The organism is Nocardia beijingensis NBRC 16342, assembly GCF_001612785.1.
In the GTDB taxonomy this organism is placed as follows: Bacteria; Actinomycetota; Actinomycetes; order Mycobacteriales; family Mycobacteriaceae; genus Nocardia; species Nocardia beijingensis.
This window is the reverse complement of record NZ_BDBC01000069.1, coordinates 1-52,705: the sequence shown is the minus strand read 5'-3', so window position 1 is coordinate 52,705 and position 52,705 is coordinate 1. Positions and strand designations below refer to the sequence as shown.

Annotated in this window: 45 protein-coding genes and 2 pseudogenes; 24 read left to right on the top strand and 23 right to left on the bottom strand. The window is 68.8% G+C overall.

Translation table 11 applies throughout. From position 1 onward, the window contains the following. Positions 1–571: IS3 family transposase (locus tag NB3_RS31160; protein ID WP_067810368.1), on the bottom strand; the 571-nt coding region annotated here is incomplete at its 3' end. A gap of 192 nt (positions 572–763) precedes the next feature. Continuing rightward, complete coding sequence (locus tag NB3_RS31155; RefSeq protein WP_067810381.1) at positions 764–2,125, bottom strand: carotenoid oxygenase family protein; 1,362 nt, start codon at positions 2,123–2,125, stop codon at positions 764–766. 197 nt (positions 2,126–2,322) lie between these two features. On the opposite strand from NB3_RS31155, the pseudogene NB3_RS36450 reads away from it, so the two are divergent. From NB3_RS36450 to NB3_RS31145, 3 genes and pseudogenes are all read left to right on the top strand, one after another. Beyond that, positions 2,323–2,551: pseudogene (locus NB3_RS36450) on the top strand (steroid 3-ketoacyl-CoA thiolase); the annotation flags it as partial. Between the two features lie 12 nt (positions 2,552–2,563). Then, a pseudogene (locus NB3_RS31150) lies at positions 2,564–3,061 on the top strand (3,4-dihydroxy-2-butanone-4-phosphate synthase); the annotation flags it as partial. 183 nt (positions 3,062–3,244) lie between these two features. Then, positions 3,245–4,489, top strand: a complete 1,245-nt coding sequence (locus NB3_RS31145) for a cytochrome P450 family protein (RefSeq protein ID WP_067810365.1) — start codon at positions 3,245–3,247, stop codon at positions 4,487–4,489. 113 nt (positions 4,490–4,602) lie between these two features. On the opposite strand, the gene NB3_RS31140 is transcribed toward NB3_RS31145, so the two are convergent. Then, positions 4,603–5,493, bottom strand: a complete 891-nt coding sequence (locus NB3_RS31140) for an SDR family NAD(P)-dependent oxidoreductase (protein ID WP_067810364.1) — start codon at positions 5,491–5,493, stop codon at positions 4,603–4,605. A gap of 9 nt (positions 5,494–5,502) precedes the next feature. Beyond that, positions 5,503–6,030 carry a cupin domain-containing protein gene (locus NB3_RS31135; protein WP_067810363.1) on the bottom strand — a complete coding sequence of 176 codons (528 nt, stop codon included), beginning with the start codon at positions 6,028–6,030 and terminating at the stop codon, positions 5,503–5,505. Between the two features lie 200 nt (positions 6,031–6,230). Here NB3_RS31135 and NB3_RS36445 point away from each other — a divergent pair, with 200 nt between their 5' ends. Continuing rightward, entirely contained in the window at positions 6,231–6,452 is a 222-nt protein-coding gene (locus NB3_RS36445; protein ID WP_244892157.1) for an SDR family oxidoreductase, read from the top strand. A gap of 293 nt (positions 6,453–6,745) precedes the next feature. Here NB3_RS36445 and NB3_RS31125 read toward each other — a convergent pair whose 3' ends face one another. The 7 genes from NB3_RS31125 to NB3_RS31095 form a co-directional block, all read right to left on the bottom strand. Further along, positions 6,746–7,621: an SDR family oxidoreductase gene (locus NB3_RS31125; protein ID WP_067810361.1), complete on the bottom strand. Its 876-nt coding sequence runs from the start codon at positions 7,619–7,621 to the stop codon at positions 6,746–6,748. A gap of 178 nt (positions 7,622–7,799) precedes the next feature. Next, positions 7,800–8,483 carry a GntR family transcriptional regulator gene (locus NB3_RS31120; protein ID WP_067810359.1) on the bottom strand — a complete coding sequence of 228 codons (684 nt, stop codon included), beginning with the start codon at positions 8,481–8,483 and terminating at the stop codon, positions 7,800–7,802. A 4-nt stretch (positions 8,484–8,487) separates the two neighbouring features. Further along, a complete protein-coding gene (locus NB3_RS31115; RefSeq protein ID WP_067810379.1) occupies positions 8,488–8,931 on the bottom strand; it encodes a MaoC family dehydratase in 444 nt (147 codons plus the stop codon). A 5-nt stretch (positions 8,932–8,936) separates the two neighbouring features. Continuing rightward, entirely contained in the window at positions 8,937–9,809 is an 873-nt protein-coding gene (locus NB3_RS31110) for an HTD2 family dehydratase (RefSeq protein ID WP_067810357.1), read from the bottom strand. Continuing rightward, positions 9,806–10,552 carry a 3-oxoacyl-ACP reductase FabG gene (gene fabG / locus NB3_RS31105; protein ID WP_067810355.1) on the bottom strand — a complete coding sequence of 249 codons (747 nt, stop codon included), beginning with the start codon at positions 10,550–10,552 and terminating at the stop codon, positions 9,806–9,808. The genes NB3_RS31110 and fabG overlap by 4 nt, the downstream gene beginning before the upstream one ends. Continuing rightward, entirely contained in the window at positions 10,549–11,526 is a 978-nt protein-coding gene (locus NB3_RS31100; protein WP_084823825.1) for an HpcH/HpaI aldolase/citrate lyase family protein, read from the bottom strand. The genes fabG and NB3_RS31100 overlap by 4 nt, the downstream gene beginning before the upstream one ends. Beyond that, positions 11,523–12,686: an acyl-CoA dehydrogenase family protein gene (locus NB3_RS31095; protein ID WP_244892156.1), complete on the bottom strand. Its 1,164-nt coding sequence runs from the start codon at positions 12,684–12,686 to the stop codon at positions 11,523–11,525. The genes NB3_RS31100 and NB3_RS31095 overlap by 4 nt, the downstream gene beginning before the upstream one ends. A 177-nt stretch (positions 12,687–12,863) precedes the next feature. Here NB3_RS31095 and NB3_RS31090 point away from each other — a divergent pair, with 177 nt between their 5' ends. The 8 genes from NB3_RS31090 to NB3_RS31055 are packed head-to-tail and all read left to right on the top strand — an operon-like array spanning position 12,864 to position 22,032. Further along, positions 12,864–13,325 (top strand): MaoC family dehydratase, encoded by a 462-nt coding sequence (locus tag NB3_RS31090; protein WP_067810351.1) that lies wholly within the window; start codon positions 12,864–12,866, stop codon positions 13,323–13,325. A 13-nt stretch (positions 13,326–13,338) separates the two neighbouring features. Continuing rightward, positions 13,339–15,282 carry an AMP-binding protein gene (locus NB3_RS31085; protein WP_067810349.1) on the top strand — a complete coding sequence of 648 codons (1,944 nt, stop codon included), beginning with the start codon at positions 13,339–13,341 and terminating at the stop codon, positions 15,280–15,282. Positions 15,283–15,285: 3 nt separating this feature from the next. Beyond that, positions 15,286–16,455 (top strand): acyl-CoA dehydrogenase family protein, encoded by a 1,170-nt coding sequence (locus tag NB3_RS31080; protein ID WP_067810348.1) that lies wholly within the window; start codon positions 15,286–15,288, stop codon positions 16,453–16,455. Between the two features lie 14 nt (positions 16,456–16,469). Then, entirely contained in the window at positions 16,470–17,621 is a 1,152-nt protein-coding gene (locus NB3_RS31075) for a CaiB/BaiF CoA transferase family protein (protein ID WP_067810347.1), read from the top strand. A 10-nt stretch (positions 17,622–17,631) separates the two neighbouring features. Continuing rightward, the gene (locus NB3_RS31070) at positions 17,632–18,423 is read left to right on the top strand and encodes an enoyl-CoA hydratase/isomerase family protein (RefSeq protein ID WP_067810345.1); all 792 of its coding nucleotides are present in this window, start codon (positions 17,632–17,634) and stop codon (positions 18,421–18,423) included. After that, entirely contained in the window at positions 18,420–19,601 is a 1,182-nt protein-coding gene (locus tag NB3_RS31065) for a CaiB/BaiF CoA transferase family protein (RefSeq protein WP_067810343.1), read from the top strand. Before NB3_RS31070 ends, NB3_RS31065 begins: the two co-directional genes overlap by 4 nt. Before the next feature lie 40 nt (positions 19,602–19,641). Next, positions 19,642–20,790 (top strand): acyl-CoA dehydrogenase family protein, encoded by a 1,149-nt coding sequence (locus NB3_RS31060; RefSeq protein ID WP_067810336.1) that lies wholly within the window; start codon positions 19,642–19,644, stop codon positions 20,788–20,790. A gap of 21 nt (positions 20,791–20,811) precedes the next feature. Then, a complete protein-coding gene (locus NB3_RS31055; protein WP_067810334.1) occupies positions 20,812–22,032 on the top strand; it encodes an acetyl-CoA C-acetyltransferase in 1,221 nt (406 codons plus the stop codon). 227 nt (positions 22,033–22,259) lie between these two features. Here NB3_RS31055 and NB3_RS31050 read toward each other — a convergent pair whose 3' ends face one another. Further along, a complete protein-coding gene (locus NB3_RS31050) occupies positions 22,260–23,654 on the bottom strand; it encodes an MmgE/PrpD family protein (RefSeq protein ID WP_067810332.1) in 1,395 nt (464 codons plus the stop codon). Between the two features lie 20 nt (positions 23,655–23,674). Beyond that, positions 23,675–25,156 carry an aldehyde dehydrogenase gene (locus NB3_RS31045; RefSeq protein ID WP_067810329.1) on the bottom strand — a complete coding sequence of 494 codons (1,482 nt, stop codon included), beginning with the start codon at positions 25,154–25,156 and terminating at the stop codon, positions 23,675–23,677. Between the two features lie 278 nt (positions 25,157–25,434). Between NB3_RS31045 and NB3_RS31040 the strand changes: the two genes are divergently transcribed. Next, entirely contained in the window at positions 25,435–26,607 is a 1,173-nt protein-coding gene (locus NB3_RS31040; protein ID WP_067810327.1) for a CaiB/BaiF CoA transferase family protein, read from the top strand. Between the two features lie 125 nt (positions 26,608–26,732). On the opposite strand, the gene NB3_RS31035 is transcribed toward NB3_RS31040, so the two are convergent. From NB3_RS31035 to NB3_RS31025, 3 genes are all read right to left on the bottom strand, one after another. Next, a complete protein-coding gene (locus NB3_RS31035) occupies positions 26,733–27,941 on the bottom strand; it encodes a CoA transferase (RefSeq protein WP_067810325.1) in 1,209 nt (402 codons plus the stop codon). Between the two features lie 97 nt (positions 27,942–28,038). Beyond that, positions 28,039–28,245, bottom strand: a complete 207-nt coding sequence (locus tag NB3_RS31030) for a hypothetical protein (RefSeq protein ID WP_067810323.1) — start codon at positions 28,243–28,245, stop codon at positions 28,039–28,041. Between the two features lie 61 nt (positions 28,246–28,306). Next, positions 28,307–29,191: a helix-turn-helix domain-containing protein gene (locus tag NB3_RS31025; RefSeq protein ID WP_067810321.1), complete on the bottom strand. Its 885-nt coding sequence runs from the start codon at positions 29,189–29,191 to the stop codon at positions 28,307–28,309. Positions 29,192–29,371: 180 nt separating this feature from the next. Here NB3_RS31025 and NB3_RS31020 point away from each other — a divergent pair, with 180 nt between their 5' ends. Then, a complete protein-coding gene (locus NB3_RS31020; RefSeq protein WP_067810319.1) occupies positions 29,372–30,973 on the top strand; it encodes a sigma-54-dependent Fis family transcriptional regulator in 1,602 nt (533 codons plus the stop codon). A gap of 123 nt (positions 30,974–31,096) precedes the next feature. Here NB3_RS31020 and NB3_RS31015 read toward each other — a convergent pair whose 3' ends face one another. Together NB3_RS31015 and NB3_RS31010 are read right to left on the bottom strand one after the other, a co-directional pair. Next, a complete protein-coding gene (locus NB3_RS31015) occupies positions 31,097–32,527 on the bottom strand; it encodes an MmgE/PrpD family protein (RefSeq protein ID WP_067810317.1) in 1,431 nt (476 codons plus the stop codon). 109 nt (positions 32,528–32,636) lie between these two features. Next, entirely contained in the window at positions 32,637–33,695 is a 1,059-nt protein-coding gene (locus NB3_RS31010; protein ID WP_067810316.1) for a helix-turn-helix domain-containing protein, read from the bottom strand. Positions 33,696–33,956: 261 nt separating this feature from the next. On the opposite strand from NB3_RS31010, the gene NB3_RS31005 reads away from it, so the two are divergent. The 7 genes from NB3_RS31005 to NB3_RS30975 are packed head-to-tail and all read left to right on the top strand — an operon-like array spanning position 33,957 to position 42,947. Beyond that, positions 33,957–35,006 (top strand): zinc-dependent alcohol dehydrogenase family protein, encoded by a 1,050-nt coding sequence (locus tag NB3_RS31005; RefSeq protein ID WP_067810314.1) that lies wholly within the window; start codon positions 33,957–33,959, stop codon positions 35,004–35,006. Between the two features lie 11 nt (positions 35,007–35,017). Further along, positions 35,018–36,040, top strand: a complete 1,023-nt coding sequence (locus NB3_RS31000) for an ABC transporter permease (protein WP_067810312.1) — start codon at positions 35,018–35,020, stop codon at positions 36,038–36,040. A 38-nt stretch (positions 36,041–36,078) separates the two neighbouring features. Continuing rightward, positions 36,079–37,152: a sugar ABC transporter substrate-binding protein gene (locus NB3_RS30995; RefSeq protein WP_067810311.1), complete on the top strand. Its 1,074-nt coding sequence runs from the start codon at positions 36,079–36,081 to the stop codon at positions 37,150–37,152. Then, positions 37,152–39,305, top strand: coding sequence for an ABC transporter permease (locus NB3_RS30990; protein WP_067810310.1), 2,154 nt, complete (start codon positions 37,152–37,154; stop codon positions 39,303–39,305). Before NB3_RS30995 ends, NB3_RS30990 begins: the two co-directional genes overlap by 1 nt. Next, positions 39,302–40,399, top strand: a complete 1,098-nt coding sequence (locus tag NB3_RS30985; RefSeq protein WP_157112110.1) for an SMP-30/gluconolactonase/LRE family protein — start codon at positions 39,302–39,304, stop codon at positions 40,397–40,399. Before NB3_RS30990 ends, NB3_RS30985 begins: the two co-directional genes overlap by 4 nt. Next, positions 40,396–41,898, top strand: coding sequence for a sugar ABC transporter ATP-binding protein (locus NB3_RS30980; protein WP_218020672.1), 1,503 nt, complete (start codon positions 40,396–40,398; stop codon positions 41,896–41,898). The genes NB3_RS30985 and NB3_RS30980 overlap by 4 nt, the downstream gene beginning before the upstream one ends. A gap of 17 nt (positions 41,899–41,915) precedes the next feature. After that, positions 41,916–42,947 (top strand): alpha/beta fold hydrolase, encoded by a 1,032-nt coding sequence (locus NB3_RS30975; RefSeq protein ID WP_494407866.1) that lies wholly within the window; start codon positions 41,916–41,918, stop codon positions 42,945–42,947. A gap of 718 nt (positions 42,948–43,665) precedes the next feature. Here the strand turns inward: NB3_RS30975 and NB3_RS30970 are convergent. Genes NB3_RS30970 through NB3_RS30955 form a run of 4 tightly spaced genes read right to left on the bottom strand, consistent with a single transcriptional unit; the run spans position 43,666 to position 49,048 of the window. Beyond that, positions 43,666–44,760, bottom strand: a complete 1,095-nt coding sequence (locus NB3_RS30970) for a Zn-dependent alcohol dehydrogenase (protein ID WP_067810305.1) — start codon at positions 44,758–44,760, stop codon at positions 43,666–43,668. Continuing rightward, entirely contained in the window at positions 44,757–46,331 is a 1,575-nt protein-coding gene (locus NB3_RS30965) for a class I adenylate-forming enzyme family protein (protein WP_169810770.1), read from the bottom strand. Before NB3_RS30965 ends, NB3_RS30970 begins: the two co-directional genes overlap by 4 nt. Positions 46,332–46,383: 52 nt before the next feature. Then, positions 46,384–47,580, bottom strand: coding sequence for a CaiB/BaiF CoA transferase family protein (locus tag NB3_RS30960; RefSeq protein ID WP_067810372.1), 1,197 nt, complete (start codon positions 47,578–47,580; stop codon positions 46,384–46,386). A 19-nt stretch (positions 47,581–47,599) separates the two neighbouring features. Further along, entirely contained in the window at positions 47,600–49,048 is a 1,449-nt protein-coding gene (locus NB3_RS30955) for an aldehyde dehydrogenase family protein (RefSeq protein WP_169810769.1), read from the bottom strand. A 94-nt stretch (positions 49,049–49,142) separates the two neighbouring features. Between NB3_RS30955 and NB3_RS30950 the strand changes: the two genes are divergently transcribed. Further along, complete coding sequence (locus tag NB3_RS30950; RefSeq protein ID WP_084823822.1) at positions 49,143–49,895, top strand: TetR/AcrR family transcriptional regulator; 753 nt, start codon at positions 49,143–49,145, stop codon at positions 49,893–49,895. Positions 49,896–49,919: 24 nt separating this feature from the next. Here NB3_RS30950 and NB3_RS30945 read toward each other — a convergent pair whose 3' ends face one another. Further along, positions 49,920–51,206 (bottom strand): MFS transporter, encoded by a 1,287-nt coding sequence (locus NB3_RS30945; protein WP_067810297.1) that lies wholly within the window; start codon positions 51,204–51,206, stop codon positions 49,920–49,922. Between the two features lie 462 nt (positions 51,207–51,668). On the opposite strand from NB3_RS30945, the gene NB3_RS30940 reads away from it, so the two are divergent. Both NB3_RS30940 and NB3_RS35385 read left to right on the top strand, forming a co-directional pair. Then, positions 51,669–52,511, top strand: coding sequence for an N-acyl homoserine lactonase family protein (locus NB3_RS30940; RefSeq protein WP_067810296.1), 843 nt, complete (start codon positions 51,669–51,671; stop codon positions 52,509–52,511). Further along, positions 52,508–52,699 carry a hypothetical protein gene (locus NB3_RS35385; RefSeq protein ID WP_157112109.1) on the top strand — a complete coding sequence of 64 codons (192 nt, stop codon included), beginning with the start codon at positions 52,508–52,510 and terminating at the stop codon, positions 52,697–52,699. Before NB3_RS30940 ends, NB3_RS35385 begins: the two co-directional genes overlap by 4 nt. Positions 52,700–52,705: the final 6 nt, after the last annotated feature.

The window sequence follows — 52,705 nt, the reverse complement described above, 5'->3', positions numbered from 1 at the left end:
GCGGGAATGTAGACGGGCGTTGTTGTACCAGTCGCACCATTTCCATGAGCGCGAACTCCACCTCGGTGAGAGTCTTGAACGGGCCGTGCCGGTTGGTCACCTCGGTCTTGAACAGGCCGATGATCGACTCTGCCAGAGCGTTGTCGTAGGCATCGCCGACCGATCCGACCGAAGCCGACAAGCCTTGCACTGCAAGCGATTGGGTGAACTTCGCCGATACGTATTGGCTGCCTGCGTCGGTATGAAATATCAGGCCGGGCTCGACCGGGTGTCCGAAGCGCTCACGCCGCCACACGGCCATGTTGAAAGCTTTGGACACCCACACGGTCGTCTTCGTGGCCGCGGCCCTCCAGCCGACGATCGCGCGGGAGTAGGCATCGAACACGAACGCCACATAGGCCCATCCCGACCACGTCGAGACATAGGTGAAGTCCGCGACCCACACCAGGTTCGGAGCTGCGGCGGTGAAGTCGCGGTTGAGCTTGTCGGTGGCGCGCACGCCGTCCTTGGCCGGGATGGTGGTGCGATGCTTGCGACCCCGCACGACACCGTTGAGCCCGAGTTCGCGCATGCGACCCGATGATATTCCCGGACAACAGACCGTTATCCGTGTAGATACTCAGCTCCGGATTTCTCGGAAATGTGCGGGCGGCGGCATCACGGACAGCACTCGAAGCCGTTGCGCACAACTGCATCCGGCCAATCGCTTGACTGGAGCGAGGCCCTGACCGAGCGTCCTGGATCGGGAGGACGGCATTGCCACCTATTTCAGGGGTTGCCACGGATGGGATATCCAGATGCCGTGGAAGCCGGTGGGAACACGCACGGGCAGGTGGACCTCGGTGAGGGGTGCACCGGCGAGGTCGCTCGCGTCGAGGATCAGCAGGTATCCGGTTCCGCGGGCGCGGTCGTGGGCGAAGGTGAGCAGGTATCCGTCGTTTTCACCGATGGCGCCGTGGCGGGGGACGAAGACCGCTTCGCCGCAGGTGTGACCGTCCGGTAGCCGGTGGGTGTGCCGGATGGAATCGGCGCTGAGGTCGTAGCGGTGGATGCACGACCGCGACGGCCGGGCCTCGAGGGAGAAGCTGGTCACGTAGCCGAACCGGTGGGGGAGCCCGACGACGGTGTCGGCCACGCGTGGATATTCGACGGCTTCGTCGTCGATCTGTTCCTCGGTGACTGTGCCGTTGATCAGGTTCAGCTTCCATCGGTGCAGGTTGGGCAACCCGCCGCTGATGTCGGCGCTACCGCCACGCCACAGACTCGGCACTCGCGTGCCGGTCAGGGTGAGGATGCCGTCGGCTTCGAAGGCGTTGAGGGTGTGCCAGACGTAGCAGGGCTCAACGTCGAACCAGCGGACCGGGCCGCCGTCGCGGGCCATCACCCCGAACCGGGCTCGGTGTGTGTCTTCCCATCGCCACCCCGGTCCGCCCGGCGCGGCGAGATCGAAGACCACCGGTAGGTCCATGAACACCACGTGGTGTTCGGTGATGGCGAAATCATGCATCATCGTCGCGCGCGGAATCTCGACAATCTGCGTTCGCAGAATCTCCCCAGCCGGGGATGCGCGGTAATAGGTCAGATACGGCGGTCGTAGCCGGGACCCGAAGAACAGGAGTTCCCCGGTTGCGGGACAGACCTTGGGGTGCGCGGTCATCGGGGTCGTCAGTGCGTCGCCGAAGGTGAAGGGCCCCAGGGTGTCGAGGTCGGGGGTGAGTTGGTAGGGGAAGCCGCCCTCCTCGAGGGCCAGAAGGCGGCCGGCGTGGGCGAGGAGGTGGGTGTTGGCGGTGGTGACCCGGTAGTCCATCGTCGCGGTGACGGGATCGAAGGCGAGTTCCGCACGGGATCGGCCGGGATTGGCGTACAGCGGTGTGCGCACGTAGCGGTTGCGATACCAGCGTGCGCGTCCGCCCGACAGGGCGACCGCGTGGACCATGCCGTCGCCGGCGAAGTAGTGCGGTGACCATCCGGTGCGCGGGTTGGGTCCATTGCGCACGAACACCCCGTCCAGTTCGGGCGGGATCTGCCCGGTCACTTCGGTGGGTTCCACACTGACTTCCTCGGTGACCGGGGCGTTGTTCCCGGCCAGATGCAGCGGCGTGCCGGCGTCGGACGTAGTCGTCATCAGCGGTTTCCTCTCTCGGATCGGCTGTGCCAGCATGCCGAGAAACACAGTGAACAAACAGTCTTGTTTTGCCCACCACCGTCAGCCGCTCATCGAATCCCCAGCTCACGGCTGTGCAGAAATCTCGCCGCACCACGGTGTGCTACCGCGGATCTATTACAAACGACCCGCTGCAGCGCGGTGGAAGAACTTTTCGGGAGGCATTCGCCTCGGTTCCGCTGGCATGGCACGCGGAATCGGGCACCGACATCGATCGGGTGAATCCTCGCGGCGGGGCGATAGCGCGCGGTTATCCGCTCGGTGCCACCGGATGCGATGTTTATGACCACGCTGCACGCGTTGGAGGACACCGGAGGCCGCCTCGGATTCCAGACGGTCTGCGAGGCAGGTGGCATGGCGAATGCGCTTCTGTCGCGGAGGATGTGACGTCGGCATGCGGTGAGAAGGGAAGGTGGAGGTGATGGATCGACAGATCGGCTGGACATTGTGGAGAGGGCGACCTCCGAAATCGCGGCGGGGCGTCCCGTCGTCGTCATCGACGACGCGGGCCGCGAAAACGAGGGCGACATCGTCTTCGCCGCCCAGCACGCCACGCCCGAATTGCAGGCTGTCCGCCACTCGAGCGGAGTGATATGCGCGCCGATGGCGGGGGAGTGGCTCGACCGCCTGGCCAGCGCCGATGACGACGCACAACCAGGACCGCATGAGCACCGCGTTCGCTGTGTCGGTTTATACGAGAACCGGTGTGAAAAAGGGTATTTCGGCTGCCGACCGAGCGCGCACGATCCGGACGCTGGCCGACCCGGCGTCCACGCCTGCCGACTCGGACCGGCTCGGACATGTTTCCCGCTGTGCTACCGGGACGGCGGCGTCCTCGTTCGCCGCGGCCATACCGAGGCGGCCGTGGATCTGGCGCAGTCGGCGGATCTGCGACCGGTGGCGTGCTGATCGAGCTCGTCGACGACGGGACCCGGCACAATGGCAACGGATAACATTAAGTGTGGGATATATTCAACTTCCTACGCGCATCGAGCGTCTTTGGATACCATCCCGATCGGCCGCCGCTGTCGTACTCGACCGGCGGTCCGCATCGGTTGCTCGACAGTCCGGAGTACGTTCATGATCACCTCATCGCAGCCTCCCGGTCCGGTCCGCCACGGTTCGCCGGTCGACGGCAGTGGCCCTCGAATCCCCCTGTACACCGAAGAGTTCGCCGCCGACCCGCATCGGATCTACCGCGAGATGCGTGAGCGGTTCGGCGCGCTTGTGCCGATCGACCTCGCGCCGGGCGTACCCGCCACCCTGGTGATCGACTACCAGGTCGCACGGCGGATTCTCAACGACCCCGAACACTTCCCGGCCGATCCCCGTCATTGGCAGCCGCGGATACCGGCCGGCTGCCCGGTACTCCCGCTGATGGGATGGCGGCCCAACGCCTTTCGCAACGCCGGAGCCGAACACGCCCGCTATCGCACCCCCACCGTGGCCGCGTTGCGCGAGGTAGAAATGTTCGCGCTGCGCCGTACGGTGGAGCAGATCGCGGTTCCGCTGATCAATGCGTTCTGCACGACCGGGACCGCGGAGATCATCACCGAGTACGCCTATCCGCTCACCTTCCAGGTGGTCAATTCGCTGCTCGGCTGCCCCGCCGATATCGGCCGCCGTGCTGCCGACGCCTTCTCCGCGATATTCGACGGTGCCGAGACCGACGAGGCCGAGGCGCTGCTCATCGCGGCGCTGGCAGACCTGATCGCGCTGCGCCGGGAGGAGCCGGGCAACGACATCACCTCGCGGCTGCTGCGGCATTCGGTGCAGCTGAACCAGGACGAGATGATCGCGCAGTTGTTCAGCTTCTACGGTGCGGGGATCGAACCGCTGCACAATCTGATCGTCAACACGGTGCGCATGCTGCTCACCGAAGACCGGTTCGCGGGCGGGCTGCTCGGCGGCAGCATGACCACCCGAGCTGCACTGGACGAGGTGCTGTTCACCGACCCGCCGCTCGCCAATATGTGCACGACCTTTCCCCGGCAGCCGATGCTCATCGACGGCGTCTGGCTGCCGGCGCACCAGCCGGTCGTCATCAGCATGGCCGCGTGCAACAACGATCCCTCGGTCGTAGTCGGCGAATACGTCGACAACAGTTCCCATCTGTCGTGGAGTGTCGGGCTCCATGCCTGCCCGGCCCGATCGGTGGCCTATCTGGTCGCGCAGGACGCGGTCGATCAACTGCTCGACGCCCTGCCCGAGATACGGCTCGCGGTGCCGGCGGACGAACTGAGCTGGCGCCCCGGCCCGTTCCATCGGGCGCTGACCGAGCTCCCCGTCGTGTTCCCACCGTCGCCACCGCTGAGCGTGGGCTGACTTCGACGGCCGAAAGTCGAGCGCGCCAAGTGAAAGCGCGTCGGCCGCGAGTACCGGCCGCCGCGCTTTTCGTCGCGACATCAGCTGCCCTGACGCGACAGCTGTGGACTGTCCTACTTGCCCACCGCGCTGAGATCCTGCTCGTCGATCGTCTTGAACGGAACATGTGTTGCGGGATCGAGGATTTGGTCGATGTGCTGCTGCACCAACTCCGGGGTGAGGTCCTTGCTCGTGAAGCCCTCGTTGAAACCGAGTACCAGCCGCTGCACTTCGCCGCCCTGAGCTTGGAGCACCTCGCCGTTGATCGCGCAGTCCTCGTGCGCCAGATACGCCACTACGGGGCTGACCAGCGAGGTCGGCAGGTTGTCGCGCATGAACTGCTTGAACTCGTCGGGCAGATCCGCCTCGTCGGACATCCGGGTCGCCGCGGTCGGAGCGATCGCGTTGACCTTGATGCCCACCTCCTGGCCCTCGAGGGCCAGAGTCCGGGTGAAGGCGAAGATCGCGCCCTTGGCGGCGACGTAGGGGGTCTGCTGCGGGAAGCCGATCAGGGTGGGGGAGGTGGTGCTCACGACGCGCCCGGATCCGCTCTCGATCAGGTGCGGCCAGGCGGCGGCGGTGACCCCGGCGGTGCCGAAGAAATGCACCTCCATGTGCTGCCGGATCGATGGCAGGATATCGGGGCCGAAGGCGTGCGCCTGGTTGATGCCGGCGTTGTTGACCAGGATGTCGAGGCGTCCGAACGCGTCGATCGCGGTCTGCACGATGCCTTCCGGGTTCTCGGTGACCGAGTCGAAGTTCGCCACCGCGCGTCCCCCGGCGGCAACGATGTCGGCCACCACTTCCTCCGCTGGACCAGAACTGGCCCCGGTGCCCTGAGCCGAACCGCCCAGATCGTTGATCACCACCGCCGCACCCCGGGATGCCAGGAACTTGGCGTGCGAGGCGCCGAGGCCACGTCCCGAGCCGGTGACGACGGCGACGCGTCCGTCGAATGACAGCATGAAAACTCCTCAGTCCTTCGCCGGCAGCATGACCGCGACCATCGTCACGGGTTTGTCGGTCCGGTTGCTCCAGGCATGTTTGATGCCGCGGTTGATCACGGTGTCGCCGGCGCGCAGCAGGGTTTCGCCGGTTTCGTAGAGCGCGTATATCTCACCGTCGAGGATCGTGGCGATATCGATGGTCTCCGTCGCGTGCAGGCCGACGATGCCCTCACTGTCGGCGTTGGCGTCTTCGCCGTGCAGGTTTCCGATCGACTCCGCGTACACCGCGGGATCGATCTCGCTGTCCGGGGGGAAGGTGGCGAGCCGGACCACCAGGCCGTTGGCCGGCGGATCGAGTTCCACATCCGGTTTCAACGTGTCCTCGTCCTGGTACCGGCCGGGCAGGGAATCGACCCGCCAGACGTCGTTGACCGTGAACGCCGGAAGGGCCACCCGGGTGGCGGTGTTCTCGTCCGCGACTACCGTCGACTTGCCATCGGCATCCAGCCCCGCGATCACTCGCCGCGCCGTCTTGTTCAGGTGTTCGCCACCCATGACGTTCCTTTCCCGAGATGATGTGTGCTCGGTGTCACTATATATTATATTAAACGTAACGCTGCAACTGGGCAGCGGCAATATTAAATATCCCTGCGTACCGGCACGATCCGACGCCCTCCCGCCCGGGGGTACTGGCCTCGATCATCACGACCACGTTCCAGATCGAGCCCGACGGGGAAGCCGCATTCTTGACCGAGGTGGCCAACTGTATCGGCGGTGAAACGCTCATCGGGCGGGCCGGTACGGCGCAGGACATGGCGAACGCGGCGCTGTTCTTCGCCAGCGATCTGTCGGCGTGGATCACCGGGGTCGGACTAGTTGTCACGGCGGCGCCACGGCGGCAACCAAGGACGCACCGTATCGCTCATTACCCGAAGTCGCCGAAAAGTTCCACACGGCGTGACAGCTGCACCCTGTGAGTCATCCCCTCCGCAACACCAGTAGCTGAGGGGATGCTGGAAGGTGCGCGGGCCTGGATGCCACTGATCACCTCAGAGCGGAGGCCGGTGCGCCGAACCGAGGTGAAACAGGAAGGAGAAGTGCGACGATCATGATACCGACAACTCGAACGGGGTCAGCGTCAAGGCGCTGTCCTGGGAACTCTCGGCCGACATCTCCTATCCGATCTCCGGCAACATCTATGCCACGGCGCGTTCGCGAACCGGTATTCCGGCGGTCGACGGTCAGCGAAGCGAGAGGCATTGCATGTTGCTCACCTGCGGGTCGATGTGATGTGCCAGCCGTCGAGGAAGAGGTCGAGGTCGAGCTCGGTGTCGCTGGGGACTACGCGATATTGTTCGAAATCGGTGACACCGTGGGCGGCCAATACGTCGTCGTCTATGAAGAAGTTTCCCGTGGTTTCGGTTGCGGGAGAGGTCAATACGAGATACGCCACGTCCGCCATGATCCCCGGTGTTCGCGATTTCGCGATCATCTGTTCACCTCCGAGGATGTTGCGTACCGCCGCGCTGGCGATTGTGGTTCGTGGCCACAACGAGTTGACCGCGATGCGGTCGGACCGTAGCTCTTCCGCGAGACCCAGCGTGGTGAGCGACATTCCGTACTTCGCGATCGTGTAGGCGGGCATTCGACCCGCCCATGCCGGGTTCAGGTTCAGCGGCGGGGACAGCGTGAGAACGTGCGGGTTGCGACCTTCGGTGGCCGATTTCCGCAGGTGTGGCAGGCACAGCTTCGCGAGCAGGAAGCTGCCGCGGCAGTTGATGTCTTGCATCAGGTCGTATTTCTTCATCGAGATGTCGTCGGTCGAGGACAGATCGATTGCGGAGGCGTTGTTGACGACGATGTCGATGCCGCCGAAGCGGTCGATCGTCTGCTGGACAGCTGCCTCGACCTGTTCGTCGCTGCGTACGTCGCCGACGAACTTCAGGACCGCCCCGCCTGCGGCCTCCAGTTCGGCCGCGGCCGCATGGATCGTGCCCGGTAGTTTCGGATGGGGCGCGTCCGTCTTCGCCAGCAATGTGACGTTCGCGCCGTCGGCGGCGGCGCGGCGCGCGATCTCCAATCCGATCCCGCGGGAACCGCCCGACATGATCATCGTGCGCCCGGCCAGCGGCTTCGCCCTTGCCATCGCGATCTCCTGCAGGTTTGGTCGTCGGTCGCGGGGCTGCGACTTCGCGATAGATTGTGCGGACGGCCGGACCCGCGCCCGGTGTCTCAGTGGGCTTGTGCGCACCGAAACTACGAACGAACGTACCGCGAAGCGTTCCAGAAATTGGACATACTGATCGGTCGGTTGACCGGAACGTTCATTCGGCCCAGATTCCCCGTTGATCAAGTGTGTCCACGACGAAATCGGCGCCGTCCGCGATATGGGTTTCGGCGAGCGCGCGCGCCCTGTGGGTATCCCGTCGCTCCAGCGCGGCTACCAGCTCGGCGTGTTCGGATGCTGTGGTCGCCGCGTCGGATTCCAGCGAGGCGTAGAAGCTGTTCGGCAGCTGGTGCACGATCCCCGCCAGCAGGCGTGCCAGGCGATCCGAGTCGGCGAGAAGGTTCACGGCGCGGTGGAATTCGTGGCCGAGCGCGATGATGCGCGCGGTGTCGCCCGCGTCGCTCGCCGCGACGGATGCGGCGATCAGGGTTCGCAGGAGTACGAGATCGTGTGGGGTCGCCGTTTGCGCGGCGCGGGCCGCCAGTTCGCCGGCCAACTTGCTCTGCGCCCAGAACAGGTCCCGCACGTCCTGGCGGCTGAACGCGGCGACGACGAAACCGCGCCGCGGCACCAGCGTGACGAAACCCTCGCTGCTGAGCGTCAAGAGACCCTCGCGTACGGGCGTCACACTGACGCCGACTGCCTCGGCGATGGGTTCCATCCGCAGGAAGTCGCCCGGCCGCATGGCGCCGGACATGATCTGCTCGCGTACGTGAGCGGCGACCCGGTCGGGCAGTTGCTGATGACGGCGCTGCGGCGGTGGCTGGCTCCGGGATGTCATCGCCTCACCCGGTGATCAGGACGACCGTCTCGGCCACACACACCGGCTTGGCCGCTCCGGCATCGAGGACGTACCGTGCGGTCACGGCGGTGCCCGCGGTGGTCTCGGAGACCTCGGTGACGGTCGCGGTGGCGCGGATCCGCGAGCCGGCCGCCAGCACGGCCGGGAAGCGAACCTTGTTGACGCCGTAGTTGACTCGTGCCGTGCCGAAGCCGAATTCCAGCAGCTCCTGCCGGAAGTGCGAGATCAGCGACAGCGTCAGGTAGCCGTGCGCCACGGTGGTGCCGTAGGGGCCGCGTGCGGCGCGGTCGGGGTCGACGTGGATCCACTGCCGGTCGCCGGTCGCCTCGGCGAAGGCATCGATGCGCGTCTGGTCGACGAGCAGCGGGGCGCTCGGACCGATCGGCTCTCCGATCGCCGCGCGCAGGTCCTCGACCGAGGTGAACATCCGGGTCACGTATGGCTCCTGTCGGTGGTGACGATGTCGACGGTCGCGTTCGGTCCTGCGGATTCTGCACGGGAACCGAACAGTTCGAGCGCGACGCCGTCGGGCGCGGTGGTGGCCAGCAGTCGTGCCGGTTCTCCGCAGAACAGCGGCGCGCGGCCGCGATGACGCAGTTCCCGGACCTGCTCGCCGGCCATGAGCCGGTGGACCTCCGCCAGGGCCAGCGCCTGCAGCGGACCGTGCACGACCAGACCGGGGTAGCCTTCGACGCCGGTCGCGTACGGCCAGTCGTAGTGGATGCGGTGCGCGTTGGCTGTCGCGGCCGAGAACCGGGTCAGCAGACTGGGATCCGTGCGCAGGGCCCATTCGGTGCCGGAGATCCGGGTCAGCGGAGTGCCGGGTTCGGGTGAGTCGGGGAGCGCGGCGGGCTTGTCCGGCCGCGGCGCGGCCTCCCGGTAGATCAGGTTCTGCTGCTCCTCGACCGCGAGTTCGCCTGCGGCGGTGAACAACCGGATGGCCACGTCCACCACGACGAGTGCGCCCGAACGGCCGTTCTTCTCGGTCACCGACACCACTTCGGCTTCGCGGCGCACGGTCTCGCCGACGGTCAGCGGCGCGTGGAATCGCACTTCGCCTCCGGCGAACATCCGCCGGGGGAGCGCGACCGGCGGCAGGAACGATCCACGGCGTGGATGCCCGTCGGGGCCGAGGACCCCGGACGCGGCCCAGCGCGGAAGCGCCACCCAGTGCCATAGCGGCGGCAACTGCTCACCCGGCGCCGGGGCGGGCAGTCCGTCGTCGAACAGCGCCGCCAGTGCCGCGACGGGGGCGGGGTCGAGCAGTTCCGCGGTGGTCTCGAGGTGCGGCTGCCAGGTGCTCACATGAACCGCCCGCCGGTCACCTCGAGCACGGTGCCGGTCATGTAGGAGGACAGATCCGAAGCGAGAAACAGCGCCACCGAGGCGATCTCGTCCACCTCGCCTGCGCGGCCCAGCGGGATCTCGGCCATTTTCTGGTCCCACACCTTCGCCGGCATGGCCTCGGTCATCGCGGTACGGATCAGGCCCGGCTGGATCGCGTTGACCCGCACGCCCAGATGCGCCAGCTCTTTGGCCGCCGCCTTGGACAGGCCGACGATGCCCGCTTTCGCCGCGGAGTAGTTGGTCTGGCCCGGCAGGCCGATCTTGCCCGAGAGCGAGGACATGTTGACGATGGCGCCGCTGCCCCGCTCGCGCATGACCGCACCGGCGAGGCGGGTGCCGTTCCAGGTGCCCTTGAGATGGACGTTGATGACCTGGTCGAACTGGTCCTCGGTCATCTTGCGCATGGTGGCGTCGCGGGTGATGCCTGCGTTGTTGATCATGACGTCGACGGGGGAGAAGGTCTCCGCGGCCGCGTCGAGCAGCGCCTGCACGTCCTCGGCCACGGTGACGTCGCAGCGCACGCCCCGCGCCGCCTCGGGGCCGCCGAGCTTCGCCGCGGCGGCTTCGGCGGCCGCGCCGTCGATGTCACCGATGACGACGCGCGCGCCCTCGCTGACGAAGCGCTCGGCGATGGCGTAGCCGATGCCCTGGGCGGCGCCGGTGACGACGGCGGTCTTGCCCGCCAGGAGTGGTCCGGTCATTTGGTGTCCTCGGTATCGAAGGGGAGTCGGTCGAGCAGGTCGAGGATGCGGTGGGCGCGATCGACGACGGGCTTGTCGACCATCGCGCCGTCGACGACGGCCACGCCCGCGCTGTCCGTTGTCGCCGCCAGAATCGCGCGCGCCCAGGCGATATCGGCCTCGGTGGGACGGAAGGCGGTAGTCACAGGGGGTAGCTGCCGGGGATGGATACATAGCTTTCCCGCGAAGCCGAGGCGACGGCCGTAGGCGGCGTCGTCGGTGAGCAGGTCGGCGTCGTCGACGGCGGCGGTCACCCCGTCGATCGGGCCCGGCAGTCCCGCCGCGGCAGACGCCAGGACCAGCAACTGTCTGGTTCCGGCCAGTGCCTCGCGGTCGGTGGGGTCGACGACGAGTTCGGCGGCCAGATCGAAGGTGCCCACCGCCAGCCGATGCACACCGGGTGTCGCCGCGATCTGTCTGGCGTCGAGCACACCGGCCGCGGTCTCGATGAGGGCGATGAGCGGGGTGCCATCAGTCCGGCTGACCGCACCGTCGTAGGCCGGCGACGCGGCGCGGGTGCGGTTCGGGTCCGATCGGCTCGTGTCCGCGCCGAGGGCCGCGACCACCGAGCCGATCGAGCCGGCGTCGGCCTTGGGCAGCATGATCGCGCAATCGAGCGGTGCCAAGGCTTCGAGGTCGGCGGCGTGCCAGGCGGTTCCGGCGGCATTGATGCGCACCGCGCATACATTGCCCGCCTCGACCCACTCGGCGGCGGCGGCGCGCGCGGCGTCCTTCGCGTCGGGGGCGACGGCGTCCTCCAGATCGAGCACCACCAGTCCCGCGCCGGCCGCGGCGGCCTTGTCGAAGCGCTCGGGACGATCGGCGGGGACGAACAGCAGCGTGGAGGCGGATCGGACGCGATCGAGCGTCGCGGGTCCCGGCGGAGCGCCGGTCGGCGCCGTATGGTCGCGCGGCCCGGTTCTCACCGTGCTCATGCGCGCTTCTTCGCTTCGCGCACGAGCCCTCCGCCGATGATCAGGCGCTGGATCTCGCTGGTGCCCTCGTAGAGGCGCAGCAGCCGCACATCGCGGTAGATGTGCTCGACGGTGACCTCGCGCATGTAGCCGCTGCCGCCGTGGATCTGGACGCCGTTGTCGGCGGCGCGGCCGACCATCTCGGTGCAGAAGAGCTTGGCCACCGAGGGCGCGATCCGGCGGTCCTCGCCGGAGACGTATTTGGCCGCGGCGTCGCGGACCAGCGCGCGGCCGGCCATGACACCGGTCTGGATATCGGCGATCATGGCCTGGACCAGCTGGAAGTCACCGATGGGCGTGCCGCCCTGGGTGACGGTGGCGGCATAGGCGACCGATTCGTCGAGGACCCGCTGGGCGGTGCCGACGGCCAGCGCGGCGATGTGCACGCGCCCGCGTGAGAGCGAGGCCATCGCCGCCTTGTAGCCGACGTCTTCGGCGCCGCCGACCAGAGCGTCGGCCGGAACGCGGACGTTGTCGAAGGTGACGTCGGCGGTCCAGGCGCCCTCCTGACCCATCTTGGCGTCCTTGGGCCCGACGATCACCCCGGCGGTGTCGGCCGGAACGAGGAATACCGCGATGCCCGGGTCGCCGGGTGTGGCCTCGCGGGTGCGTGCGAAGGTGACGAACAGATTCGCCAGGGGCGCGTTGGTGATGAAGCGTTTCTGGCCGTCGATCACCCAGTCGTCCCCGTCGCGGCGGGCCCGGGTGCGCAGGCCGGCCGGGTTGGATCCGGCGCCGGGTTCGGTGAGCGCGAAGGAAGCCAGCACCTCGCCGGTGGCGATACGCTCTAGCCACTTCTTGCGCTGGTCATCGGTGCCGTAGTTGACCAGCACCTGTCCGGCGATGCCGTTGTTGGTGCCCCACAGCGAGCGCAGGGCCAGGCTGGTGTAGCCGAACTCCATCGCCAGCTCGACGTCCTGGGTCAGGTCCGCGCCGAGGCCGCCCCACTGCTGGGGGATGGCGTAGCCGAACAGTCCCATCTCCGCGGCCGTGCGGCGGATGTCGTCGGGGATGGCATTGGTTTCGATGATCTCGGCTTCCCGCGGCACCACCTTGGTGCGGATGAACGTGCGCACGTGCGCCAGGATCGGTTCGAAATCCTCTGCGCTCAGTTCGGACACCCTCGGCTCCTCTCGCCATTTCCAATATAATATATGATCGTATAGCATACGATCGGCGGCAAGGCGGGATCTCGGAAACCGTCCACCGTTGGCATTTGATACATAATATATCCAGTATCCATGCGCCACCCCATACGTGACATCGGATCGGCCGCACGTATCGCGAAAGGACACGACATGCCGGGCTTGTACTTCGAGGAACTCGAACCCGGGTTGGTCATCGATCACCCCACCCGCCGGACGGTCACCGAGGCCGACAACACCCTGTTCAGTGTCATGACCCTGAACCTGGCGCCGCTGCACCTGGACGCGGAGTACTCGAAGAAATCGATCTACGGTCAGCGCCTGGTGAACAGCCTGTTCATCCTGGGCCTGGTCTCGGGCATCACCGTCCCGGAGACCACCCAGGGCACCACCCTGGGCAACCTGGGCTTCGAGCAGATCAAGTTCCCCAAGCCGGTCTTCCACGGCGACACCATCCACGTGCAGACCAAGATCGAGGCTCGCCGGGAGTCCAAGAGCCGCGACGACTCCGGCATCGTGACCTTCCGCCACCTGGGCATCAACCAGCGCGACGAGATCGTCTGCGACGCCGTGCGCGTCGGCCTGATGCTCAAGCGCCCGGCCGAGCAGGCCTGAGAGGGAGTCCACCATGACCGAGGACCAGCCGGCCTGGGTGCCAGGTGACGGGGACCGCGAACGCAGCCGCCTGCTGGCGGCGATGCGCTCGTGGGGCCTCGACACCGATGCCGCCGCGATCACCGAACTCAACCGGCGTGCCATCGCCGACCCCGAATGGTTCTGGCGGGCGGTGGTATCGGACCTCGATGTCGAGTTCACCACGCCGTTCGAGCGGGTGCTCGACGAGTCCGGCGGCACGCCGTTCCCCCGGTGGTTCCCGGGCGGACGCGTCAACGTCGCGCAGCTGACCGCGCACCGGCACGCGCGCGGGCCCGCCGCGGACCGGCTCGCGGTGGTCTACGAAGGCGACGAAGGCGCGCGCCGCACCTTGACCTTCGGCGAACTGGACACCGAGGTGCGCCGATTCGCGGCGAACCTGGCCGCCCGTGGCGTGCGCCGCGGCGACCGGGTGCTGCTGTTCATGCCGGTGGTGCCAGAGGCGGCCGTGGCGTTCCTGGCCATCGCCATGCTCGGCGCGATCTCCGTGCCCACCTTCAGCGGCTACGCTCCCGACGCGCTGGCCACCCGCCTGCAGGACTCCGAGGCCGTGGCCGTGGTGACCGCCGACGGCACCACCCGGCGCGGAAAGACCGTGCCGCTCAAGGCCACCCTCGACGAGGCCTTGGCCGCCGCGCCTGCGGTGCGTTCCGTGGTGGTCGTGCGGCATCTGGGTTCGGACGTGCCGATGCGGGCCGGACGCGATGTCTACTACGACGAACTCGACCCGGCGCCCGCGCCGGTGGAGACCGCGCCCACCGAGGCGAACGATGCGCTGACCGTCGTCTACACCTCCGGCACCACCGGCCGCCCGAAGGGCATCGTGCACTCGCACGGCGGTTTCGCGGTGAAGACGGCGGTGGACTTCGGCTACGGCTTCGACGTGCACGCCGGGGACGTGGTCTCCTGGATCACCGATCTGGGCTGGCTGGTCGGGCCCATGCTGATGACCGGCCCGCTGCAGCTGGGCGCCACGATCGTCATGATCGAGGGCCTTCCGGTGCACCCCACGCCGAATCGCATGTGGGAGATCATCGATCGCAACGGGGTCACCGTCGCAGGCATCGCGCCCACCGCGGCGCGGGCGCTCAAGGCCGCGGGCGAACCGGTCACCCAGTCGCTGGAAACGTTGCGCGCCTTCGTCTCCACCGGCGAAGCCTGGGACGAGCCGACCTGGTGGTGGCTGTTCGAGGAGATCGGCGGGAAGAAGACGCCGATCGTCAACTACAGCGGTGGCACCGAGGTCGGCGGCGGCCTGCTCATCGGCTACCCGTTCCTGCCCGCCGCGGCAGCCGCGTTCAACGGCGCCCTGCCCGGCGTGGACGCCGCGGTGTTCGGCGAGGACGGCGCACCGGTGACCGGCGAGATCGGGGAACTGGTGGTGCGCAACACCTTCCCTGGCATGACGCACGCCTTCTGGCAGGACCGCGAGCGCTACCTCGACACCTATTGGAATCGTTGGGACGGCGTCTGGGTGCACGGCGATCTCGCGAGCGTCGACGAGGCGGGCATGTGGCGCATCCACGGCCGGTCCGACGACACGCTCAAACTGTCCGGACGCCGGGTCGGTCCCGCCGAGATCGAGACGGCGCTGCTGCGTGACAACCGGATCGCCGAGGTCGCCGTCATCGGCGTGCCCGACGAGCAGCGCGGCCAGCGCGCGGTCGCTTTCGCGGTGCTGCGCGCCGCCGGCGAGGCACCCGCCGACCTGCAGGAGACCGCCACCGCCAACGCGGGCCGCTCGTTCTCCCCGGCGGTGCACGTCGTCAGCACGCTGCCGAAGACCAAGAACGGCAAGATCATGCGCCGCGCCATCCGCGCGCGCTTCCTCGGGGCGCCCATCGGCGACATGTCCGCCCTCGATCCCACCACCCCCCTCGACGCGATCCCCGTGTCCGTGGGCGACGAACAGGAGTAGTCCATGACGACCACCCCCGACACCGACGACAAGGTCGAGGTCGTCCGCCAGGCCACCCGCGAGCTGGCCCGCAAGTTCGACAACGACTACTGGCTCGACAAAGACCGCAAGCACGAATACCCCTGGGACTTCGTCAAAGCCTTCGCCGCGGGCGGCTGGCTGGGCGCGATGATCCCGGAGGAGTACGGCGGCATCGGCCTCGGCCTCGAGGAAGCCGCGGTCATGATGGCCGAGATCTCGGCCTCCGGCGCCGGCATGAGCGGCGGCTCGGCCATTCACTTCTATGTCTTCCCACCCGCCCCGGTCGTGAAGTACGGCTCGGAGCAGATGAAGCGGGAATACCTGCCCAAGCTCGCCTCCGGCGAACTGCTCATGGCCTTCGGCGTAACCGAACCCACCGCCGGCGTGGACACCTCGCGCATCAAGACCAAGGCGACCAAGGTCGACGGCGGCTGGATCGTCAACGGGCAGAAAGTGTTCATCACCAACGCCCAGAACGCGCAGAAGATCCTGCTGCTGGCCCGCACCTCGCCGCGGCGCGAGGACAAGCCGCTGTGGGGCATGTCGCTGTTCCTGGCCGACATGGACCGCTCCAAGATCACCGTCCGCGAGATCGACAAGCTCGGGCGCGCCGCCATCGACACCAACGAGCTGTTCATCGACAATCTGGAAGTGTCCGACGACCGCCTCGTCGGTGAGGTCGACAAGGGCTTCTACTACCTGCTCGACGGGCTGAACCCCGAGCGCATCGTGGTCGGCATGGAGGGCATCGGCCTCGGCCGCGCCGCCCTCGAGATCGGCAGCGAATACGCCAAGAGCCGGGTCGTGTTCGACCGGCCGATCGGCCGGAACCAGGCCGTGGCGCATCCGCTGGCCGACTCCTGGATCCGCTTGGAGGCGGCCGAGGGAATGGCGTTGCGGGCGGCGAAACTCTTCGACGCGGGCCTGCCGTGCGGCCCCGAGGCCGCCGCGGCCAAGTACCTGGGCGCCGAGGCCGGGTTCGAGGCCTGTGACCGGGCGTTCTCCACCCTGGGCGGGTACGCCTACGCCAAGGAGTATCACATCGAGCGGCTGTGGCGGGAGGTGCGCCTGCTGCGTAACGCCCCGTTCTCCCAGGAGATGGTGCGCAACTACATCTCCCAGCAGGTTCTGGGCCTGCCCCGGTCGTACTAAGAGGAGCCGAACCGATGACGGGACCACTGGCGGGAGTGCGGGTCGTCGTGCTGGCGGGCATGGGCCCGGTGCCCTATGTGTCGATGCTGCTGGCCGACATGGGCGCCGACGTCGTGCGCGTCGTGCGGCCGCCGCACCGCTCCGCGCGGGCACTGAGCCAGACCGACGGTCTCACCGAGCAGACCGACGTCGTCAACCGCGGCGTCGGCTCGGTGGCCGTCGATCTCAAGGATCCGCAGGGACGCGAAGCCGTGCTGCGCCTCGCTTCTTCGGCCGACGTGTTCGTCGAGGGCTACCGCCCCGGCGTCACCGAACGGCTCGGGCTCGGCCCGGACGACGCGCTGGCCCGCAACCCCCGCCTGGTCTACGTCCGGCTCACCGGCTACGGCCAGACCGGGCCGCGCGCTCAGGACGCCGGACACGACATCAACTATGTCGCCCAGTCCGGCGCCCTGCACGCGCTCGCCTCCGCCGGTGGCGCACCGCGGCCGCCGATCAACCTGCTCGGCGACTACGCCGGTGGTGGGGCGATCGGCGCGTTCGGGATCGCCTGCGCGCTGGTCGAGGCCACGCGCACGGGCCGGGGACAGGTGATCGACGCGGCGATGGTGGACGGTGTGGCGGTACTGACGGCCAAACTGCAGGGGCTGCGGGCGGCCGGGCTGTACTCCGATGAACCGGGCACCAACTTCCTGGACTCCGGAGCGCCGTTCTACGACACCTACTTGTGCGCCGACGGCCGCTACCTGGCCGTCGGCGCCCTCGAACCGGATTTCTACGCCGAGTTCGTCAGCCGTCTGGGTGTCGACAGCGCCGACTGGCCCGAGCAGGACGATCGCGCGCAGTGGCCGCGGCTGCGTGCGCTCATCGCCGAGGCGGTGGCCCGGCGCACCCGCGACGAGTGGGCGCGGATCTACCGGGGCACCGACGCCTGCGTCTCACCGGTGCTCACCTTCGACGAAGCCGCCGCCGACCCGCACAACGTGGAACGTGGTGTGTACACCCGGATTTCGGGAGTCCTGCACCCCGCGCCCGCGCCGCGGTTCAGCGGGACGCCGGCCCGCACGCCCACTGTTCCCCCCGCCGGTCCGGACGACATCGCCGACATCCACGCCCGGTGGGAGACCGCCGCCACTCGCACCGACGCCGTGTCGGTCGGAGAATGAGAGGACAACAGTGACCGGTTACGAGGAATTCTCGGCGCTCCGGGTCGACCGCCCGGCGGAGGGCGTGCTGCGCATCGTGCTCGACGGACCGAACCTGAACGCGGTGGGCGCCGAAGCGCATCGACACCTGGCCGACATCTGGCCGGTCGTCGCGCTCGACGAATCCGTGCGCGCGGTGTTGATCCGCGGCGCGGGTGACCGGGCATTCTCCGCGGGCGGCAGCTTCGACCTGATCGACGACATGATCGGCGACTACGCCTCCCGCACCCGCGTCATGCGCGAAGCACGCGACCTGGTGCGCAACATCATCGAGGTGCCCCAGCCGATCATCTCCGCCATCAACGGCCCCGCGGTCGGCGCGGGTCTGGTGGCCGCGCTGCTGGCCGACATCTCGATCGCGGGCCGCAAGGCCAAGATCGTCGACGGGCACGTGCGCCTCGGTGTCGCCGCCGGTGATCACGCTGCCATCTGCTGGCCGCTGCTGACCTCCATGGCCAAGGCCAAGTACCACCTGCTCACCAACGAAGTGCTCACCGGAGAGGAAGCCGAGCGCATCGGCATGGTGTCGCTGTGCGTGGACGACGATCAGGTGCAGGACAAGGCTTTCGAGGTCGCGCAGAAGCTCGCCGCGGGGTCGCGCGCCGGTCTGCAGGGCACCAAGATGGCCCTCAACGGCTGGTACCGCCAGGCCATGCCGATCTTCGACGCGTCGCTGGGCCTGGAGTTCTACAACTTCGCCGGCCCCGATGTGATCGAGGGCGTCACCTCCCACCGGGAGAAGCGGGAGCCGAAGTTCTCATGAGCACTCCCCGCGCGCACGGCCCACTGGCCGGTGTCACGGTGATCGGCCTCGAACAGGCCATCGCCGCCCCGCTGTGCACCCGCCACCTCGCCGACCTCGGCGCCCGCGTGATCAAGGTCGAACAGCCCGGCTACGGCGATTCGACCCGGCACTACGACACCGTCGTCGGCGGTCTGTCGGCGCATTTCACCTGGCTCAACCACGGCAAGGAATCCGCGGCCCTCGACCTGCGCGCTCCCGCCGACCTGGCCGTGCTGGAGAGCATGCTCGGCGTGGCCGACGTGCTGGTCAGCAATCTGGGACCGGGCGCGCTGGACCGCCTCGGACTCGGCGTGGACGAGTTGACCGCACGTTTCCCGCGCCTGATCGTGGTCGACATCTCCGGTTACGGTCGCGGCGGTCCCCTCGACCACAAGCGCGCCTACGACCTGCTGATCCAGGCCGAAGCGGGGTCGTGCTCGATCACCGGCACCCCGGGCCACCCCGCCAAACCGGGAATTCCGGTGGCCGATATCGGCACCGCGCTCTACGCGTATTCGGCGATCCTGGCCGCGCTCTACGACCGCGAGCACACCGGCCGTGGCTCGGTGGTGCCGGTCGCGATGCTCGACGTGGTCTCGGAGATGATGGGCTTCGCGCTCAACCAGGTGCTGCACGCGGGCACCGAACCGGTGCCGGTCGGCATGGGCTCGCCGATGATCGCCCCCTACGGCGCCTACGCGACCGCCGACGGGCAGACCGCCGTGCTCGGTACCACCAGCGATCGCGAATGGCTGCGCCTCACCGATCTCATGGGTAACCCGGAACTCGCCACCGACCCGCGCTACGCGCACAACGACGACCGGGTCCGGCATCGCGACGAGCTGGACGCGATCGTCGGGCGGTGGTGCGCCCAGCGCACGCTCGCCGAGATCCAATCCGCGGCCGACGCCGCCGGGATCGGCAACGCGCGCCTCAACGGGGTGCGCGAGCTCGCCGATCATCCTCAGCTGCGCGAACGCGGCCGCTGGCGTGAGGTCGGAACCCCGTCCGGCCCGGTGCCCGCGCTGCTGCCGCCGGGCCTGGCCCGGGACTGGCCCGCTGTGCACGGCGCCGTCCCCGCTCTCGGCGCGCACACCGAGGCGCTGCGGGCCGAATTCGCGCCTGTCGCGGGCACTTCCGCCGTCGCGCGCCCATGACGCGCGAACTGAACCGAACCGAAAGAAGTGGTGACCGACGATGAGTCTCACAGCCGATGAACAGCAGATGGTCGACCTGGTCGCCGAATTCGTGGACCAGCGGGTGTCCGGGCGCGTCCGGGAGTTCGACGAGAACGACATCTATCCCGAGGAATTCATCGAGGAGATGAAAAAGCTGGGCTTCTTCGGCCTGCTCGCCCCCGCCGACTACGGCGGCGTCGACGTGAGCACCGCCTGTTTCGCCCGCGTCACCGAGGAACTCGCCCGCGGCTGGATGAGCCTGGCAGGCGCCATCGGCGGCCACTCGGTGATCACCTACCTCATCAAGACCTTCGGCACCCAGGAGCAGAAGGACCGCTACCTGCCGAAGATGGCCGAGGGCGCCATCCGCGCCACCATGGCGCTGACCGAACCCGGTGGCGGCTCGGACCTGCAGGCCATGCGCACCACCGCCACCCGCGACGGGGAATCCTGGTCGATCACCGGATCCAAGACCTGGATCTCCAATGCCGCACACTCGGGCCTGATCGGGCTGCTGTGCGTCACCGACCGCGGCGCGAAGCCCGCGCACAAGGGCATGAGTGTGGTCCTGGTGGAACCAGGACCGGGACTGACCGTCTCGAAGAAGCTGCCCAAGCTCGGCTACCGCGGCGTCGAAGCGTGCGAGCTGGTGTTCGAAGGGCGCCGGGTCGGTGACGACGCGATCCTCGGCGGTGTGCCGAACCAGGGCTGGGCGCACATGATGCGCGGCCTCGAGGTCGGCCGCATCCAGGTCGCTTCCCGCGCGCTGGGCGTCGGGCAGGCCGCCTTGGACGCCGCCGTGCGCTACGCCCAGGAACGGCAGTCCTTCGGCAAGCCGATCTGGAAACATCAGTCGATCGGCAACCTGCTGGCCGACATGGCCACCAAGCAGCGTGCCGCCCGCCTGCTCACCCTCGATGCCGCCGAGAAGCTCGACCGTGGCGAACGCGCCGACATGGAGGCGGGCATGGCCAAGCTCTATGCCTCCGAGACCGCCATGCAGATCGCTCTGGACGCCATCCGTGTGCACGGCGGCTACGGCTACTCCAAGGAGTACGACGTCGAGCGTTACTTCCGGGACGCGCCGCTGATGATCGTCGGTGAGGGCACCAACGAGATCCAGCGCAATGTCATCGCCGCACAGTTGATCGCCCGCAACGCGATCTGACCCGAATCGGAGTTTCCGACAATGACTTCCAGTCTCCGCCGTGCCGCGTTGGTCGCACCGTCCCGCACCGCGGTCGGCACCTTCGGTGGCGCGCTTCGTGACGTCCCGGTCGAGGATCTGGGCGCCACCGTGGTGAACGCCGTCGTCGAACGGTCCGGAGTCGACCCCGAACGCATCGATGACGTGGTGTTCGCCCAGTCCTACGCCAGCTCGGAGGTGCCCTGTGTCGGCCGGTGGCTGGCACTGCACGCCGGTCTGCCGATCGGCGTGCCCGGCATGCAGCTCGACCGCCGCTGCGGTGGCGGCCTGCAAGCCCTGGTCACCTCGGCGATGATGGTGCAGACCGGCGCCGCCGACGTCGTGCTCGCGGGCGGCGTCGAATCGATGAGCCGCATCGAGTACTACTCGACCGCCACCCGCTGGGGCGCACGCGCGGGCACCGTGCAGCTGTTCGACCGGCTCGACCGGGGTCGTGAGCGGTCCCAGCCCGAAGGCCGGTTCGGCAGGATCTCCGGGATGATCGAGACCGCCGAGAACCTCGCCGAGGACTACAACCTGATGCGCGAGGAAGCCGACGCCTATGCCGCCCGCAGCCACCAGCGCGCCGCCGCGGCCTGGGCCGAGGGCCGTTTCACCGACGAGGTCGTGCCGGTGCGGGTCCCGCAGCGCAAGGGCGACCCGGTCGTCTTCGCCACCGACGAGGGCATCCGGGCCGATTCGACCCCGCAGTCGCTGGCGAAACTGCGCACCATCACCCCCGGCGGCACCGTGACCGCAGGCAACTCCAGCCAGCAGAACGACGCCGCGGCGGGCATGCTCGTGGTCGCCGAGGACCAGCTCGACGTGCTGGGCCTCGAACCGATCGGCTATCTGACCGGATGGGCGGCCGCCGGCTGCGACCCCTCCCGCATGGGCATCGGGCCGGTGCCCGCCGTGGCGAAACTGGCCGCGCGGCAGGGCTCCGACACCGTGTCACTGCTCGACACCATGGACCTGGTCGAGCTGAACGAGGCGTTCGCGGTCCAAGTGCTGGCGGTGCTGGAGGGCTGGGGCTGGCGTGAGCACGACAAGCTCAACGTCAACGGCTCCGGCATCTCCCTGGGACACCCGATCGGCGCCACGGGCGCCCGCATGGTGACCACCCTGCTGCACGAGCTGAAACGGCGTGGCGGCGGCCGTGGCCTGGCCACCATGTGCATCGGTGGCGGGCAGGGGCTCGCCGCCACCTTCGAGACTGCCTGAAAGACCCACTCGGGTAAGACGAGCCGGGCCCCGGTCGATCGAACAGGTCGGCCGGGGCCCGACTCCGTGGTAAGGCAGAGCTTTCGGAATCCGGACACAGCAACGGGCCGGGACGGACAGGATCGAAGTCCGACTCCCCCTCGGTACTTCGATCGCCGGTTCTCCGTCCCGGCCCGGCCGGGACGCCGTGTCCGGGATGACGGCAGACCCCGGATACGGCGCCGGTTCTAGGGGCGCAGCAGGGCTGCGAATTCGGCGACCGGCAGATCCGGGTCGCCCGCGGTGATCGACTTCAGCAGGGCCTCGCTGCGCTCGGTGCCCATGGCGACCGCGGTCAGATCACGGAACTTGGCGTCGAGGTCGTCGGCCGACATCGGGTTCTCGGCGGTGCCGAGGGGATTGTCGACGAAGACGTGCTCGCGGGAGCCGTCGTCGTAGGTGGCGGTGATGTCGGCGATCCAGCGGCCGGGATAGGCGGCGTCGAGCTCGGTGTCGACCTCGATGCTCACCCGGCGGGCCATCTCGGCCACCGCGCTGTCCGGACCCAGGTCCAGCGCACCGGACAGGTAGTCGTGGTGGACGCGGAAACCGTTGCCGTGCCCGGTGATCGCGAGCGCGAACTGGAACGGCAGGCTGTATTGCAGGTGCTCGATGATCCGCGGGGCGTAGGCGTTGGCGTTCTGGTTGCCGATGATCACATCGCCGCCGGACTGGATGCCGAGCCGGATGGCGGTCACCGCACCGGCTTTCGCCGCCAGCTGCCGGGCGCCGTCGATGTAGGCGTGGTTGATACCGCAGCAGCAGTAGGGCTTGATCCAGAGCCGGGTGATCTCGAACGGGGCGTCCGGCGCGAACAGCTGCGCGGCGTTCTCGGCCACCGGCCGCCCGACGTAGCTGCGGTAGAAGCCCTTCCGGCCGGTGAGGAAGGTGGTGGGACCGGTGATCCCGGCCGCCGCCATCTCCGCGGCGCGGATGCCGTTGCGGGTGCCGATGCCGGCGTGCAGGCGCTTGACCGAACCGCCCGAGGAGGTGTACTCGGTGGTGCCCGCGCTGTGGCTCATCGCGATCGACAAGGCGTGCACGGTTGTCTCGGCGTCGAATCCACGCATCTTGGCCACGACCGCGGCGGCGCCGAACGCCGACAGCAGCCCGTGCGGATGGAAACCGCGCTCCAGAAGTTCCGGCGCGGCCAGGATGCCGATGCGCGTGTAAACCTCGTAACCGGCCGCGATACCGGTGATCACCTCGCGCAGGGTCGCTCCCATTTCCTCGCCGACCGCCAGCGCGGCCGAGACAACCGTGCTGCCGGGATGACTGGAGCTGGAGCGGTGCGCGTCGTCGTATTCGAAGCCGTGCCCATAGGTGGCATTGACGAACGCGGCGTCGGCGGCGCTCATCGTGTGCGCGGAGCCGGTGACGTGCGCCGCGCCGGGCGCGTGCGAGGCCAGCGTCAGCTCGAGCACGGCCCGGCTCCACGGCAGTGCCGCGCAGCCGATCTGCACCGCCAGTTGGTCCTGCATCAGCCGCCGGGCTCCGTCGAGCGCCGCGGCGGGAATCGAGTCGTAGTCCAGCTCGGTGACCAGCCGGGCGACGGCGGACTCGAGCGGGGGAGTGGTCGACATGGGTAACCTTTCGCGTGGGATCAGCCGAGGGTGTCCAGCAGCGCCGGGGGCAGGCCGTAGGACTTCGGTTCCACGTAGGCGTCGAAGCCCTCCAAGCCGGCTTCACGGCCGATGCCGCTGTTCTTGAAACCGCCGATGGGGGCGAAGAATCCGGCCTGGGTGCCGTTGATTTCGACGGTTCCGGTCCGGATGCGGCGGGCTACCGACAGGGCGCGCGCCGGGTCGGCGGCGAACACCGATCCGTTGAGGCCGTAGGGCGAGTTGTTGGCGATGGCGATCGCTTCGTCCTCGGTGTCGAAGGTGTGCACCGTCAACACCGGGCCGAACACCTCCTCCTGGGCGATGCGGGCGTCGGGGTCGACATCGGCGAACACGGTCGGCTGTACATACCAGCCGCGTTCCAGGCCGTCGGGGCGCCCGCCGCCGACCAGGATCTCGGTGCCCTCGGCCTTCGCCGCGGCCACGAAATACTCGACACGTTCGCGCTGCGCGGCGCTGACCAGCGGGCCGATCTCGGTGGCCGGATCGAACGGATCACCCACCGGCATCGAGCCGACCATGTCGCGCAGCCGGTCGTAGAGATCGTCGCGCAGCGAGCGGGCGACCACGATGCGGGTCTTGTTGCTGCACACCTGTCCGCTGTTGCGCAGGGAAAGGGCTCGGATGACCGGCACCACGGCGTCCAGATCGGCGTCATCGAGCAGCACCGCGGCGGACTTGCCGCCCAGCTCCAGGGTCACCCGGCGCAGATCCTGCCCGCAGATCGCCGCGATTCGGCGGCCCGCCGCGGTGGACCCGGTGAAGGAGACCTTGTCCACGCCCGGATGCCGGACCAGGTGCTCGCTGACCTCGCGACCGGCCACCACCACGTTCAGCACGCCTTCGGGCAGACCGGCCTCGGCGAAGATCTCCGCCAGCAGGTAGGCCGACAGCGCGGTCTCCGGCGACGGCTTGAGGATCGCGGTGCAACCGGCCAGCAGCGCGGGCGCGAGCTTGATGATCGCGATCTGCAGCGGCGCGTTCCACGGAACGATCGCGGCGACCACGCCGACCGGCTCCCTGGTGACCAAGGCGTTGCCGGTCACGGAGCGACGGACATCGCTCCACGAGTACCGCGGGGCGAGCTCGAGGAAGGCGTCGAGCAGCATCCGCGTGCCCATCGACTGCATCCGCGTGGACAGGGTGATCGGGCACCCCATTTCGGCGCTGATGAGCCGGGCGACCTCGTCCTGGCGAGCGGCCAGTACCTCGCTCACCCGGGTGAGCACCGCGATGCGCTCACTCAGGTCCGAGCGCGGCCACGGACCGGAGTCGAAGGCGGTCCTGGCGGCGGCGACAGCGGCATCGATGTCGGCGGCCGAACCCTCGGCGACCCGGGCCAGCACCTCCTCGGTGGCCGGCGAGACCACAGCGAACCGGTCCTCGGTCGCGGGGGTCACCCACGCGCCGCCGATGAACACCTTGTCGTACTGCCCCTGCCGGACGTCCGTCGGCACAGTCATGGGTAGCTCCTCGCTCACGATCGCGGCGTTCCCGGTGCGTGTCGGCCCCGGCCGCCGGTGTCTCCGGGCCGCGGTGCAGAGTGCCCGTCGTGATCCCGGTCATACAAACTATATAATATTGAATCGCTGAGACCAAGATTTCGTTGCGCTCGGGCCGCTCGATGCCCTAGGCACGCCTACTGCCACGTGCCGATATCGGTCGCGCCGAGGTGGCCGGAGACAACTCCGGGTGCGGCGACAATATATAATATGAACAGGCTGACCACAGGAGGCAGGCAATGCAGCACAAGCCGCTCGATGGTATCCGGATCCTCGAGATCGGTGGATACATCTCCCTTCCCTTCGGCACGTCGATGCTGTGCGCACTCGGCGCCGAGGTCGTGAAGGTGGAGCGGCCGGTCGTGGGCGAGGACTTCCGCCGTCATCAGAACGACGGCAGTCCCTATTTCCGGCAGTACAACACAGGCAAGCGCAGCCTCGCCGTCGACCTCAAGCGCCCCGAGGGCGTGGCTCTGGTCAAGGCGCTGATACCGCGATTCGACGTGGTGCTGGAGAACATGCGGCCGGGCAAGCTCGCCGCCCTCGGTCTCGGCCCAGAGGTCTGCCGGGAGTTGCGGGAAGACCTGGTCTACGGGTCGGTCACCGGCTTCGGCGCCGGTGGCCCGCTGGCCGACCGGCCCGCCTACGACACCATCGGCATGGCCTTCGGCGGCATGTACTCGCTGTTCGGCGACGAGGGCCACCCGCAGCTGACCGGTGGCCTGAGCGCCGACCTGGTGACCGGCCTGACGACGACGGCGGGCGTGCTCGCCGCTCTGGTCGGCCGATTGCGGACCGGCGCGGGCCAGCACCTGGAGACCTCGATCATGGAGGCGGTGAGCGTCCTGACCGCCGACGGCATCACCCAGTCCTTCGAACTCGGCGCCGACCCGACCCGGGAGAGCAGGCACCCGCAGGCCCAGAACTTCTGTGTCCGCACCGCTTCGGGGGAATCCCTGGCCATCCACCTGTCGTCGTCGCAGAAGTTCTGGCACTCGTTGTGCCGGGCCATGGACCGTCTCGATCTCACCGAGGATCCGCGCTTCGCCGAATACCGCCCGCGCGAGGCGCACTACTTCGAACTGGTCAAGATCGTCGAGGCGGAGTTCGAGCGTCGCACCTTCGACGACTGGGAACGGGTGCTGACCGAACACGATGTGCCTTTCGCTCCGGTGCTGTCGATGAGCGGTTACGTCGGTCATGAGCAGACCCGCTGGTTGGGGATGGTGGAGCCGCAGGCCGACGCCCTGGCGTTGCTGCGCCCGCCGTGGCGGTTCGACGGCGAGCGTCCCGACCGTCCCGGCGTGGCGCCGCGCGTCGGCGCCGACACGCGATCGGTGGCAGGGGAAGTGCTCTCCGGTGATCAGATCGACGACCTCGTGGCAGGCGGCGTCCTGTTCATTGAGGACTGAGCCGTGGTGGACCGGTCGGCCGCACTGCTCAGTGTCCGGGCGTGACCACCAACTGTCACAGTGACAGCGCCGCCCCGGGTCCGGGGGATCCGGAACCGGGGCGGCGCTTTTCGCGTTTTGCGTGATCAATCCCCGAGCACGCCCGCACGGCGCAGCCGGTTCAGCTCGGCGGTATCCAGGCCCAGGACATCGGCGAACACTTGCTCGGTGTCCGCGCCCAAGGCCGAGGCGATGCCCACGGGTCCGTAGGCGCCGTCCTCGCGAATCGGGTTGTGCGCGGAGATGATCGGGCCGATACCGGGCTGGTCGACGGAGGCCAGCACCTCGGAACCGGTGCCGTCCTCGAAATCGGCGACTACGTCACTCATCCGCCGGTAACGGCTCCACAGCACCCCGGCCTCGGTGAGCGCGGCGGCGGCCGCAGCGACGGAACGCGCGCCGAACCACGGTCGCATGACCGCGGCGATCGTCTCCCGGTGGGTGTAGCGCTGGGCCTCGTCGGTGAAGTCCGCACCGAGGGACTCCTCCAACGCGGCAAGTACTTTCGTGGTCCCGGTCGCGGAACCCAGCGCGGCCCACTGGCGCGGGGTGAGCGCCACGATCATGACCCGTTCGGCGTCGGCGGTGACGAAGTCCGCACCGAAGGTGCCGTAGACGAAATTGCCGTGCCGCGGCCGGTCCCCGCGTTCGCGAACCTCGCTGAGCCAGCCCAGGTTCGCCACGCCCGCGAGGGCGACGTCGGCCAGCGCGATCCGCAGATCGGCGCCCGCACCGGTGCGCTCGCGCCGGTGCAGCGCGGCCAGCAGCGCGGTGGTGGCGGTCGTCCCCGCCAGGAAGTCCCAGGCGGGCAGCACATGATTGACCGGAGTGCGGGTATCGGCGGGGCCCGTCAGGTCGGTCACGCCGACCTCGGTGTTCACCGTGTAGTCCACTGCCGGGCCCCCGTCGGCCTGGCCGCCGATGTGCACCTTGATGACGTCGGGGCGGCGGGCGGCCAGCGCCTCGTAGGAGAACCACGGGCGGCCCACCGCGTTGTCGACGACCAGTCCCGCGTCCGCGCCCGGCGCGGTGGCCAGCGCCAGCACGAGTTCGCGGCCCTCGGGACTGCGCACGTCGAGCGCGACCGACTGCTTGCCTCGGTTGAGCGAGTTCCAGTACAGACTCTCGCCGGTGGCGCGCGCGACCGGCCAGCGCCGGTAGTCCGGGCCGCCGCCGAGCGGATCGATCCGGATGACCTGGGCGCCGAGCTGGGCCAGGGTCATGCCGGCCGAAGGGCCCGCCACGAAGCTGGCGAATTCGACGACCCGCAGGCCCGCCAGCGGCTGCTCGCTCATGCGCCTGCCCGCCGGGCGGCAGGAAGCGCGGGGGGCTCGATGGTGACTGGCTGCGGTGTCAAACGCTCACTCCTTCGGGCTTTCGCAGGAATATATATTATGCGCTAGTGGGTCCGGTCATCCGGCGTGGCGGCACCGGTCCCCGCCAGCCGCACGGCAGGCCGCAGGTGGCGATGACCTCGCGATGGATCGAGCCATCGGCGAAGTGGTGGGTGTAGAGGTGCGCCGAGGCGGGGTAGTCGCAGACCGCGCAGCGGCCGAAATAGTCGAGTATCTCGGTGACTTCGGTGTGGGGCTCGGGCACGATGGTCGCTTCCGGGACGAGCGGGCGGTGGCGCGGGGTGGGGGAAACAGCGGCTGGCGCCTCAGGCGGGGCGGTGTTCGGTGGTGTCGCGCGCGGGTGTCGCCGCCGACCAGGAACCCAGGATGCGCAGCTTCTCGTGCGAGGTGGTGCCCGGATCGGCCGACCACAGCACCAGCTGCTGGTCGGTGTCGCCGGTGTCGCGGAAGGTGTCCCAGTTCAGCGTGAGGTCGCCGACGGCGGGATGGTGCAGGGTCTTGGTGCCGAACTCCTGGCGCGCGACGTGCCGTGCCGCCCACCACTGCCGGAACTGTGAGTCGGCGATCGACAGCTCGCCCACCAGTGCGGTCAGCTGGGGATCGGTCGGATTGACGGCCGCGTCCATGCGCAGGATCGCGACACAGGTCCGCGCGACCGATTCCCAGTCCGCATAGAGCTCGCGCATGGCAGGGTCGGTGAAGACCATGTGCACGTAGTTCCGTTTGCGCGCGGGCATCTCGCCGAAATCGGTGATCAGCGCCGCGGCCAGGTCGTTCCACGCCAGGATGTCGAGATACCGGCCGAACACCAGGGCGGGGGTATCGGTGAGCTGATCGAGCAGCCGCTGTAGCTGCGGGCGCACCGGCTTGGCCTGCCGCCGGGCGGGCGCACGTCGTTCGGAACGGCGAGCCAGGCTCTCGACGTACTCACGCTGGTCGGGGTTCAGGCGCAGCGCGCGCACCAGCGCGTCGAGCACGGGCTCGGACGGGGCGAGCCGGCCCTGCTCGATCCGGGTGTAGTAGTCGTGGCTGATCGCGACCAGATCGGCGACCTCCTCGCGCCGCAGGCCGCTGACCCGGCGGGGGGTGGCGCTGTGCACCGACAGGCCGACGTCTTCGGGGGTGAGCTCGCCGCGGCGGGCCTTGAGGAAGCCGCCCAGCTCGCGGAGGTGAGGTGCCTTCTCCGTCATGTCACCACGCTATGCCCGGCGAGACGCCGCCGCCTGGGACAAAACCTTCCCAGGCTCCCGGTAGCGCCGATCTGCGCGTTCTCGACACCGACTCCAGCGCACTGTATAAAATATGTTGCTTCAGTCACAGCTCGGATCGCCGGACGAGGACGTCTCGGCGTCGAGACAGGGTGGTATCGCGTGCACACAGTTTCGCCTCAGGCCTCCGAGGAACGGGTCCGTCCGGACATCGCGTCGTCCTGGCGCCGGTCCCGGCTCAACGGATTACGGCGCGACGCGACGCCACGTCTGACGCCCGGGCCGGTCGCGACCGACAGTGGTCTGCTCCGGGCGGCGCGGCCGGTGCTCGGCCGCACACTGGGCGAGATCGAGGGCAGCCGGGTCGCCTTGGTGCTGGCCGATCACGCTGCCTGCATCCTCGAGGTCGACGGCGCGCTGCGCGCCGTGAGCCGCTCCATCGAAGCGGTGGGCATCGTGCCCGGGGTGCGGCTGAGCGAGGACCGGATCGGCACCAATGCCATGGGCACCCCGCTCGAGACGCGGCGCAGTCTGCTGGTGCGCGGCGAGGAGCATTTTCTGTCGGCCTTCCGCGCCTTCACCTGTTACGGGCACCCCATCGTCCATCCGGTGACCCGCCGGCTCGAAGGCGTCCTCGGCATCGGCGGAGAGTTCGACGAGGATCACCGCTTGTCGGCGCCTTTGGCCCGCCGCATCGTCCGCGACATCGAGGACCGCCTGCAGCAGGACTCGCCTCGGGTGCAGAGCCGGTTGATGAGCGCCTTCCGGGCGGCCGCGGGCCGCCGCGGCCGTTCGGTGGTGGTGGTCGGTGAGGGGTTGGTACTGGCGACCCCCTCGGCGCTGGATCTGCTGACACCGGCCGACCACGCCGCGGTGCGGGCCTGCGCGGAGAGTCTTCGTCCCGGCGCCGAGGAGTCCCACCGGCTCACCCTGGCCTCGGGCCGGGAGGTCGTGCTGACGTGCGCTCCCATCGAGGACACCCAGGGAGTGCTGGTCGACATCTGCGACGAACGCCGCGTGCGTCGCGGCGTCGCGGAACGGGTCGCGCACTGGCCCCTGCTGGTGGTGGGCGAATCCGGCACCGGGCGCACCACGGAGGCGCTCGGCGTGGCGGGCCCCGCCGCGACGGTGCTGGACGCGACCGAGATCGTCCTCGTCGGCGAGCAGGCCTGGGCGACGGAACTCGGTGCCGCGCTGGACATTCCGGGACCACCGGTGGTGGTCGAGAGCATCGAGCTGCTGTCCGCGCCGCTCACCGCGTTGCTGGCTCGTGCCCTGCGCCGGACGCCGCGTCAGGTCGCGCTGACCACCACACCCGGCGACCACCTCGACGAGGTGCACGCCGCGCTGTCCGCCTTGTGCACCGACCGGGTCGACCTGCTGCCCCTGCGGCGGCGCAGGCACGAGATCCCGCAGCTGGCCCAGCGCATGCTCGCCGAAGTCACCGGCCACAACCGGACCCGCTTCACCTCCGATACTCTGCGGATCCTGGCCGGGCAACCGTGGCGGGGCAATTTCACCGAGCTGTGCCGGGTGGTCGAGGCCGCCGCGGCGGCGCGCTCGGCCGGGGACATCATCCCCACCGACCTGCCCGCGTCGCACCGCTCGGCTCAGGTTCCCGGCTCGCCGTTCCTCGAAGCCGAACGGGAGATCATCGTCGCGGCCATCGAGGCGGCGGGTGGCAACAAACTGCAGGCCGCGCGGGCACTCGGGGTGAGCCGGTCGACCTTGTACAACCGCATGCGGGCGCTGCGCATCGCGTGAGGTGGGTCCCGGCCGGCGGGAATCCCGGCCGGGAAACCGCGGGCGCACGGTGTCGTGGCCGTGAGACGCCACCGGGTCCGCTCGCGATCGTGGCGAGCGGGCCCGGTGGCGGCTGGCAGTGTCTCAGCGGGCGGTATCCGGCGCCAGCAGCCGCATGACCGCCCCGAAGTCGTCGACGGAGTCGAGCGCGAACACCGACTCCACCACCTCGTCCATCCGCGACTCCGAGAGCACGCCCTGGGCGTTGACCCGGAATTTGGCGATCAGTTCGTCGTCGGTCATCCGGGTGGTCGGGTCCGGGGACGGGCTGCCCTTGGGGAAGCGGCGCTCGGCGGTGAACGTCGTGCCGCGCGCGTCGACCTCGACCTTGGTCGGCCGTGCCGAGGGATGCGCCGACAACTCGGCGAAGTAGTCCGGATGCGGGGCGAAGGTGACCTTGTCCATCAACCCGAGCACGGACTCGCTGAACACGAGTTCGGGGGCGTGCCAGGCCTTTCCCGGCACGACATGGTGCGCGCCGACGGCCAAGCCGTGGGCGACGTCGAACTGCGCGTCGTGCGGCTTCTCCACGATCCGGCTCTGCCACAGCGGGTGCATGACCGCCGCCTCCCCCCAGCAGCGGATCGCGTCGATCTCCTCCGGCTTCAGATCGTTGGTCTCGATGATCTCGGTGAGCGCGTGCAGCGGGGCGTGCAGGATGCGGCAGTGCGGGTAGGGCTTGTAGGACTGCTCGGCCAGGAAGCGCCATTCGGTGCCGAGGCCGTCGGTGATGTTGTCCGGTTCCCAGCGGCGGGTGCCGATGAAGCGGCGGAAGCCGACCTCGGCGTCGTCGAGAATCCGCAGGTCACCGCGATGGCCGAGGCCGGCCATGTGCACCGCGGTGAGCGAGGCCTGGGTCAGGGTGCCCGCGAGCAGATACTTGATGGTGGCGCTCGGGGCGTGCTCGATCCACGGACGCATCGAGTTCACCGGCGCGATCGCCGCCGCGATGCCCAGGGTGTTGGCGAGAGTCTCGGTGGACTGCCCGGCCAGCTTGCCCGCCGCGGCCGCGCCGCCGAAAACGGTGACGCTGTAGCCGATCACGGGGGACAGGTCCATCGAATCGTTCTGCACATCGCGCAAGTAATCCATCGCCTTGTAGAAGCGATAGGACATCTCGTGCGACAGTGCGACCGCGGCCAGCACCTCGCGGCCCGAGCTGGCGCGGCTCTCGCCCATGGCCATCGTGGTGGGCAGCACGTAAGGGGAGACGTGCCCCGGTGGCAGGACGGCGTCGAAGTCTAGGGCGTTGATCAGCTCACCGTTGGCGAAGGAGGCGCCGAAGATCGAGACGCGGTCGTCGGTGCCGATGATGGTGGCATCGCCCGTGGTGCCGCCGGTGAGCCTGCCGTACTCGATGCCGATGCGGCCCTTGGGTTCGTCGACCGCGCCCAGCGCGCAGCCCATCGCGTCCAGCAGCAGCCGCTTGGACTCCTGGACCGCCTCGGGCGGCAGGGTGTCGTAGTCGGCGCCGGTGGTGAAGCGGGCCAGCTGCTCGGCAATCGTTTCGGGCATGGGGGATTCCTCTCGCACTCACGGGCCACCGGCCGCGAACAGGGCCGGGAGGTTTTCGCATTATATATTATATCGATGGTAACGTCGGACGCCTCACCCGCTCGAGCCGTCATGGCAGGGATGTCGCGCGCAGCCAGCGAGCCACCGCCTCGGCGCGGTTGGCGACACCGAGTTTGCGCAGGATATGGGTGATGTGGGTCTTGACCGTCGCCTCGGTGATGGACAGGTCGCGGGCGATCTGCCGGTTGGCCCGGCCTGCGGCGAGCAGGTCCATCACCTCGGCTTCCCGATCGGAGAGTGCCGGCAGCCGGGTGGTGGCGGAGTTCGGGGGTGTATGGGCGCGGGTGAGCCGGTCCAGTCCCGAGCGTACGGCGGTGAGACCGTCGAGTAAGGCCGCCCCGGCCAAGGCGTGACCAAGTCCTTCGGCGAACACCGCCAGCATGGCCCGCGCGGTGGCATCCACTTCGCGTCGCTGGAAGTAGTAGTCGCCGTGCACGAGCCCGGCCACGCTGTCCCCGACCACGATCGGGGCGACGCCGTAGGAGCTGCACCGGGTGAACTCCACCAGCGGCCGCACGACTCGTGGATTGTGCTGGACATCGAAGACGAGTCCGGGCTCGGCCTTGCTGACGATGTCCGTCTCGACCAGGTGTCCGTCCAAGGTGGGACGGGATTCGCGTCCTGCGGCGAGTATCTCGTCGGCCCAGTGTGGATCGCGAGCCACGAACATGGTGTGCAGATGCCAGGTCGTGCCTTCGGTCGTCGAGACCAGGGCGCGGTCGAAGCCCATGGTGCCCACCGCCTCCGCCGCGCGCGCCAGGAGTTCGTCGGTGCCGCGAGCGCCACGCAGCGCCGCCACGGCTCTCGCGGCCGACCGCAGGTGGTGGGCGCTGTCGGCGCCGCGCAACGCGGCGAGTTCGGTCTCGGCCTCGCGGATGCGTGTCAGCAGCGCGGCCGCGGGGGCGATGTCGGTGCCGGTGGGCGCCTCGGTCACGAGGGTGAGGGTGTCGTCCCAGAGCCGGGCGAGCAGGTGACGGGCCGCTTCGGGGGAGGAGGCGTCGGAGGCGTCGATGGGCCGGTCCAGCAACTCGGCGGCGGCGGCCGTCAGCGCGGCCAGGCGCGCGGCGAGATCCGCCCCGCCCGCCCGGTCGCGGCTCGCAGTCGTCATCTCGATCACCGCGCAGCTCCCGTTCCTCTACCTCCGCTGATACAGAATATTCAATATTCGCCACCTGTGCTGTGAATCGCTCCAATTGGCCCGCCTGGTCGGCCGGGGCATCATGCCCAGGTCGGAGTGGGTACTCCGTTCGGTCTACTTCGGGCCCCGACGCTTGTGATTCACCACACTTAATATTTTATATTGCCTCGACCGATCGACGGAGCGACGCAGTCTGCTGCTGCCCGTCCCGACTGGAGGAGAGAAGCTGGCATGCGGGGAGTTGTGTTCAACGGGGATCGCAACCTCGAGATCGCCGAATTCGCGGACCCCACACCCGGCCCCGACGACGCGGTGGTGCAGATGAAGGCCTCGGGGATGTGTGGCAGCGATCTGCGGTTCTACCGGGCGCCCGCCGGGCAGGCGTTGGCCGCCTTCGGCCTGTCCGGCGACGACGGCGGCATCATCGGCGGACACGAGCCGTGCGGCGTGGTGGTGGCACTGGGGGTGAACGTCGATCCCCGCACCGTGCGGCTCGGCGACCGGGTCATGATCCATCACTACGACGGCTGCGGCGCCTGCGACAACTGCCGGTCCGGCTGGACCCAGATGTGCAGGCGTGGCGCGGTCATCTTCGGCGCCACCGCCCACGGCGGCCACGCCGACTTCCTCAGGGTGCCCGTCCGCACCCTGGTCCCGCTGCCCGACGAACTGAGTTTCACTGCGGGCGCGGCGATTTCGTGCGGCACCGGCACCGCCTTCGGCGCGCTGCGACGGCTGCGCGTCGACGCCTGCGACACCCTGGCGGTGTTCGGTCTCGGGCCGGTCGGCCTGTCGGCGGTGCAGCTGGGTGCCGCGATGGGCGCGCGGATGATCGCCGTCGACGTGCAGGCCGACCGGGTCGCCCGGGCCCGTGAGTTCGGCGCCGCCCACACCATCGATTCGAGCGCGGACGACCCGGTGGCGGTCATCCGGGAGCTGACCGCCGGGCTCGGCGTGAGCGCCGCCCTCGACTGCTCCGGCGCCGCCGTCGCCCGCGCCGCGGCGGTTCGCGCGGCGGGGCAGTGGGGGCGGGTCGCCTTCGTCGGTGAGGGCGGGGAGGTGACCGTCGAGGTCAGCCCGGACATCATCCGTAAACAGCTCACCGTCCTCGGCTCCTACACCTTCTCGCTCACCGGCCAGGCCGACTGTGCCCGGTTCGTCGCCGATCACGGCATCGACCTCGATCGCCTGTTCACCGACCGCTGGACGCTCGGCGACGCCGTGCGCGCCTACGCGGAGTTCGACCAGCAGGCGGCGGGCAAAGCCGTCATCGAGTTCTGAGGACCGAGACCATGACGACAACCATCGACCGGACTGTCGCGGCGCCGCGCCCGGGACTGCGTGCCCGGCTCGGCCGCTCCGAACAGGCCTACTTCGTCCTCGGCATCACCGTGCTGCTGTGCGCGGCGGGCGCGGCGACCACTCCGGGGTTCCTCACCGCGGGCAACTTCGCCAGCCTGCTGCGGCTGTCGGCGGCCTTCGGCATCCTCGCCGTCGGCGCGGCAATCGTCATCCTGGGCAAGGGCATCGATCTGTCCATCGCCGGTGTGGCACTGGGCTGCGCGCAGGCCACCCTCGCCCTGATATCCGGCGGCATGCCCGAACCGCAGGCCATCGCGATCGCGGCGGTGATCGCGCTCGTCACGGGCCTGATCAACGGCGTGCTGGTCGCCTATGTGGAAGTGCCGGCGCTGTTCGTCACGCTGGCCACCGGGCTCCTGGTGATCGGCGGGGTCGACGTCTTCCTGCTCGACAGCAACTTCTACGCGCTGCCCGCCGGTTCCCGGATCGCCGAACTGAGCAACGGCGCGGTGTTCGGCGTCCCGCGCCCCGTCGTCCTTGCGGCGCTGGTGTTCCTCGCGGCCTGGCTGTTCGTCACCTATACCTCGGCCGGACGGCTCATCCGGGCCATGGGTGACAATTTCGCCACCGCCCGCGCCACCGGCGCCCCGGTGCGGCCGCTGCAAGTCGGCACCTACATGATCTCCGCGCTGCTGGCACTGCTGGCGGGGTACCTGACGGTCTCCATCCAGGGCAGCGTGCAGACCACCGTCACCTCGTTCGACCCGCTGTTGTTCACCGCGCTCACCGCGACCGTCATCGGCGGTATCTCCCTGGCGGGCGGGCGCGGCTCGATCCTCGGCGTGCTCGCGGGTTCGGTGTTCATCGCCGTGCTCGACAACCTGCTCGTCCTGCACGGACTCACCACCGCGGTCCAGGACCTCATCCGTGGCGGTGTGCTCATCGTGGCCGTCGCCCTGGACGCCTGGCTGCACCCCCGCGACGAGGAAACCGCCAAGAGCGGCGAACTCTAGCCATCCCCGAATCACCTCTCTCTCAGGAGTCTTCGACGATGAAGAACAAGATGCTCGCCCTCGCTCTCGCCTCGGCCTCGGCGATCGCCCTTGCCGGCTGTTCCACCGGTGCCCGATCGGCGAACAGTCCCGCCGCAGGCGGCGCGGGCCAGACCTTCGGCGAGACCGTTCAGCTCTTCGACGCGAGCACCAAGGTGCACGAGTCCATGCGGGGCAAGAAGGTCGCCTTCGTGCCCATCCTCTACAAGGGTTACAACCTGACGATGAACTGGGGCGCCTCCATGGAGCGCGCCTTCGGCAACCTCGGCGCCGAATTCCAGGTCTACGACCCCAATTTCGACACCGACAAGATGACCCGCATCATCAGCGACATCATCGACCGCAAGGCCGCCGACGTGCTGATCCTGCACAACCCCGACGTCGGCGTCCTCACCAAGCAGATCGCCGACGCCCAGAAGGCGGGCATCTACACGGTCGTGGTCAACATGATCTCGAGCCGGCTCGGCGACGCCTACATCGGCGTGGACAACATCGCCGCCGCCGAGGACATCACCAGCCGGGCGGTCTCGGACTGCGAGAAGCGCGGCGCTCCCAAACGACTGGCGATCATCGACGGTCCCGGCAACGACGCCGCCTCGCTGCTGTGGTCCAAAGGCGTGCACAACATCGCCGACCCGGCCGGGTTCGAGGTGGTGACCACCGCGCACAGCCAGTGGCAGAACTCCCTCGCCCAGCAGGCCGCCGAATCGATCATCCAGCAGCAGAAGACGAATGTCTGCGGCTTCCTGGTCACCTACGACCTGAACTCCATCGCGGTAGGTGACGCGGTGCAGAGCGCGGTCGCGCGCGGGGTGATCCCGGCCGACTCGCTCGGGGTCTACACCATGGCCGCCGACACCCTGTGGTGTGACGCGCTGCGCCAGGGCAAGGTGACCGCCTCGGCCTCCTACGACGTCCAGGGTGTCGGCACCGCGGCGGTGGTGGCCGCCCAGCAGCTGGTACAGACCGGCGCGCCCGCGGGCAGCACGCACACCGTGGCCTTCGTTCCGCACACGGTGGTGGACCGCGGGAACGTCGACGCCACCACCATCGCCTGCTACAAGGGGCAGTGATGGCACGCGGCATCGACGCGTTCGGGCAGACCGGCGGCTCCTGGCGCGACCGCTTCGCACCTGCTCGCACGCTGTCGGACCTGTTCGAGAAGCGCTGGATGGAAGGCGCGGTGCCGCTGGGCCTCGCCGTGGGACTGAGCGTGCTGGTCGTGCTGAGCACACCGGTCGGCCTCGCGGACGCGCCGACCATCATGGACGAAATCTCCGAGAAGGGCTTGCTCGCGATCGGCCTGACCGTCGTGCTGGTCGCGGGCGGCATCGACCTGTCGGTCGGATCGATCGTCGGATTCACCGCGATCGGGGCCATGGTGGCCGCGCGGGCATGGGAGTGGCCGATGGTTGTCGTGGCTCCCGCCGCCGTCGTGTGCGGCGCGCTGCTGGGCGCGGTCAACGGATACTTCATCGCCTACCGGAAGATGCGGCCCTTCATCACCACCCTGGTCACCCTGGTGGCCTTCGGCGGCGCGGCCGCGGCGCTGCAAAGCGCCTACAGCTTCCAGCTGAGCATGCCGAAACCCGATATCGTCTGGGACTTCCTGGGCGAGGGCTCGATCGCGCTGATTCCCACGGCCTGGGTTTTCTTCGGGTGCGTGCTGCTGGCGGCGCACGTCGGCCTCACCCGGTCCCGGTGGGGCTGGTGGGTGGCCGCGGTCGGCAGCGACCGGCGATCGGCGCGCCGCAACGGCATCCCGGTCGACCGGGTCACCTTCTTCGTCTACGTGCTGTCCGGCGCGCTTGCCGGGCTGGCCGCCCTGCTCACCTCGGCCCGGGTCGGGCGCACCGATCCCGATGTCGGACAAGGGTGGGAGCTGATGGCGCTGACCGCCGTCGTACTCGGCGGGGTAAGCCTCGCGGGCGGTCGCGGTTCGGTGCTGCGGGCGACGGTCGGCATCGTGGTCGTGCAGATCATCCAGCAGGCCACGGTCGTCATGCACCTCGAAGGTTCTTGGTACACCGTGGTTCTCGCGCTGGCGCTGCTGGTCTTCGCGGTCCTCGATCAGCAGTGGGGCAAGTACCGGCAGCGCACCGCCGAGAAGCTGAAGATCGACCCGGGCCGGATCGCCCTCGGCGAGCTCGTCGACGTGACCGTGCCCGGCACCGTCTGGACGATCAACGACAAGATGACCGACGCCACCCCGATCGGTCTCGGCCGGATCGAGGGCGCCGAGGACTGCGCCGTCGGACCCGAGGGCGAAATCTACTGCGGTGACCGCCGCGGCTGGGTCTGGCGTTTCCATGCCGACGCCCCCGACGAGGGCGAGATCTTCGCCCGCACCGGCGGTTTCCCGCTCGGTCATGCCTGGGACCGGGACGGGCGGCTGCTGGTCGCGGTCGGCGGTATGGGCGTCTACCGATTGGACGCGGACGGGGAAGCCGAACCGGTCGCCACCAAGGTGCCGCGCAGCCGGTTCTCCCTGATCGACGACTCCGGGTTGCGCGCGGTCGACGACCTCGACGTCGCCCCGGACGGCTCGATCTACGTCTCGGACTTCTCCACCCGCACCAATGCCGCCGAATACCTGGTGGAACTGGTCGAATCGCGACCCAACGGCCGCGTGGTGCGGATCGACCCCGACGGCAGCGCCGAGGTCGTCGTGTCCAACAGCGTGTTCCCCAACGGCGTCTGCACCGCGCACGACGGGCAGTCGATCCTCATCGCCTCCACCGGCTTGTGCCGGGTGGACCGGCTGTGGATCGCAGGCCCGAAACAGGGGCAGCTGGAGCCGGTCCTGGAGAACCTGCCGGGCAATCCCGACAACCTCAACCGGTCCTCCGACGGCAACTACTGGCTGCCCTTCGTCTCGCTGCGCACGCCGATGTCGGACCTGCTCAACCGCTACCCGGCGGTGCGCAGGAGGATGACCAAGGAAGTGCCTCTCGACAGCTGGGTGGTGCCGCAGCTCAATGTCTCGTGCGTGATGAAGTTCAGTGATCGGGGCGAGATCCTGCAAGTGCTCTGGGATTCCACGCTGGCGGCGCACCCGATGGTGACTTCGGTGAAGGAACGCGCCGGGCAGCTTTATCTGTGCGGTGTCAGCAACAACCGCATCGGCCGGCTCACCCTGGACCCGGGCGAGGTCGGCTCCATCGATCCGGCGCAGGTCCCCGGCCTGATCGTGCCCGGCCGCCCGATGGCGGGGGCGGACCGATGAATCGTGCTTTGACCACCCTGAAGGAATGGATCAATCCCGGCTGGGCCCGGCACCGCAGCGTGCCCCCTTTCGAGGCCGGATTGCGTCCGAACCGGCGGCTCGACGATGCCGAGCTGCTGTTGCCCGCGGGGGATCACGCACCCGACGACGTGCTCGTGCGCCCCGGTGGGCAAATCGTCTTCTCCAGTGGGAACACGGTTTTCACCCTCGACGGCGGAACGGCCGCGCCGCACGCCGTCGTCGGTGGTCGCGCGGGCAGCCTCCTCGACACCGGTGACGATCTGATCGTCGCGGTCGACGGCGTTGGCCTGGTCCGGATCGACCGCCGCGGCGGCACCCACGACCTGTGCACCGACCCGCTGGTGGCCACCGGTGTCACCGATCTGACCCGGCTGCCCGACGGCGCGCTGCTGGCGACGATCGGCTCGGTGGAACCCGCGCACCGGGACTGGGCGCAGGCCCTGGTCGCAGGCGACCGATCCGGCCGGATCGTGCGCGTGGATCTCGCGCGCGCCGAAATCGCCGCCGACGGTCTCGCCCGCCCCAGCGGCATCGAGATCGCTTCGGACACGGAGGTTCTGATCTCCTTGGGCTTCGAGCACCGCATCGAACGGAGGCGCATCGACGCCCTGAACCGGCCCGGTGTACCAGTCGGCAGCAGGTTGCCGGTCTACCCGGGGCGCATTCGCGCCGCGGGCGACGGCTGGTGGGTCGCGGCGCCCTATGCCCGCAACCGTTTCACCGAACTGCTGCTCGACGAACCCGAGCTGCTCGCCGAGATGCGGGCGACCATCCGCCCCGACGAATGGTTCGTGCCACGCTTGCGCTGCGCCAACCCCTACACCGACACGCTGCAACTGGGGCAGCTGCGCGTCCTGGGGGTGGTGAAACCCTGGGCGCCGGCCCGATCCTACGGCCTGGCCTTCCGTCTCGACGCCCGCGGCCGGATCACCGAGAGCCTGCACTCGCGTGCCGACGGTGACCGCCACGGCATCACCGGTGTGGCGGCGGGACCGCACAAAATCATTCTGGCGGCCAACGGCTTCGGCAACCTCCTGTGCGCCGGGCCGCGGAACAAGAGGAGTCTGCCGTGACCGGGAAAACCATCGAGCCGGTCATCCGGCTGGCCGGTGTCAGCAAGCACTACAGCGGCACCTACGCCTTGCGCGACGTCGACTTCGACGTGCGTCCCGGCGAGATCCACGCGCTGCTCGGCGAGAACGGCGCGGGTAAGTCCACCCTCGTGAAGGTGATCTCGGGCGCGATCGGCCACGACGCGGGCACCCTCACCGTCGGCGGCCGGGAACGCCGCTTCGCCACACCCAAGGAGTCCGCCCAGGCCGGCGTTGCCATGGTCTACCAGGAGGGCTCCCTGGTGGAGTCCATGACGGTGGCGCAGAACCTGTTCCTCGGTGACGAGAAGCCGTTCAACAACCTCTCCCAGCTCAATGTGGTGGCGCGCGAGCTACTGGAATCCCACAACTTCCACATCCGGCCGGAGATGACCGCGGGCGCGCTGGGTATCGCGCAGAAGCAGATGGTCGAGATCGCCCGCGCGGTGCACCGCAACGCCACCCTGGTCATCCTCGACGAGCCGACGGCCTCGGTCACCCCCGAGGAACGGCTCCAACTGTTCCTCTCCATGCGCAGGCTCAAGCGCCGCGGCATCGGCGTCGTCTTCATCACCCACATGCTCGACGAAGCCTTCGAGGAAGCCGATCGCATCACCGTCCTGCGCGACGGACAGGTCCAGGGCACCCTGGACAAACCCGCATTCGACCGCACCGAGGTGGTGCGGATGATGGTGGGGCGCAGCGTCGAATACCAGCGGGTGCCGCCAGGGCGCGAACCCGGCCCGGCGCCGGTGCTCGAGGTCGACGACCTCACCCTGCTGCCCGCCGTCCGCAACATGTCCTTCTCCGCGCATCCGGGGGAGATCGTCGGCATCTACGGTCTCGTCGGAGCGGGACGCAGCGAGACGGCGATGATCGTCGGCGGGGTGGCCAAACGGCGGCGGCTGCGCGGCGGGACCGTCCGGCTGGCCGGGCGCCCGGTGCGGTTCCGCACCCCGCGCCACGCTCGCCGCGCCGGGATCGTCTACGTCACCGAGGACCGCAAGGCCTCCGGCTTCTTCGGGCACTTCTCCATCGCCGACAACATCTATTTCGGCCACCTGTGCAGCGCGGCGCGCCTGCCGCTGCTGGTGCGGCCGGGGGAGCGCAAGTCGGTGGCGCGCAGATTCGTCGAACGATTCCACGTGCGCACGCTGCAACCGGAGCGGGCGAAGCTCGAGGAACTCAGCGGAGGCAACCAGCAGAAGGTGGTACTGGCCAAGAGCCTGACCCGTACCCCGCTGGTGGCCATCATCGACGAACCGACCCGCGGCGTCGACCTCGGCACCATCACCGAGATCCACGCCATGATCCGCGCGCTGGCCGACGACGGCGTCGCGGTGGTGGTCATCTCCTCCTACCTGCCAGAGATCCGGGCGCTGTCCGACCGCATCCTGGTCGCCAAACAGGGCAGCATCGTCGCCGAGTTCGACCCCGACGAGGCCGACGACACCAGGCTGATGTTCGCCGCGGTGCACTGACCGGCCCGTTCGCCGCCGTGCCCGCCCGTGCGGCGGCGAACGGGGGAAGGATCCTTCCCAGGAAGAGGCTCGTCCTGTCGGTACCGGTCACCGGGTCGCAGAGTGGAGTCATCGAGACGACACGAGCGAGCAGAGGACAGCACATGGAGGACATCGAGTTCCGCAACGCCACCGTCACCCTGGCGGGCACCCTGTATCTGCCCGCGGAGTTCTCCGAGGACGACACCTACCCGGCTATCGTCGCCGTGCACCCTGGCGGCGGTGTCAAAGAGCAGACGGCGGGACTGTACGCGGAGGAACTCGCGGCCCAGGGCTTCGTCACCCTGGCCTTCGATGCCTCGCACCAGGGTGAGAGCGGCGGGCTGCCCCGGCACCTGGAGGACCCGGCGGCCCGCGTGGCCGACATCCGTGCCGCCGTCGACTACCTGTCCACCCTGCACTACGTGGACGCGGACCGGATCGGCGCGTTCGGTGTGTGCGCAGGCGGCGGGTACGCGATCAACGCGACCATGACCGACCGGCGGATCAAGGCTGTCGGCGCCGTCAGCCCGGTCGACATCGGCGCGACCTTCCGCAACGGCTGGGACGGCTGCGCGCCGGTCGAGACCCAGATCGCCACCCTGGACGCGGTGGCCGCGCAGCGGGCCGCCGAGGCCGCCGGTGGGAAGGTCGCCGAGATCAACTACGTCCCCGAGACCGTGGACGAGACCACTCCCGCCGACCTGGTCGAGGCGCACGACTACTACCGCACGCCACGCTGTCAGCACCCCAACTCCGACAACCGGATGCTGTTCACCGCGAGCGTGCCGCGCATCTTCGCCTTCGACGCCTTCGACCGCGCCGAGGAACTCCTCGACCGGCCGGTCCTGCTGGTCGCGGGCACCGCGGCGGGGTCGCTGTGGCAGGCCGAGAACCTGCACAAGCGACTGCCGGAGACCACCGCGCTGGTCCTCGTCGATGGCGCCGGCCACGTGGGTCTCTACGACAAGCGTGAATACGTCGATCAGGCGGTCGCCGCGCTGACACCGTTCTTCACCGAAAAGCTTTGACCGAAAACACGATTCGCGGGCGCGGCATCGCTGACGCGGTGCCGGGCCCGCGGCCTTGCCCGGGGCGGCAGCACCGCTGGTCTGCCGACGGGCCCGGCTGTCGCCGTTCGGAACATGAGATCCCGGTCGAAACGCAGGGAGGCCGGGGTTCACGACTGCGGTCAGCAACGTCGTCGTGATCACCCAGAAGGTTGAGTCGGGTCCGGTGTGCAGGGTCCCGGCCAGCCGCGGAGGCTTGCGGGCCGGTGGTCGTCGGCACGACAGCGGCCGGCAGACCGGCGAAGGCGAGCGCCGCCACCACGGTCCGGGCGTGATAGGTGCTGACCTGCTCGGTTCCCGCCAGGCTCCCGGGCGGGGCACACCGAAGACGGGAACGGGGACGACCTGCGGTCTTCGCGTGGTCAGTTGGGAATCGAAGCGGACTACAGGCTGTAGACGGCCGGGCGGTGATCGTAAGTGTTTGAACTCCTGAGCGGGTCAGGGGTCCGGTAGCTCCACAGAGTAGTAGGTCAGGTGCGGTCGGAGACCGGGTCTGACCTGCTTTCTGCCTTCTTACCTGCGCTTACCGCCCGTTTTGCTCCGGGCGGGACGGCCGCTTCGCCGTACGTGATCATGCGTTCCGCGCGGCGCGCTTTGAGGAAGGCGCCCAGGCGGTCATGGGCGTGTTCCTTCCTCGGGCTCGGAGCTCGGTATCCCGGACCCCGAGCCCGGTCGGCGCTCAGGACAGGACGACTGCCCGGGCGCCGTTCTCGCCTGCGCAATATTCGACCGCTTTGCCGATGTCGCCGAAGTCGAAGGTCTCGGTGACCAACTGGTCCAGCAAGAGCGCGCCCCGCTGATAGAGCTCGACGAGCTGGGGGATGTCGCGTTTGACGTGCGCCGAGCCGTACAGGCAACCCTTGACGGTCTTGCCGGACATGACGACGTTGTTGAAAACCTCGCTGACAGCGACGCCCGGTCCGGCGCCGACGAGGACGGCGGTGCCGCCGCGGCGGGCCATGGCGACGGCTTGATCGACGGTTTCCTGCCGACCCGCCACTTCGATCACCACATCGGCGCCGCGGCGCCCGGTGAGCTGCTGCACCTTCTTGACCACATCGGGTCCCGCGGTGAGGGTGTGTGTGGCGCCGAGTTCGTCGGCCAGTGCGAGCCGGTCGGTGTGGACATCGATGGCGATGATGGTGGTGGCGCCGGCGATCCGAGCGCCCTGGACGGCGTTGAGTCCGACGCCGCCGCAGCCGATGACCGCGACCGCGTCGCCCACCCGGACGCCGCCGGTCTTCACCGCGGCACCGAATCCGGTGAGCACACCGCAGCCGAGCAGTGCCGCCGAAGCGATGGGTACCCGGTCGGAGATCCGGATGGCCGCCCCGGCGGGGACGACGGTGCGCTGGGAGAAGGTGCCCAGTCCACAGAACTGGCGCACCGGTGTGCCGTCGAGGCTCATCCTGGTGCTGCCGTCGGGCAGGGTGTGGGCGCCGAGCATGGTGCGCGGCCGACCGCACAGGTGCTGTTCGGCACGCTGGCAGTAGTAGCAGGTGCCGCAGCTCGCCAGCCACGACAGCACCACGTGGTCGCCGACCGAGAGGTTCTCGACACCGGCGCCGACGGCGGTGACGACGCCCGCGCCCTCGTGCCCGAGTACCAACGGTAGCGGCGCGGGGAGTTTCCCGGAGAAGACGCCGACATCGGAATGACAGATGCCGGTCGCCTTCACATCGACGGTGACCTCACCGGGACCGGGGTCGGCGACGTCGAGGTCGGCGAGCCGTAGTGGCGCGCCTACGTGTTCGAACAGTGCTGCTCGTGTCATGGGTTCGTCTCCGTGGTTGTGGTCTGTCCGTAGGTGTCGCGCAGAACGTTCTTGAGGACCTTGCCGTTGGCGTTGCGGGGCAACTCGTCGACGAAGTAGAAGTGTTTGGGAACTTTGTATTTGGCCAGGCGTTCGCCCAGCCAGGACCGGAGCTCCGCCACGTCGATGGCGCTGCCCTGCGCGGCGACGATCAGCGCCGCGCCGACCTCGACGTAGCGATCGTCCGCGACCCCGATGACCGCGGCGTCGGCGATGTCGGCATGTCCGGTGAGCACCATCTCGATCTCGGCGGGGTAGACGTTCTCCCCACCGCTGCGGTACATGTCCTTGGCTCGTCCGGCGATGGTGAGGAAGCCGTCGGCGTCGACGCGGCCGAGGTCGCCGGAGTGGCACCAGCCGTCGACGAAGGTGGCGCGGTTGTCCTCGGGGCGGTTCCAATAGCCGATGCTCACCCCGCCGCTGCGGACGCAGATCTCGCCGACCTCGTCGATGTCGGTGGGTGAGCCGTCGGGGCGGATGACCTTGACCTCGGTCATCGCCTGGGGCGTGCCGATGCTGCTCTCGTGGCCGCGGGCGACATCGAATTCCAGGCTGGTGCTCACCGCGCCGCCTTCGGTGAGGCTATAGGACTGGACGAGTTCGACGCCGGGTAGCCGGTTGGCGAGTTCGTCGTAGACCCAGGGCATGACGATGTCACCGCCGGTGACGATGCGCCGTAGGGTCTGCGGCACCAGGTAGGTGATGTCTTCGCCGCTGCGCAGCAGCTCGAACAGCATGAACGGGTAGAGCAACATGTCGGTGGCGTTGTGCTGGTCGCCGACGCGGAGGAAGTTCTCGAGGGTGAAACTGCCCGACGGGAAGGCGATGGCGGTGCCGTGGGTGAGCAGGGCGGGAAGCAACAGGACCTCGAATCCGCCGGCGTGGAACAGCGGTCCGCTGGTCTGAGACACGGTGGAGCTGTCGATCCGCCAGCGCTGGGCCTGGATCGAGCCGATCCACAGGGCGTTGCCGTGCGAGAACAGGGCGCCCTTGGGGCGTCCGGTGGTCCCCGACGAATACATCAGCGACACCGGGTCTTCGGAGGAGACGACGGGAAAGCCGGTCGCGTCCGATTCCTCGGCGGCGAAGACCGACAGTGGCGTTGCTCCGTCGAGTGCTCCGGGCTCGCCGCGCACGACGTAGGTACCGGCGGTGACGCCGTCGCGGATGGCCGCCACGAGGGCGGCGAACTCGGCGTCGAGCACGAGCACCCCGGGGTCGGAGTCGTTGAGCGCGAACTGCAGTTCCGGTGCGGTGAGCCGCCAGTTGAGGCGTACCGCGATCGCGCCGACGCGCCCGATCGCCAGGTAGAGCGCGACGTAGTCGGTGGAGTTGCGCAGCAGCAGTCCGACCCGGTCGCCCTTGCGCACTCCCGCCTGCTGCAGGGCCCGTGCGTAGCGCAGTTCGGTGGCGCGCAGGTCGAGCCAGCTCAGTGCGGCTTCTCCGCCGAGTGCGACAGCGGGGCGGTGGGGGTCGACCGCGGGCATCTGGGCGGCGATCGCGTCGGTGATGAAGTTCAGGCTCAGCGCCATGGGGTGCTCCGGTGAGTGAGGCGGCAGTGACTCATTCGGTGTTCCTTGTCTGTCAGAGGATCGCTCCAGTGGCGCGAAGAGCATCGATGTCCGGTGGGTCGAAGCCCCAGTCGATGAGTGCGCGTGAGGTATTCGCTCCGGCGGGGACCGCGGGGCCCTGCACGGCACCGGGTGTCCGGCTGAATCTCGGCGCGGGGGCAGGCTGGAGGACCCCGTCCACCGGGACGAAACTGTGTCGTGCCCTGGCGTGTTCGTGTCGCAGGGCTTCGTCCAGGTCGAGGACCGGGGTGGTGCAGGCTTCGCGTCCGGCGAAGGCGGCTTCCCATTCCATGCGGGTTCGGGTGCCGAATACGGCCGCGAGCCTGGTACGCACCCGTGGCCATTGCGTGCGGTCCCATTGGATGTCGGCGAGTTCTGGTTCGAGCCCGAGCACATCGAGGAGTTCGGCGAAGAAGGCGGCCTCGATCGCGCCGACTGCCATCCAGCCGCCGTCTGCGGTCTCGTACACGGTGTAGAACGGGGCGCCACCGTCGAGCATGTTGGTTCCGCGCTCGAGTCCGTGCATCCCCACTTGTCGCTGTCCGTAGAAGACACCGCCCAGCAGGGCGATCCCGTCCACCATGGCGGCGTCGACCACCTGACCGCGGCCGCTGCCGCGCGCTTCCCACAGCGCCGCCAGCAAACCCATCGCCAGCATGAGTCCACCACCGGCGTAGTCGCCGAGCAGATTCAGCGGGATCGCCGGGGGGCCGCCCGCCGGACCCATGGCCGCCAGCAGACCGGACAGCGACAGGTAGTTCAGATCGTGGCCGGCGGTTCGGCTCAGTGGTCCGTCCTGTCCCCAACCCGTCGCTCGGCCATAGACCAAGCGAGGGTTGCGGGCCAGGCAGTCCTCGGGTCCGACGCCGAGGCGCTCGGTGACCCCGGGCCGGTTGCCCTCCAAGAGCGCATCTGCCCGTTCGACCAGACGCAGCACGGTGTCCACGCCGTCGGGATGTTTGAGATCCACGGCGACCGAGCGGCGCCCGCGATCGTTGACGAAGGCCGGTTGCCGTCCGTTGCTCGCGCCGAGGTCGGTGCGCAGAGCGCCCACGGCGCTGGGCCGGTCGATCCGCAGAACTTCGGCGCCGAGGTCGCTGAGCAGCATTCCGCACCACGGCCCCGGGCCGAGCCCGGCCAATTCGATGATCTTGAGGCCGTGTAGGGGGCCCTGCCTGGCTGCGGGCTCGGCATCGGTGGACGGTGTCATCGGTTCGCGGGTCACGGGTTCACGCCCCGATGAGGATCTGCTTGAGTTCGGTGAATCCCAGAATTCCCTCTGGTCCCGATTCGCGGCCCCAGCCGGAGGCGCCGACGCCGCCGAACGGCGCGCTCATCACGGGGCCGAACGAGTTGACCGCGACGGCGCCGGAGCGGATGCGACCCGCCACCTCGACACCGAGGGCGGTGTCGGCGGTGAACACCGCGCCCGACAGGCCGAAGGTTGTCGCGTTGGCCAGACGCACTGCATCGTCGAGATCGCGGTAGACCTGCACGGCCGTGACCGGCCCGAACACTTCTCGCTGCACGAGGTCGGAGTGTTCGCCGACACCGGTGAACAAGGTCGGTTCGTGGAACCATCCGCAGCTCAGATGGTCGGGCCGGCGACCGCCGGTGACCAGCCGCGCGCCATCGGCTTCGGCCGCGGCGACGAAATTCTCGGTGCGCCGCAGCGCCGCCTCGTTGATCAGCGGACCCAGATGGGTCTTCGGGTCGAGCGGGTCACCGATGGTCAACCGCTCCCAGCCGGAGCGGAGACTATCGATCACCTCGTCGTGGCGGCGCTCGGAGACGAGGATCCGCGACAGCGAGGCGCAGACCTGACCGGTGCCGTTGGTGGCGCCGGGCACGAGGGCCCGCAGTGTCCGGTCGAGGGGAGCGTCGTCGAGAATCAGCGCCGGCGACTTGCCGCCGAGTTCGAGCTGGGTTCGCGCGTAGCGTCCGTGGGTCGCGGCAAGGACGTCCTGCGCGGCGACGTGCCCGCCGGTGAGCGAGACCAGATCGACCCGAGGATCACGTGTCAGGGCCTGACCGACCTCGACCGGGCCGCACACGATGTTGACCACACCGGCGGGAAAGCCCGCCCGCAGTGCGCAGTCGGCGACCAGGGCCATCGTGAGATGGGATTCCGGCGCTGCCTTGATCACCACCGGACAGCCCGCCAGCAGCGCGGGAACGACCTTGGACGCGATCGTGACGACGGGGCCGTTGTAGGGCAGGATCGCCACCACCACCCCGACCGGTTCCCGCCGTAGCAGCACATCGCCCAGTTCGGACGAACGGCGGTCCTCGCGCAATATCGCCTCGGCACTGCCGACTGCCGAGCGCCACGCGGCGGTCGTGCCGAACCGGTGTAAAGCGCGGCCGTGTCGCAGCGGCATTCCTGCCTCGACTGCCCACACCACCTCCAGTTGCGGGGCGCGGGCGTCGAGGAGATCGAACCAGCGCGCGGTCGCCGCGATCCGCTCGGCGAGGCCGGTGCGTGCCCAGGTCTCGCGGGCCGCGTCGGCGGCATCGATGGCCGCGATACCGTCAGCAACCGACGGGTGCCGCACGACGGTGACCGGCAGGCCGGTGGAGGGCGACACGATGGTGTAGCGATCCCCGGTGGCGGGCCGCAAGGTTCCTCCGATCAGCACGTCGTCGGGGTGCGCGACGTCCACGCTGGAAATTTCCACGATTCCACCTTCTGCCGGTGTGACGGTCGGCGGAGAGCCGCGAACAGCTCTCTTCAACTAACCAGAAATTCTATAGTGGAGTAGATTATATATTATGCTGGACGGTGGCAAGCTGCCGCAGTGTAAGGTTCGGTGGAATCACCGCAGTGTGGGGATCGCCGCGACAGCGTGGGCGTACCCGGTCGGACAGGGAGGTTTGCTGTTGAGCGCGCCGCACGTAGGTACCGAGCGCATCGGTGCCGGCGAGCCCCGGACCAGGGCCATGCGCAAACGTGCCGAACGCGTCCGGCTGATCGAGCACACCGCGGCGCGGCTGTTCGCCGAAGGCGGCTATGAGGCAACCAACTTCGAGGCCATCGGTGCCGTCCTCGACATGCGTGGCTCCAGCCTCTACTACTACTTCCCCTCCAAAGAGGAACTCTTCCTCCGCTGCATGGAGCACGCGGCCGCCGAAGTGTTTCCCCGCTTGCGGGTCATCGCGGAATCGGCAGGCCCACCGCTCGACCGGCTCCGGCGGATGTTCCGCGAAGAAGCCGTCATCACCCTGGCCGAGTATCCGGAATTCGTTCCGCTCTTCCTCAAGGTCCAGGTGCCGATCCAGGCGCTCGAGCAGCGGCGCGACGAACTCCGGCGAGAGCAGACGTCGATCTTTCGTGCCGTGGTCGACGAACTCGCCACCGCGCCGGAGGTCATCTCCGCCGACCGCTTGCACATCACCCTGAACCTCGCCCTGGGTGGGTTGGCCCTCATCGGCGAATGGTTCGACGCCAGTAGCGGTCTCGGTGTCGAGGAATTCGCCGAGGAGGTGTCCGGGGCACTGGTCGGTATGTTCACCGCCGGATCCTGAGCGAGGTCGCGAGGCGGCGGCGATTCAGGAATCCGCCGCAGCCGGGGAAGCTCCCGGCACCGGCACCCCCACCGCGGCGTCGCCGACGCGGCGGACGCGCGACAGTGCCACCGCCGTGACCGCCGCGATGATCAACGGGACGATGACCGCGAGGTACATCGTGCGCGGGGTCAGCACACTCAGCGCATACCCCGCGACGATCGGCGACAGAATCGCCCCGGCGCGTCCGACGCCCATCATCGCCCCGTATCCCTTGGCTCGTGCGAGTACGGGGTAGACCGCTGTGGAGGTCGCGGTGTAGCCGGTCAGCGCGGCGTAGATCGCCGCGCCGAGCACGGTCGCCGTCGTCAGCGCGAGCGGCCCGCGCAGGGTCACCGCGAACACCGCGATCGCGACGGCCGCCACCAGCGAGGTCACCGCGGCTATGCGAGCGCCGGCGAACCTCAGTCCGACCGCGCCGAAAGCCGTACCGCCGATCACCGCACCGAGTCCGATCATGATGCCGGCCAGCGCGCCGCTGCCCGCGTCACCGCTGGCGTTCTTGATCAGCTGCGGTGTCCAGGTCCCCACGAAGTAGTAGGCGGCGGTCAGCATCGAATATCCTCCGGCCAGCAGCACCGTGCGTGTGCGCAGCGCGTGCCCGAGAAGCGAATTCGCGCGCGGGAGTACGATTTCGCGCTCTCGCGGCGCGGCAGCCCGGCGAGCGAGGAAGTCGGGGGACTCACGCAGGAAGACGGCAGTCACTACCAGCGACAACGCGCCGAGCGCGGCGCCGACCCAGAACATGCCCTGCCAGGCGCCACCGACCCAGGTGATGAGTCCCGCGCCGGCGAAGCCCGCCAGCATCGTGCCGACCGGATAGCCGATCATCACGATGCCGAGTGCGATGCTGCGGCGGTTTTCTGGGGCGCTCTCCTGGCCGATCACGACGATCACGACACTGATCATGCCGATGGCGATGCCGGTGACGAACCGTGTCACCAGCAAGGACTCGAAGTTCGTGGACAGCGCCGAGGCCGCGAGCCCGAGGGTGTTGACCGCGAGGCCGACCAGCAGGACCCGTCGACGGCCGTAGATGTCGGCGAACCGGGCAAGCCCTATCGCGCCGACCGCCATTCCTGCGAGCGCGGCGCTGACGAGGTAGCCCTTCTGCGCGTTCGAGGCGAAACCGTCCGGCAGGTGGGGCATCGCGAAGCCCATCACCAGCACGTCGTATCCGTCCAGCATGTTCAGGAACGCGCAGAACAGCACGACCGCGAATTGGCTACGTCGGTCGCGACCGGCGGTGACGGGGGTTGGGTGTGAACTCATCGGGTCTTCCTTGCTTTGCGGAGAATGCCGCGCGCTCCAGGTGAAGGCGGCGGGGCTGCCATGGGAGGGGAGTGGCGGTTCGGAACGGGATGCCGGATCGACGAGAGTTCGGACCAGAGGCTGTACCCGATACCAGCCTACGAGATTGTGCACGAAATATTGTCAATTTCGGCGAGAAGCTGGCGGCGACCCCCTCGACAGGGTCCGGCGTGGGCTCTCGGCAGTGAGCGTCTGTTCCGGTCGGGGCAGCGTGCTGGTCGTCCATGTTGTTGCAGGTAGAGGCAAAATCAACTCATCTGTTGAAAATCGATGAGCGCGAAGATAGTATGCGTTCAGCCTGTGACCCAGGACACAAGAGTGGTTTCGTGCTGGTGAACTGGCGCGATTGAAAATACACAATACATAATGCCTAGCGGTCCTTTCGGGTCGCCGGGGCATCCCTGGCAAGACATTGGAGTCCCCATGGCAACACCGAAGCCCGTCCGCCGCGTGTGGGCACTGGACGCACCGCAACTCACTGTCGACTGCGGCATTCTGATGCTCGGGTCCGGCGGTGTGCAGGAAACCATCCCGGCTCCGACGTTTCTCATAGAACACGACGAGGGACTGCTGATCTTCGACGCCGGTCTGGCCACCGTGGGCGCCGGTGACCCGGCCGTCGCTTACGGCGAGCTCGCCGCGGCGTTCCGGATCGACTTTCCCGAGGAGTACCGGCTCGACCGCCAGATCGAAGCCATCGGCTACACCACCCGCGATGTCCGCCGGGTCGTGTTGTCGCATATGCACTTCGACCACACCGGCGGACTCGATCTCTTCCCGCACGCGCAGGGCTTCATCGGCGCCGGTGAACTGCGTTACGCCAAGACGCCCTCGAACCTCGACGCGGCCTTCTTCCGGGAGGACGACATCGCGGCGGCGCAGAAGATTGCCTGGAACGAGGTTCCCGCAGGCTACGACCACGACCTCTTCGGTGACGGCAGCATCACCCTGCTCTCGCTGCACGGGCACACCCCCGGCACACTCGGTCTGAAACTGCGCATGCCCGACGACAGCACGCTCGTGCTCACCAGCGACGCGGCGCACAAGTGGGACAACGTCGACCTGACCATCGGCATGCCGTTCGATGTCGACCGGCCGAACAAGCACAGCTCCTTGCAGAAGATCAAACTACTGGCCAGCCAGCCCGGAACAACCGTCTGGATCAGCCACGATCCGACCGACTGGGCCGAGCTGCGCGCGGGCGGTGCGGAGATCACCAGCGCCACTTCGCTGCGCGGTCCCGCCGAACACGTGGTGACGGCGTGAAAACGCCGGCAGCAGTGATCAATGCGGGAAGCACCGAGCTCGAGCTGCGCGAGCTGGAGGTCGACGTGCCCGGCTTCGGCGAGGTCCGCGTCCGGTTCGTCGCTTCGGGCCTGTGCCAATCGGACTATCACTTCATCGACGGTGTCCTGGGCCCGCTGGTCGATGTGCATCACGAGACGAGATCCTGAAGCCGG

What these genes read in the sequence shown, in the direction of transcription:
- NB3_RS31090 (WP_067810351.1), top strand. Translation starts at nt 12,864, where the DNA reads ATGCCGGGCTTGTACTTCGAGGAACTCGAACCCGGGTTGGTCATCGAT.
- NB3_RS30990 (WP_067810310.1), top strand. Translation starts at nt 37,152, where the DNA reads ATGGCACGCGGCATCGACGCGTTCGGGCAGACCGGCGGCTCCTGGCGC.
- NB3_RS30945 (WP_067810297.1), bottom strand. Translation starts at nt 51,206, where the DNA reads ATGAGTTCACACCCAACCCCCGTCACCGCCGGTCGCGACCGACGTAGC.
- NB3_RS31015 (WP_067810317.1), bottom strand. Translation starts at nt 32,527, where the DNA reads ATGCCCGAAACGATTGCCGAGCAGCTGGCCCGCTTCACCACCGGCGCC.
- NB3_RS31005 (WP_067810314.1), top strand. Translation starts at nt 33,957, where the DNA reads ATGCGGGGAGTTGTGTTCAACGGGGATCGCAACCTCGAGATCGCCGAA.
- NB3_RS31065 (WP_067810343.1), top strand. Translation starts at nt 18,420, where the DNA reads ATGAGCACTCCCCGCGCGCACGGCCCACTGGCCGGTGTCACGGTGATC.
- NB3_RS31085 (WP_067810349.1), top strand. Translation starts at nt 13,339, where the DNA reads ATGACCGAGGACCAGCCGGCCTGGGTGCCAGGTGACGGGGACCGCGAA.
- NB3_RS31115 (WP_067810379.1), bottom strand. Translation starts at nt 8,931, where the DNA reads ATGTTCACCTCGGTCGAGGACCTGCGCGCGGCGATCGGAGAGCCGATC.
- NB3_RS30960 (WP_067810372.1), bottom strand. Translation starts at nt 47,580, where the DNA reads ATGACACCGTCCACCGATGCCGAGCCCGCAGCCAGGCAGGGCCCCCTA.
- NB3_RS31125 (WP_067810361.1), bottom strand. Translation starts at nt 7,621, where the DNA reads ATGGCAAGGGCGAAGCCGCTGGCCGGGCGCACGATGATCATGTCGGGC.
- NB3_RS31050 (WP_067810332.1), bottom strand. Translation starts at nt 23,654, where the DNA reads ATGTCGACCACTCCCCCGCTCGAGTCCGCCGTCGCCCGGCTGGTCACC.
- NB3_RS30995 (WP_067810311.1), top strand. Translation starts at nt 36,079, where the DNA reads ATGAAGAACAAGATGCTCGCCCTCGCTCTCGCCTCGGCCTCGGCGATC.
- NB3_RS31120 (WP_067810359.1), bottom strand. Translation starts at nt 8,483, where the DNA reads ATGACATCCCGGAGCCAGCCACCGCCGCAGCGCCGTCATCAGCAACTG.
- NB3_RS30965 (WP_169810770.1), bottom strand. Translation starts at nt 46,331, where the DNA reads ATGGCGCTGAGCCTGAACTTCATCACCGACGCGATCGCCGCCCAGATG.
- NB3_RS31155 (WP_067810381.1), bottom strand. Translation starts at nt 2,125, where the DNA reads ATGACGACTACGTCCGACGCCGGCACGCCGCTGCATCTGGCCGGGAAC.
- NB3_RS31135 (WP_067810363.1), bottom strand. Translation starts at nt 6,030, where the DNA reads ATGGGTGGCGAACACCTGAACAAGACGGCGCGGCGAGTGATCGCGGGG.
- NB3_RS30940 (WP_067810296.1), top strand. Translation starts at nt 51,669, where the DNA reads ATGGCAACACCGAAGCCCGTCCGCCGCGTGTGGGCACTGGACGCACCG.
- NB3_RS31010 (WP_067810316.1), bottom strand. Translation starts at nt 33,695, where the DNA reads ATGACGACTGCGAGCCGCGACCGGGCGGGCGGGGCGGATCTCGCCGCG.
- NB3_RS31025 (WP_067810321.1), bottom strand. Translation starts at nt 29,191, where the DNA reads ATGACGGAGAAGGCACCTCACCTCCGCGAGCTGGGCGGCTTCCTCAAG.
- NB3_RS31060 (WP_067810336.1), top strand. Translation starts at nt 19,642, where the DNA reads ATGAGTCTCACAGCCGATGAACAGCAGATGGTCGACCTGGTCGCCGAA.
- NB3_RS31075 (WP_067810347.1), top strand. Translation starts at nt 16,470, where the DNA reads ATGACGGGACCACTGGCGGGAGTGCGGGTCGTCGTGCTGGCGGGCATG.
- NB3_RS30970 (WP_067810305.1), bottom strand. Translation starts at nt 44,760, where the DNA reads ATGACACGAGCAGCACTGTTCGAACACGTAGGCGCGCCACTACGGCTC.
- fabG (WP_067810355.1), bottom strand. Translation starts at nt 10,552, where the DNA reads ATGACCGGACCACTCCTGGCGGGCAAGACCGCCGTCGTCACCGGCGCC.
- NB3_RS31140 (WP_067810364.1), bottom strand. Translation starts at nt 5,493, where the DNA reads ATGCTGTCATTCGACGGACGCGTCGCCGTCGTCACCGGCTCGGGACGT.
- NB3_RS31045 (WP_067810329.1), bottom strand. Translation starts at nt 25,156, where the DNA reads ATGACTGTGCCGACGGACGTCCGGCAGGGGCAGTACGACAAGGTGTTC.
- NB3_RS31055 (WP_067810334.1), top strand. Translation starts at nt 20,812, where the DNA reads ATGACTTCCAGTCTCCGCCGTGCCGCGTTGGTCGCACCGTCCCGCACC.
- NB3_RS31100 (WP_084823825.1), bottom strand. Translation starts at nt 11,526, where the DNA reads ATGAGCACGGTGAGAACCGGGCCGCGCGACCATACGGCGCCGACCGGC.
- NB3_RS30985 (WP_157112110.1), top strand. Translation starts at nt 39,302, where the DNA reads ATGAATCGTGCTTTGACCACCCTGAAGGAATGGATCAATCCCGGCTGG.
- NB3_RS31000 (WP_067810312.1), top strand. Translation starts at nt 35,018, where the DNA reads ATGACGACAACCATCGACCGGACTGTCGCGGCGCCGCGCCCGGGACTG.
- NB3_RS31145 (WP_067810365.1), top strand. Translation starts at nt 3,245, where the DNA reads ATGATCACCTCATCGCAGCCTCCCGGTCCGGTCCGCCACGGTTCGCCG.
- NB3_RS30950 (WP_084823822.1), top strand. Translation starts at nt 49,143, where the DNA reads ATGCTGGACGGTGGCAAGCTGCCGCAGTGTAAGGTTCGGTGGAATCAC.
- NB3_RS31035 (WP_067810325.1), bottom strand. Translation starts at nt 27,941, where the DNA reads ATGAGCGAGCAGCCGCTGGCGGGCCTGCGGGTCGTCGAATTCGCCAGC.
- NB3_RS31080 (WP_067810348.1), top strand. Translation starts at nt 15,286, where the DNA reads ATGACGACCACCCCCGACACCGACGACAAGGTCGAGGTCGTCCGCCAG.
- NB3_RS31040 (WP_067810327.1), top strand. Translation starts at nt 25,435, where the DNA reads ATGCAGCACAAGCCGCTCGATGGTATCCGGATCCTCGAGATCGGTGGA.